Below are 57,671 nucleotides of genomic sequence, written 5' to 3' on the forward strand. Positions count from 1 at the left end.
GTGGGGGGGGGGGGGGGGGGGGGGGGGAATAATCTTACTTCTAAGCGCTTAGAGTGGAGGGAGTTTAGGGTAGGGGAGTTGTTTGAAGTCTTTAAACCGGTTAAAACTGAGCTTAAAAAGCGTTTATTGCCTACAGAACATATAGAGGGGTATATTCCGGCCATTACTTGTACTAGCCAAAACAATGGCGTAGCGTGTTACATGCCAAAAGAAAGCGCACAGGTGCTTAAAAATATGATTTCTGTAGCGGCTAATGGTGATGCGCCTGCTTTTTACCAACACGGAGAATTTGCGCTTTTGCAAGATTGTTATGCTCTCAAGTTTAAAGGTCAGGAACTCAAGCAAGAACATTATTTATTTTTAGTGGTGTGTTTAAATAAGGTCTTAAAAAAATACAACTGGAACAACAAATCCGGTTGGACTAAAGTTTCTTTAGAAATGATTTTTTTGCCCTGTTTTCCCACCGGAGAAATTGCTTTTGACTTAATAAAACACTTTATTAAAGCCTTAGAAAAGCAACGGATAGAAAAAGTTAAAGAGCTATGGGAGGAAAAATTAGAGAGTTATACGCGGGTAATAGATCAATAAACTTAAATTTAAGGGGTGTTTAATCCTTGTTTAAAAGGTGTTTAACCATTGATAGCGCCGTGCTAGGCACTTGCTTTTATCAAGCCAAAAATTTTAGTGCCAGCGATCATGTAGAAATTTTGCGCCCTAAGCTTAATCCTTTTAACCGTCATATTGCGCTGTATTTTATAACAGCCTTAAACCGCTTAAGTCTGTGTTATGGTTACTAAAGTTATCCCCGTGCGCTATACATTTGTCCCAATCTACAAAGAAATCTAGCGTGCGGTTGGTTTTTCTTAGAGTTTTTATAAAATCACCAAAGGTAAAGTATTTTCCATGTTTTTAGCCTAACATGCTAGATTGAAACTTGCACCCTCCTAACTGGTTTCAGGACAAATTGGGAGTGGTTTTGCTATTTTACCTCAAAAACTGGAGGTGCTTTTATGTTAGTGGACACCTTTGGACGCCAAATAGATTATCTGCGTGTCTCTGTTACTAAACAATGTAATTTTAGATGCCAATACTGCATGCCCACCACGCCTATGGATTTTTTTGATCGAGAGGAATTATTGCCACTAGATAAGATGTTAGAGTTTCTCAAAGTGGCCATTGATGAGGGCATTAGAAAAATCCGCATCACCGGTGGCGAACCTTTGATCCGCAAAGATTTAGCTTCTTTTATTGCAAAAATCCATGCTTACAACCCACAAGTCTCCTTAGGGCTTACTACAAATGGGTTTTTACTCAAAGCACAAGCACGCGACTTAAAAGAGGCCGGCTTAGAGCGGGTGAATGTCTCTTTAGATTCGCTTAAAGCTGAAAGGGTGGCTAAAATCTCTCAAAAAGATGGCTTAAAGGCTGTTTTAGAAGGCATTAATGCGGCCTTGAGAGTGGGTTTAGGCTTGAAGTTTAACATGGTTGTTTTGCAGGGGATTAATGATGATGAAATTATAGAGCTTTTAGAATTTGCTAGATCCAAAAACGCCCAAATCCGCTATATTGAGTTTATGGAAAACACCCATGCCAATCACCAGCTTAAAGGTTTGAGTGAAACCCAAATTTTACAAGCTATCGCGACAAAATACCCCTCTATTACACTCAAAGAAGAGGGGCTAAGCCCTTCTAAGATTTATGCGTTAGAAGATGGTTATTGTTTTGGAATCATCGCCCCGCACAATGATAATTTTTGCAAACACTGTAATAAAGTCCGCTTGAGTGCTGATGGGACGATTTTTCCTTGTTTGTACTACCAAGATAGTGTTCAGGCTAAAGAGGCGATCATGCAGGCTAACCCGGAGCAAATGCGCCAAGTACTCAAACAATCTGTGTATAACAAGCCTGAGAAAAACCTATGGCAACTAGGGCTACAAAACCAAGTTTCAGAACGCGCTTTTTATAAAACCGGAGGGTAATTAAAACACAAGGAAAACAATGGATTTATTACAACTTGCTTTTAATCAGGCAGATTTAAGCCCTGCACAACTTGTTAAACTCTATGATTATGATCTGTATTCTCTAGCAGAAGTAGCCCATGCAATCCGTACACAACTACACCAAGATCAAGTTTATTTCAACACCAACCGCCACATCAACCCTAGTAATATTTGCCAAGATAGCTGTAAGTTTTGTGCCTTTTCAGCTAGCCGTAAAAATCCTAATCCTTACGAGATGAGCCATGAGCAGATTTTAGAGCAAATTAAACAATCTTATAAGCGGGGCATTAAAGAGGTACATGTCGTGAGTGCGCATAACCCGCATTATAGCTATGAGTGGTATTTTGATCTGTTTAGAAAAATCAAAGCCCACTTTGCAGGGCTACATTTAAAAGCGATGACGGCAGCTGAGGTGCATTTTTTAAGCACTAAGTTTAATAAGCCCTATGAGGAAGTTTTAGAAAACATGGCAGAGGCGGGGGTGGATTCTATGCCCGGGGGTGGGGCAGAAATTTTTGATGAGAGAATTAGAAAACATATTTGTAGTGGTAAGGTGAGTTCTAAGCGTTGGATTGAGATTCATCGTTATTGGCATTCTTTGGGCAAAATGAGCAATGCAACCATGCTTTTTGGGCATGTGGAAAATCAATTACACCGCCTAGATCACATGCACCGGCTTAAAATGGCACAAAGCGATCTAGCAAAAGTCAAAGCAAAAGAGGGAGGGTTTAACGCCTTTATCCCATTGCTTTATCAGCGGGATAATAATTTTTTAAAGGTAGAAAGAAGTCCTAGCGCGGTGGAGATTTTAAAGACTATTGCCATTGCGCGCATTGTTTTATTTAATATCCCACACATTAAAGCTTATTGGGCAACTTTGGGGCTTAATTTAGCCCTTGTAGCCCAAGAATTTGGGGCTGATGATTTAGACGGGACAATTGAGGTGGAGATGATTCAATCAGCTGGAGGGGCTAAAAGCAAAAGAGGGATCAACAAAGAAGATCTGATTTATCAAATCCAAGATGCGCGCTTTAAACCCGTTGAGAGGGACAGCTTGTACAATCCTATCCAAACATGGTGAATATTTTTTTATTTTTGTTTACTCAAGGTTATTTTTTGGTATAATGCGCTCACTACAAGCAAAAATAATACTTAAGGGTTCGCATCAAAAAGTTTTTCACGGTTATTTTGGTTTGTATTGGCCAGTTTTTTTTACCATTGGATGCAGAGGAGAGAATTGACAGTATAGAATATAGAGATCTCTCCTATATGTCTGACATGCTGGCCAGTGAAATTGTTAAACTTAAAGAAAATGACCCTTTAGATTTGAAAAAAGTTGATGATGCTGTTTTGGCTTTGTATAATCAGGGCTATTTTGAAGATGTTTATGCCACCTTTAATAAAGGGCATTTGGTTTTCCATTTTAAAGAAAAGCCACGCATCGCTGGGATTGAAATTAAGGGTTATGGTACGGAAAAGGAAAAAGACACTCTTTATACCCAAATGGGGATTAAAAAGGGCGATACCTACGATGAAACAAAACTAGAAAATGCTAAATATATTCTAAGAACGGCTCTAGAACAACAAGGTTACTATGGAAGTGTGGTAGAGGTGCGCACAGAGAGCCTAGCCGGCGGGGGGGCGTATCGCATTATCTTTGATGTCAATCGTGGGAGTAATATTTACATCACTAAATCTTCTTATGAGGGGCGTAAACAACTTAAATCCCGTGTGGTCGAATCTTTAAGCGCCAACAAACAGCGCGACTTTATGGGTTGGATGTGGGGGTTAAATGCGGGTAAATTACACTTAAATGATCTGGAATATGATTCTATGCGTATTCAAGATGTGTATTTGCGCAATGGCTTTTTAGATGTCAATGTCTCCGCTCCCTTTTTAAACACCAACTTTAGTACCCATAGAGCCAAACTCTACTATAAAGTTAAAGAAGGCATCCAATACCGCGTTTCTGGGGTTGAGATTCAAATTAATAAACCTGTTGTACCCATTGCTAAGCTATTAAAGTCTGTTAAAGTCCGTAAAAATGGGATTTTTAACATTGAACATATGCGCGCTGATGCCCAGACTCTTAAACGCGAAGTAGCCGATCAAGGTTATGCCTTTGCGGTGGTTAAACCCGATCTAGATAAAGATGAAAAACATGGCACTGTTAAAATCATTTATCATATTGAAACGGGGGATATGGTCTATATCAATGATATTATCATCTCAGGTAACCAACGCACGAGCGACCGGGTGATTCGCCGTGAGGTGTGGTTAAACCCCAAAGAGCGTTATAGCCTTTCTAAGGTGGCTAGTTCTGAAAACTCTCTACGCCGTTTGGGTTACTTCTCTAAAGTCAAGATTGAGGAGCGGCGTATCAATAGCCAGTTAATGGATCTGTTAGTTAATGTAGAAGAAGGGCGCACTGGACAACTCCAATTTGGTTTAGGGTATGGGAGTTATGGGGGGTTAATGCTTAATGGGAGTGTGAGTGAGAGAAATCTCTTTGGTACGGGTCAAAGCATGAGTTTATATGCCAATATTTCTACTGGTGGGGGGTATAGGCATTATGGGATTCGCGGGAGTGGGCGCATGTTCTCTGGGAATTTAACCTTAAGAAATCCACGGGTTTTTGATAGCCGTTATAGCTCCTCTATTAGTCTTTTTGCCGAATACCTCATCAGCTATAACTACATCCAACAAGGTGGGGGATTTAGTTTAAGTGTGGGGCGCATGCTCACAAACACCTTTAGCATGAATGTGGGTTATAACTTTAGTTTAAATAAAATTTTAGGCTTTAGTAGCCCCTTGTATGAAATGTTTTATAGCAGCGATAAAACTATTATCACATACCCAGATGGCCAGCCAATTATTGGGGTTAATGGACAGCCTTTACGCGGGCTCTGGGATCGTGATTACAGTACGCCTACTACAAGCTCTTTTACATTAAGTACTAACTTTGATAATACCGATGATTATTATTTCCCTAAAAATGGCTTTACTTTTTCTAACTACACGAGTATGGCCGGTCTGCCTTCAAGTGAGCCACTCAATTCTTGGAATGGTTTAGGCGGGAATGTGCGCAACACTAAAATTTATGGTAAATTTGCCGCTTACAAACATTTACAAAAATACTTATTAATTGACTTGATTGCCCGCTTTAAAACACAGGGGGGTTATATTTTCCGCTATAATAAAGAGGATTATTTGCCCCTTAACTCGGTCTTTTATTTAGGGGGCGTAACCACTATTAGAGGCTTTAGAAATAGTTCTATTACACCCAAAACCGCATATGGCATGTGGGTGGGGGGTGATGGGCTTTATACCGGCTCTGTAGAGTTAAGTTATGGATTGCTCAAGTCGGCTAAGATGCGTTTAGCTTGGTTTTTTGACTGGGGCTTTTTGACTTTTAAAACCGCTAACCGCACGGGGGGCTTTTGGCAAAACCAGCCCTCTACGGATGTGCAGTTTAAAGATTATGGAGTTGTAGGTGCTGGATTTGAACATGCCACTTGGCGGGCTTCTACAGGAATTCAAGTTGAATGGATTTCACCCATGGGTCCACTGGTGCTGATCTTTCCTATCGCCTTCTTTAATGAATTTAGCGATAAGAAAGGTTTGTGGTTTAACCCCAATCTAGGCGATTTGACTCAGCGCTTTGAATTTTCTATGGGAACGCGTTTTTAGGAGAATATATGCAACGATTAAGCCGTACAGAACTACTAGATTTTCTAGCAAATAAGCCTCTAAAAGAATTAGGGAAAATGGCCTTAGCCAAAAAGCAAGAATTACACCCAGAAAACACCACAACTTTTATTGTAGATCGCAATATCAATTACACTAATATTTGCTTTGTAGATTGTAAATTTTGCGCATTTAAAAGAGAACTTAAAGACTCAGAGGCTTATATCCTAGATTTTGCCACCATTGATCAAAAAATTGAGGAGCTTTTAGCCATTGGAGGTACACAGATTTTATTTCAAGGGGGAGTACACCCTAAATTAAAAATAGACTATTATGAAAATCTAGTCTCTCATATCGCGCAAAAATTTCCCACGATCACTATTCATGGTTTTTCAGCTATAGAGATTGATTACATCGCTAAGGTCTCTAAACTTTCTTTGCAAGAAGTACTCAGGCGTTTAAAAGAGGCCGGGCTTAGCTCTATTCCGGGGGCTGGGGCTGAGGTGTTAAGCGATCGGGTTAGAGCGGTGATTGCGCCTAAAAAGTTAAGCGCTAATCGCTGGATTGAAGTACACAAAGAGGCGCATAAATTAGGGATTAAAAGCACGGCGACGATGATGTTTGGCACAGTTGATACAGATGAAGATATTGCAGAGCATTTAGAAAGAGTGCGCAATTTACAAGATGAAACGGGGGGTTTTAGGGCCTTTATTTTATGGAGTTTCCAGCCAGATTTTACGCCTTTACAAAAAGAAATGCCCCACATTAAAAAGGCTAGTTCTAATCGCTATTTGCGGCTTTTAGCCTGTAGCCGTTTGTTTTTAGATAATGTGAAAAATATCCAAAGTTCATGGGTTACTCAAGGGGCTTTTATCGGGCAATTAGCCCTTCTTTTTGGTGCTAATGATTTAGGGAGTGTGATGATGGAGGAAAATGTAGTCAAAGCAGCGGGCACAAGTTTTTGCCTGAATGAAAAGCAAATGGTAGATCTCATCGGAGATATTGGGAGTAAGGCAGCTAAACGCAATACCGCTTATGAAATTTTAAAGTACTACCATGCTTAAAAAAATCAGATGGCGCTATATTGTTTTATTAGCCTTATTGGTAGTGATTCTCGTGGTAATTGGAATATGGAAGGAAAAAAGCATGCAGCAAAAAACCAATCAAACACAAGCACAGGTGATCAAAAGAGATCAAGTTGGTAAGGGGCTTACTTATTTTGAAGTGAAGGGGATTAAAATTCCAGTTATCTATGAGGATAACCATTTATTACCCATGGGGACAATTAGATTAATGTTCATGGGCGGGGGTAATATCATGGATAAAGATAAATTTGGACTCTCTAAACTTAGCGCTAATTTGTTAAATGAGGGTACAAAAGAATTAGGCAGTGTGGCCTTTGCTGAAAAACTTGAACAACTTGCTATCACTTTAAGCGCGGACATCCGCCTAGAGTCTTTGCACATTGATCTAGGTTTTTTAAAAGAGTATCAGGATAAGGCCATTACTTATTTGCATGATTTATTGCTCTCGCCAAATCTTACCCCCGGTGCTTTAGAAAAGGTACAACAACGCATGGTAGCCGCTGCTCTTAATAGAGAGAGTAATTTTGACTATGTAGCCCAGTTAGGGTTAAATAAAATTCTTTTTGCCAACACGCCTCTAGCTAATCCAGCCATTGGTACGCCAAAAAGCATTAAATCCATCTCTTTAGAAGATGTTAAAAAACGCTTAGAAGATGATTTAGATATTGAGCGACTTATTATTGTCATGGGTGGCGATTTAGATGTGAATAAGACTTTAGAATCTTTAAAACCTATTTTAGAAATTTTGCCTTCTAATAAACCTTTCTTCACTCCTTATTTTAGCGCCGCTCAAGAGCCACAAACCAAAGTAGTTTATAAAGATAGCCAACAGGCTTATATTTACTTCGGCTCTCCTTTTGTCATGAAAAATTTAGCCCAAGAATTGCCTTTGGCTAGGGTTATGGGTTTTGTGCTAGGTTCTAGTGGGTTTGGATCGCGCTTAATGGATACAATCCGTGTTAAAGAGGGGTTAGCATACAGCGCTTATATGCGTATCCAACTCTCTCGCATCATTAACTGCACTACAGGGTATTTACAAACTAAATTAGAACACCAAGAAAAGAGTATCGCCCTTGTTAGAAAGGTGATTAAAGAGTTTGTCGAAAAAGGGATCACGCAGGAGGAGTTAGACGGGGCTAAGAAATTTTTACTTGGTTCTGAACCTCTAGCAAATGAAACGATTGGAAAACGGCTCACTAATAAGTTTCATGATTTCTATCTAGGTTTGCCTCTAGATTATGAAAAAATCATGCTAGATCGCATCAAACATTTGACTTTGCAAGAAATCAATGACTACATCAAGTCCCATACAGAAATTAATAATTTGAGTTTTAGTATCGTAACGATGGATCCTAAAAATCCTAAGTATCAAAAACTTGTGGGTAAAAAGGGTGCTTAACTGAGGTATCTAAAATAAGCCGCGCAAGCCCCCTCAGAGCTCACCATACACGCACCTACTGGGTGATCCGGGGTGCAAGTTTTATTAAAAAGTTTACAATCTATGGGTTTGGCTTGGCCCTTTAAAATCTGCCCACATAAGCAATGTTTATGATCTTGATTAGAAGTAATGGGCAATACCTCTTTAAAAACAAGTTCTGCATCAAGGCTCGCATAATTAGAATTAATTTGCATCGCTGAAAAGGCAATTTGACCTAGCCCGCGCCACTCAAAACTAGAGCGCACTTGCATAGTCTCTTGGATTAAGCGCTGTGCTTTTAAATTACCCTGCATATCCACCACACGGCTATACTGGATTTCTAGTTTGACTTGTTTATTAAGTACTTGCCTAACTATCCACAAAATACCCTCTAGCATATCCACCGGTTCAAATCCAGCCACCACAATAGGGATATTAAAGCGCTCTAATAAGGGTTGATAAATTTTAGCCCCTGTGATCACACTTACATGGGAGGGAGCAATTAAAGCATCAATAGAAGTATTTTCTAACACAGCTGCCACACTGGGAGGTACAAGAACATGGTTATTATGCACAAAGAGATTTTTTAAGCCTTGCTTTTTGGCCTGCAAGAGTAAACTAGCACTCATAGGAGTCGTGGTTTCAAACCCAATAGCCACATACACGATATTTTTTTGTGGATTTTGTTTAGCAATTTCTAAAACCTGCAAGGGAGAGTAAACAAAACGCACATCTTTCCCTTGTGCTCTAACTTGTGATAAACTTGCTTGGCTACCTGGTACACGCATCATATCTGCTAGGGTGATTAAAATAGTTTGGGGCATATTTGCTAGAGCGATGGCTTGATCGATGCGTAATTTTGGCATCACACATACCGGACACCCAGGGCCGTGTACAAATTCTAAATTTGTCTCTTTAAGCAAGGATAAAAGCCCATAGCGCATTAAAGTATGGGTATGCCCCCCGCATACCTCCATGATTTTAAGTGGCGTGTTAAGTTTTTTAGCCTGTGTTTTGATCTGAGCGATTAGAGCTAGAATGCTATCTTTATCTCTAAAGGCATCGATAAAATTAGGCATCATCGCCCATATTGGCTACCATTTGCGCATAAAGCTTTAGCGATTCAAGCGCATCGGCAGTATCAATTTTACTCACCACAAAACCAATATGTAAAAGCACAAAATCCCCCACCTGCACTTCTTCTTCCATGAGATCTAAACTAGCTTCTCTTTGCACGCCCATAGTCTCTAAGATAGCTATATTGTCTTTAAGGGCAATAACTTTAGAAGGAATAGCCAAACACATTAGAACACATGGGCAGATTGGTAATTTTTAGCGCGTTGCTCTGCTAGAAAGTCTTTAAAGACCTCTAAACTACTTTTATCTTTACTACTGAGTGTGAAAATAGGGGTATTGGGTTTGAGTTTGGCCATGTCCTCTTGGACTTGAGAGAGTCTAAAATCAAAAACCTCCATTAAATCAGCCTTACTCACCACCACCGCATCGGCGCATAAAAACATAGTGGGGTATTTAAGGACTTTATCATCACCCTCAGGTGTGGAGAGTAAAACAATATTCATGGCTGCGCCTAAATTGTAGCTAGAGGGGCAAACTAAATTGCCGACATTTTCAATGATCAGATAATCACTTGAACTAAGCGCGCCTTTTTCTTTTAAAATATCATACGCTCCCTCTAGCATGCTTGCTTCTAAATGGCAGGCTTCACCGGTGGTGATTTGCTGGGCTTGTACATTCTTTTTTAATAAACGATTGGCATCTCTATTAGTCTGTAAATCCCCCTCAATGACGCAAAATTTAAAATCCTCAAATTCTGCCAAATTTTCTAAAAGTGTGGTTTTACCACTCCCGGGTGAACTCATAAAATTAAGTACATACAGCCCATCAACTTGGTAACGCTTTTTCATCTCTAAAGCTTTCAGATCGTTTTTACTCAAAATTCTTTCAACAACCTGTACATCTTTTTTACTCAAGTTAGGGTTATTATTAAGACTTTGACTTCTTTGTGCATTTTCTGTCATGCTTAAATCCTCCTTAAAAGTTTTGGCCTTCCATGCTAGCACAAAAGGTTAAATAACGGCTTTTAAGAAAAAGCAACAAAACCCAAGCTTTGACTATTTAATCATCATCACTAGATTTACAAAATTTCTTATCAGCACAAGCACCCTTTAAATCCTCTAATACTGAATTATTGATTTTGTCCATAAAAATTCTCTTGCCATCTCGCTTCTGGCGATAAATAGGATTGATCATTACATCTGACTTTGCAATGTGTTCTCCTGTTATTTTCATGCTGTAGTCTAACAAAAGGTAGCGATTATGCAGCTCTTTAAACACAAAAGTTTCTAGTCGTTGTAAATCACTATCATCTTCACGGAAATTTTCCTCCATGTATAAAATGAGTGTATCTTTTTTAAACTCTACATTAATTTGTGATTGGGTAGATTCAGATCCAAGGTTTAGACAAAATCCCTTAAATGCTGTTTGTAAGCCCTTTTTAGATTGTTTAATCACTCTAAAGCACATGGCGCGTACACTAACAACCCCCCTAGAAAAGGGCGCACCCCTTTCCTCTCCAAATTCTACTTTTTCTATGTTTGCTGCATAAAGGCGTGCTATCAAAGCACAATACAGATTTTGGCCTATATGGGCTTTATGCGTCTCTAGCACATAGGCAGCTTGGAGTCCAGAACTTGGATCTATATGGCTTTGTGGGGTTATGAGTGTTTTTACAAATGCCTGAGTTTGTTCTTGAAGATCGGTTTTAATATCCATGCACTCTACTCCCCAAGCAAGATGAGCCCAAAACAACAAAAGCCCTAGAGCAAGCCTTATTTTAATTAATCCCATTTTTCTCATCATATGTTTGGCAATAATGCTTTTTATAGCAGTGATTCTCTAAACCCTGTAATACATCATTATCAATTTGATCCATGAAAATTTGCTTGCCATCTCGCTTTTGGCGATAAAAAGGATCAATATCATTAGCTGTATCATTAACACGGCTGTATGCTTGCAAGATATAACGATCTCCAACTGGTTTAAAGATTAAAATATCTAAACTTCTATGCTCCCAATCGCATTCAATAGCCCATTCATTGATGCGCAAAATAAACACATCTTTTTTAAAATTTAAACTGATTTGTGAAAAGGTGGCCACAGGGTTAAGATCCAAACAAAAACCCTTATGCCATTTAGAACCCTCTAAGAATCCAAAACACATGCTGCTTGTTTTTATGTTGCCACGATAATGATCATTTATCTCCTCTACACCGGGTTTATAGGTGTGCAAGACAAAACCACGATAAAGGGTTTTGCCCACATGAGCCTTATTCTCCTCAAAGACATCAAAAGGAAAACCCTCTCCTGTCTCCTCTACTGGCTTTCTTTTCTTAAGATTAAGTTTTAACTTTTTAGTATCAAAGTCCTCATATTGATTCCTGAGTAACTTAACAACGCGTGGGGGTTCAAATTCAGTTGGTTCAGATTTATTTTGCTCTCCTAAACAAAGATGTACCAAAAGCAACAAGAGTCCTAAAGAAAGATTTATTCTATGTAACATTGTTTTTACTCCTTGCAAGACCCTCTTTGAGCGCAAAGTTCTATCAAATCATTTACAATATGTGGCTTCATTGCATCCATGAAAATTTGCTTGCCATCTGGCTTTTGGCGATAAACAGACTCTATAGAGTCTTGATTAATTTGGGTGTTGAGTGCTTTTAAAGAATAACGATTTTTAGAGGGCTCAAAAATAAAGGTCAGATAATCAATAGATTTTCCTCCCGTCCAATAATCTTCACGAAAGTGTAGAATAAACCTCTTTTTTTTAAACTCCATACTGATTTCTGATAAATCAAAATTTGAATGCAACATTAAACAAGAACCCGGATACCATTTAGAATCTTTGGCAAATCCAAAACATGCAAAATCCACACCTATCTGAGCTATACGCCCGTCATCATTATAATACCCTGCTCTGTAACCACGCACCACAACCCCACAATAAAGGGTTTTGTCTATAAGCGCTTGGCTTCTCTCCACCACAAATTGTGGACCCCATAGTATATCGTCTGGATCGCTAGTAGCAATTTTTTTTGCAAAACTCTTTGCTTGCTTGATCACAAAATCACTATATTGTGTACTGCAACTCCCCCAAGCAAGACTAGCCAAGACTAACAAAAGCCCTAAAAAAGTACCTGCCCTGTGCAACGCTGTTTGATTCATCGTCTGCTCCTTGCAATATCCCACATTGTAAACATTAATTGTATTTAGAATATAACGATTTTTAAATGGCTAAAGATTAACCACCAGTACCTCTCTTTTATATCTAAACCCCATAAAAGAACAAGATAAAAGTCTTCTCTTTTAACTCCATTTTTTCCTGTAGCTAAACTACGATTCTTAAACAAAAAATCACCGCCCAAAAAAGCGCCTGAGAAAGACAACAAAGAGGATTTTATGCGCACTTTAGAGGAGTTGCGCAACATCTATGAATTGTAAAAAAAGAGAACGGGGTTTCTAACGGATCAACAAATCTTTTTCTAGCCTGTGCAGCTCTCACTCTTGTCTCTGATCTATTGCTCTAGCGCGGTTTTTCTCCATGTCTTTGGGCTTTAAGCTCTTGCACACCCGTTTTACTATCCTCTGATTTCTCTAGAAGGCAATCATCGGCTGATATTAATGGTATGTCAAGTAACATCAAGTCTTTTAACTTGATAGTGGGGTACTTGAAGTTTGCAGAACTTAAAAAACATCACGATCAAAAATTGGCTCAAAAATTGATTTATATCGGATTAAATACATTTGTACAAAAATACCCTCTTTGAAATTTAAACAAGGCTCTAGACTCACAAATCAAATTTGAAATGTCTGTCTGATTATTTTCAATATCTGAAACAAAGAAGACAAATTTTCTGCAACACTCTAGCATGGTTTTATTCTTGTTCTTTTTGAATTCTGACTATTGGATCAATCTCTTACTATTTATGTACAACATCAAGGACAAATCGCCTCTATCATGTGCAAATCAAAGCCTTTAAGTGCAGCGTATTCGGGTTTATCCTGAGTGGTCAAAAGGCAAAAGGTTTTAACCCCCAAGCTTTTTAAAATCAATGCTCCGATGCCAAAATTTTTAAGGGTGTCATGGGTTTTAGCCTGTGGATCAATACAAATTAAAAATCCGCCTTCTGTTTGCAATTTAGAAAGCACCCGCATTAAAAAGGAATAATCTTTAGGGTGGCTTAAAAGTTTGTGATCCTCCCTAATGATGTGGAATCGTACAAAGGGTGTAGGGTTTTGCGCGCCAAAGCAATAGACAAAATGTTTTCGTTGCAGGTGATCTAAAAAGATCGATTCTTTACACTCTAAACCCGCAAAATGCGCGCTCTCTTCAGAAAGCAAATGCAAAAGATTTTCACTCTGCAGGCGATGACTCACAATATCAGAGACATATAAAGTTTTTAGATCATGTGTTTTAGCAAAATCTAGTAAAAATTTATCCCCCCTTCTTGCCATCGAGCCATCTTCTTTCATGATCTCACAAATCACACTAATGGGCTTAAGACCGGCTAACTTGCATAAATCCACGCTAGCCTCTGTGTGGCCTGTGCGCACTAAAACCCCCTCTTCTTTGGCAATCAAAGGGAAAATATGCCCCGGGCGTACAAAATCCTCCGCCCTGCTTTCCTCTTTACAAAGTAATTCAATAGTAAGCGATCGCTCATAGGCTGAAATGCCGGTTTTAGCAGCTTTAGCATCAATAGAGATTGTAAAGGCGGTTTCATGTTTAGAATCGTTATGGCTAACCATGGGCTTAAGATCAAATTGGTGCGCGATTTTTTGGGTGAGCGCAACACAGATAAGCCCGCGTGCATACTTAGCCATGAAATTAATTTTCTCAGGGGTGCTAAAAATCCCGGCTAGTACCAAATCCCCCTCGTTTTCGCGATCCTCATCATCCATTAAAATTAATAATTCGCCATTTTTCAGAGCTTCCAAAGCCTCTTTTAATCTTTTTGCACTATCCATCACTCTCCTTTTAAAGCGCCCATTCTACTCCAAACTTGCTAAGGATTAAAATTTTTTAGACTAACAGAAGAGGGCTTAATCTTGTATACTTATATTTTTGGTGCTAGTAAGGAGTTGGCATGCGTTTTTTAGTTTTAGGGATTTTGTGGGCAAGCTTATGTTTGGGTGCAGAGATAAAAGTAGCGGTGGCGGCTAATCTTACACAGGCCATGCAGGCCATTAAAAGCGCTTTTTTAAAACAACACAGCGCTCAGGTGCTTTTAAGTTTTGGATCTTCTGGGCATTTTTTTAACCAAATTATGCAAGGCGCGCCCTTTGATCTGTTCATCAGTGCAGATAAACAACGGCCGCTAAGATTACAACAAGAAAAATACACGCCCTACCCTGTTAAAGTGTATGCTAGGGGGGTTTTAGTACTTTGGAGCAAACAAGAAAAAATCCATTCTTTAGAAGCTCTGCAAGGTTCTTTTAACCATTTAGCCATTGCTAATCCTAATTTAGCCCCTTATGGGCGCGCAAGTATGGAGGTCTTGCAGAAGTTAGGGCTAGTAGATGCTCTAGAACTTAAGATCGTGCAGGCTGGTTCTATTTCTCAAGCAAACCAATATGTACAAAGCGGGGCGGCTTCTCTTGGTTTTAGCGCTCTCTCATTAATGCGTAAAGATAGCCATTATTTTATTGTGCCTAAGGAGTATTATAGCCCTATTGAACAGGCAATGGTGCTAACCAAAAAAGGCGGAGAAAATCCCCTTGCTAGAGCTCTAGAGGATTTTATTTTAAGCAAAGAGGGGCAGAAAATCTTAAAAAAATACGGCTATTTGGTAGAAGAACTTGGAGAGTGAATTTTTAAATACCCTTTTTCTTACCTTTAAACTTGCCACCCTTACAACTCTTGTTTTACTCCCCATAGGGCTTGCTTTAGGGGCTTATTTAGCTAATCAAAGGGGTTTATTTAAAATTTTTATAGAGACGCTAACTTGGATGCCTCTAGTTTTACCCCCCACCGTGCTAGGTTTTTATCTGTTGATTCTTTTTGCGCCAAGCAGTGTTTTAGGGGCGTTTTTAGAAAAATATTTACATTTAAAGTTGGTTTTTAGTTTTAGTGGATTGGTGTTTGGCAGTGTGATTTTTTCTTTGCCCTTCATGGTTAATCCCATCCAAAACGCGCTTACAAATCTATCTCCCTCGCTTAAAGAAGCTAGCTACACTTTAGGCAAGGGCAAATTTTATACCTTCTTTTGCGTGCTTTTACCCAATATCAAACCCGCGCTTTTAATAGGCTGCATCACCACCTTTGCCCACACTATCGGAGAGTTTGGGGTGGTGATGATGGTAGGGGGGGATATTGAAGGGCAAACCCGCGTGGCTAGTATTGCCATTTTTATACAAGCAGAGGCAAATAACTTACAAATTGCCCACCGCTATGCTGCAATTTTAAGTGGGGTTAGTTTCTTGCTTCTCTTTATCATGCTATTTAGGCGCCGTGTAGGTCTGTCTACAATTTAGAGTTTTTGTGTTAAAATGCGGGCTAAATCATTAAAAGGTTGCGTGATGATACAAAAAGCGCGTGTGAAGTCTGTTAGGGGTTTTTTGAAAAAAAATACCCCCTTGTGCCTTTGTGTTGGATTGGCTTTGATTGGGTCTGGATGTGGTTGGTTTAGAAAACCCAGTGTTACACAGCTCATCCCACCCTCAGCCACAGGTCTTCAAGCCCCTATCTATCCTCCTACTACTTTTAACAATGGGCGTAGCCGCTCCATGCCTGTTTTCCCTAAATCTCCACAGATTGAAACGCGTTTTGATAATTCTTCTCAAAATGTAACTCCCCCCACCGCTGGGACAAATGCGATCATTCCAAATACCCCCATTCTAACCCCTACTAATGTCATTGAGTTAAGCGCTGTGGGAATGGGTGTAGCCCCTGAATCAACCATTTCGCCTTCTCAGGCTTTGGCTTTAGCTAAACGAGCGGCCATTGTTGATGGTTACCGCCAACTAGGCGAAAAAATGTATGGGATTAGAGTCAATGCTACTGATACGGTTAAAGACATGATCTTACAAAACTCTGTGATCAAAACTAAGGTTAATGCGTTAATCCGCAACGCCGAGATTACAGAAACGATCTATAAAGACGGTTTATGCCAAGTGAGTATGGAGCTTAAACTTGATGGGCGTATTTGGTATAATGTCTTTAACAATATCCGCGGATAATTAGGCGTTTGTGTGGTAAGAAGGTTTTTAGCGCTTATCCTTTTTGGGTTGCTAGTCAGTGCCTGCCACCACCAAGTTAAGCCTAAAAAGCCTCATAGAGTCCATAAACCTAAAACCCATAAACCTCACAAGCCTAAAAAACCTAAAAAACCTCATAAAAAAGCTTTTATTAAAAAGAGCGCAGCAGAGCGCAAAGCAGAGCAACAAGCCCAAATTAAAAAGGAGTTGGCTAAGTTTAAACTCATTTATATTTATACCCCCGTGTTTCGCTTTTATGATTATGGAACCATTGGGCGCAATAAGGAGGGGGATTTAGAATTGGTGCTTTATAAGCTAAGCAAACACTTTGGAGATATCGTTATTAAGAAAAACTACATTTGTTTTTCGGGTACTTGTAGTGCTAAATGGGTTGCGGCTAGGGATATGTTTGGTGAGGTGAGTTATGGTGATCTCTTTGATGATATTGTACTTGGGCGGGATATTTTTCAAGGCATTGGTAAACAAATCCAGCCTAATGGGGTGTTGTTACAGCGTTTTATAGAAAATGGACAAATGATTTATTATGAGCGCAGTCCTGAAAAAATCCTCTTCCAAAACATGACCACCGGTGTTGCGATTGTGATTCAACCTTATCATCCTCAGTGATTTTAGGGAGTTTTCTTGCATTTGCGTTTTTTATGCACTCTCTTACCAGTTTTTCTAGGCGCTAATGGTTTTCAGATCTCCCAGCAAAGCCTTAATGGTACGGCTTTAGATTCAGCTTATATTGCCGGAGCCAGAGGAGCAGATGCGAGTTATTATAACCCCGCTAACATGGGTTTTGAAAATGATTTAGGGGAAAATCGTAGCGAGTTTGAAATAACAAGCACGGTGATTAATATCCCCGCCTTTAAATTTATGGTACCTACAAGTAATCAAGGGCTTTATTCAGCAACAACGCTTAAAGTTAATAAATCCCAAGAAAATATGGAACAAATCGCACAGGATCTAGGGCTTGGCAATTTGGCTAATGCAATTTTACACCATCTGGTAAATCAAGGTGTAAAAGATGTTCAGCAACTCATTAACGATTTACAGAATATGACTAACCAGAAAGTGATCACAGTGGCCTCTTTGCCTAGTAATCAAGTGGTACCGGGCTGGACCGGTACAACTAATTTTGTCTTGCCTAAATTCTTTTATAAAAGCCGTACCCATAATGGTTTTACTTTTGGGGGGAGTTTTACCGCCCCCTCAGGTCTTGGCATGAAATGGCATGGACAGGGGGGGGAGTTTTTACGCGATGTGTTTATCATGATGGTCCAAGTAGCCCCTAGCATTAGTTATACCATTGGCCAACGCTTTTCTATTGGCCTTGCTGCTAGAGGGCTTTATGCCACCGGGAGTTTTAATAACACCGTTTATGTGCCCTTACATGGGGCTTCTGTGCTTAGCGGGAGTCAAATCATTGGTTTACCCAATGATGTTTTTAGTGGCCAAGTACCCTCTAGCATGCGTGAAAAACTAGCACAAATTGGCGATAAGGCTGCTGCTAATTGTACCCCCAATATGGATCAAAATGGCCCTGCGTGCATGCAATATTACAATCAGCTTAAAAATGTGATGCGCGATAGCGGGTTACAAGAAGCTATTTCAGATTTATACGGCACTTCTAAGGTGGTTCAATCTAGTAATGGGAGTTCTTGGGGCGGGGGGTATAAATTAGGGGCTAGTTTGCGCGTTTTTGATCATGGCATGTTTTCGGTGGTCTATAATAGCAGTGTTACTTTTAATATGCATGGCAATCTCACCGCTTTAACCCAGCTAGGCCCCAGTTTAGGCAATGTGCTAACTAAGGGGAGTTTAAATATCAATGTTTCTTTGCCTGAAATCCTTAATGTAGCCTATGCCCATGAGTTTTTCAAACACCATTTGCGTATTGAGGGGGTGTATGAACGCACTTTTTGGAGTCAGGGCAATAAATTTTTAGTAACCCCAGATTTTGCTAATGCGAGCTATCAGGGTGTGGGGGGCACGGTGCAATATCTAAGTTCTGAGACTCTTAAAAAAATGGTAGGACTTGCAGATTTTAGCGGGGTGATGAATATGGGAGCAGGTTGGAGAGATACTAATACTTTTAGACTTGGTGCAACTTACATGAGCCGTAGTTTACGCCTCATGGGAGCTCTTGCCTACGATCAAGCCCCTAGCCCTCAAGATGCAATTGGCATTCCTGATTCTAATGGTTATGCAATCGCCTTTGGTGCTAAGTATAATTTTAGAGGCTTTGATATTGGTTGGGGCGGTACTTTTATCTTTAAAAGTAACCGCAATAGTTATTACCAATCTAGTAATTTAGGGCAGTTGCGTATCTTTTCTGCCTCTTTGGGTTACCGCTGGTAGCCTTTGATTTGCTAAACTCTATAAAATTTAAAAGGAAAACCATGCCTGTTTCTAGTCTTTATGTGAAAAACCGTATCCGCGGAAAAATCTCTTTACATGAGAGAGGAGAGGGTAAATACCGTGTACATTTTGGAGCTAAGGATGTGGTGGTGCAAGCTAAATGTCTTTCTACTGAAGTAGAGGACTACCAAGAAGATGATGAGATCACCATTGTTCTTAAAGTATTAGAGGTGCTTATCCCCAATTTTACACAACAACTCAAACTAGACCCCATGGCCTTTACAGGACGGATTTTAAGCATTAAGCCCGATCCTAAAGAATCCCAAATGAGGCGTGTTGAAGTCAGTTTACATGATTGTAGTGTGGATTTTGTTCTAGATCAAGGTTCTGTTGAGCTTTACCATTTAGCCGATGGCAAAGAATTAGTACTTTTTTGTAAGCCTGAGCACACCACTTTTTATTAAGAGGCTTGGAGGCTTATTCTAAGATCAATGAAAACACCCTAGCAAGCCTTATCTAAGGCGATCTTTTATTATTTTTTGGTTATGATTCTGGCTTGTAAAATGCAATGGGAGTGAAATATGCAAGTTCCCTATAAGGGCAAGCGTAGCGCAGTGGTTTGGGCTTTGTGGATTTTAGGGGGCGTGCTGTTTATTTTATTGGGCTTAGAAACTATGTGTGTTAAAGAAAACCATATTTTTATACAAAATTTAGATGTTTTCTTTATCTCTTTAATTCGCTCTAACCCTTCCCCTACAGAAAGCCATCTTTGGTTATCCATTGTGCAAGCTAGTACTTGGTTTGCACAGTCTAGGCTTACTATTCCTCTAGCTTTTTTAATCGCGCTTTATTGGGTGTTTTTAAAGCGTTATGCTTTGGGGATTTGGTTTTTTAGTACCGTGCTAATTGGCGAAATTGCACTTAAGATTTTTAAGAATGTGATGCAAAGACCACGCCCCCCCACTAACGGTGTTTTAGCCTTTGCTCATGGTTTTAGTTATCCTAGCGGGCATGCGCTGGCGGCTAGTTTATTTTATGGTTTGCTCTTGTTTCTTATATGTTTGGGGCATTTAAGCAAAAGTGTTAAGGGGATACTGTGTTGTGTCTTATTGCTATGGATTTTATTTATGATGTATGATAGGGTTTATTTAGGCGTGCATTACCCCACTGATGTGTTAGGAGGCTTTTTTATGGGTATCGCGTGGGTGTCTTGTTCTATGGGCTTTTATCTTGGATTTTTAAAACGGCACTAATTTTTAGCTCTTTAGGATAGTTTGTGGATTTTAAGAGTCTACTACAGCAGGTTATCAGCTTTTTTTCAAAACTTAATAGAGCACAAAAGATCACAATCGTTACAGCTGTAACGCTCATTGTAGCCTTTTTGGTGTTTCTACTTATTTACCCCACCCATGATAAGGGTGATTTAAGCGGCTATGGAGTCTTGTTTGAGGGCATGGATAATAGCGATAATGCTTTAATCCTCCAACATCTCCAACAAAAGCACATTCCCTATAAAATCCCCAAAGAAGACACGATTTTAATCCCCAGAGATCGCATCTATGAAGAGCGCATTTCTTTAGCTTCACAGGGCATTCCAAAAACTAGCAAGGTGGGTTATGAAATCTTTGATATTAAAGATTTTGGGGCAACAGATTTTGATCAAAATATCAAATATATCCGCGCCATTGAAGGAGAACTTAGCCGTACAATTGAAAGCCTCAATCCGATAGAAAAGGCTAATGTTCACATTGCTATCCCTAAAGATAGTGTTTTTGTAAGCCATGAGATTCCGCCTACTGCCTCTGTTATGCTTAAAATTAAACCCAACATGCGCCTTTTACCAAGGCAAATCATCGGGATTAAAAACCTCATCGCCGCCTCTGTGCCTAAACTTACGGTAGAGAATGTTAAATTAGTTAATGAAAATGGCGAGCCTTTGGGAGAAAACGATCAGTTAGATACTACCCGCGAATTAGCCCAAGCCCAGTTGCGCTACAAACAAAACTTTGAAAATATGCTAGAGAGTAAGATCGCTAATATCTTAGCGCCCATTGTAGGCGGAAGAGATAAGGTTGTAGCGCGGGTGAATGCCGAATTTGATTTTAGCCAAAAAAAGAGCACTAAAGAAACTTTTGATCCGAATAATGTTGTGCGCAGCGAGCAGACAATGGAGGAAAAGAAAGAAGGTTTGCCTAAAAAGCAAGTAGGGGGAGTGCCGGGTGTGGTGAGTAATATTGGGCCTGTGCAGGGGATAGCCAATGATCAACTTAAGGAAAAATATGAAAAATCTACCAACACCACTAATTATGAAGTGGGTAAAATGGTTAGTGAAATTAAGGGTGAGTTTGGGGTACTCACGCGCCTTAATGCAGCCGTTGTAGTAGATGGTAAATACCAAAAGGTTAATAAAAATGGGACGGAGAGCATGGAGTATGTGGCGCTTTCTGCTGCTGAAATGGATCAAATCAACGCGCTAGTTAAACAAGCCATTGGCTATAACCAGAATCGAGGCGATGCGGTTACAGTGAGCAATTTTGAGTTTAACGCTAAATCTACAAAATATGTACCCATGAGTGCGTATGAAAGAGTGGTGGCCACTACAGAAAAGGTATTAGGTCCTTTTTCCTCTCTCTTTAAATATATCATTGTTGGGCTAGTGCTTTATGTCTTTTATAAAAAGATCATTACACCCTTCAGCCAGCGCATGCTAGAAATCCAACCCGATGAGGAGGAACAAGTACAATCTCTCTTTGCGACTGAAGAAGAAGACGATGAGGAGGTAGATAAATTTGGTGAAATGCGTAAAAAAGTAGAAGATCAACTTGGTTTGAGTGCAAGCTTTGATGAGGAGGATGTGAAGTATGATATTATGCTAGAGCGGGTACGCCATTCTTTAAAAGAAAAACCCGAAGAGATCGCCTCTATGTTTAAATTGCTGATTAAAGATGAGGTTGCTATTACTAATACGAAGGAAAAATGATGGCTAAACTAACTCCTAGACAGAAATCACAATTAGACGAATTTACCATGTCTGAAAAGATCGCTATTTTACTCATTCAGGTGGGCGAGGAAGCAACGGCGGGGATTTTACGCCATTTAGATGTGGATTCAATTACTGAAATTAGTAAGCAAATTGTCCAACTTAACGGCACAGATAAGGCCATCGGCGCGGCGGTTTTAGAAGAATTCTTTGCGATTTTACAATCCAACCAATACATCAACACCGGTGGGATTGAGTATGCTAGAGAACTTTTAATTAAGGCCTTAGGCCCTGAGCAGGCTAAAATCATTTTAGAAAAACTTAGCCGTAGTTTACAAACCCAAAAGAATTTTTCGTATCTAGGGCGTATCAAACCCCAACAACTAGCCGACTTTATCATTAACGAACACCCCCAAACTATCGCGCTCATCTTAGCCCATATGGAATCACCTAATGCTGCTGAAACTTTAAGTTTCTTCCCAGATGACATGAAAGCTGAGGTGAGTATTAGAATGGCGAGTTTAGGCGATATTTCGCCTCAGGTAGTTAAGCGGGTTTCAACCGTGCTAGAAAATAAACTAGAGGCACTCACTAGCTATAAAGTAGAAGTAGGGGGCTTGCGTGCGGTGGCTGAAATCTTTAACCGCTTAGGCCAAAAGGCGGCTAAAACCACCCTTGCGCGTATTGAAAATATTGATGCTAAATTAGCCAATGATATTAAAGAGATGATGTTTACCTTTGAGGATATTAGTAGCCTAGATAACTTTGCGATCCGTGAAATCCTCAAAGTGGCGGATAAAAAAGATCTCACCTTAGCCCTTAAAACTTCTACTGAAGAGTTAAAAACTAAGTTTTTAAGCAACATGAGTAGCCGCGCTAGCGATCAATTTATTGAGGAAATGGCGTATTTGGGAGCGGTTAAAATTAAAGATGTTGAATCTGCGCAACGAAAAATTATTGAGATTGTCCAGTCTCTAGCCGAAAAAGGCGTGATCCAAATGGGTGGCGAGGAAGATATTGTTGAATAACTTAGGTGATGAAAATTTAATCCCTAAGGAGGACCTTGAAAAACATAGCATTAGAAAATACACCTTTAAATCCCTAGCCGATCTGAGTACTGAAACACCGGAAGAAAAAAAGCAAAAGAGAGAAAATAAACAAGAAGAGTTACAAGAAGAATCAGATGAAGGGCCGGTTGTACGCTCTATCCAGCAAGAAAACGATCTCATTGAATGTTTGCTTAAAAAAACAGATGAACTTTCTAGCCATTTAGCTAAGCTACAAATGCAATTTGAAAAAACCCAAGAGGAAAACCAACAGCTTATCCAGCAAACCAGAGAAGATAGCTATAAAATTGGTTTTAAAGAGGGTGAGGAAAAGGCTAAGAATGATTTAAACGCTAGCATTGATGAGGAAAAAAAGCATCTTTTACAATCTATTACTACTATTGATCAAACCATGCAGCAATCACAAGGCCATTTAGAAACTTTAGAGAAAGAATTAAGCGCAATCGCTGTTGAAATTGCTAAAGAAGTGATTGTTAAAGAAGTGGAGCAAAAAAGCCAAGAGGTGGCCTTAGCCTTAGCTAAGGAATTACTCAAAAATATCATGGATGCAACAGATATTTGCATGAAAGTTAACACCCTAGATTATCCTTTTCTCTTACAAAACCTTAAAGACTTACCCAAGATCAAACTTGAGCCTAGCGATGCCATTGCTAAGGGCGGGGTGCTTATTAGCAGTTCTCAGGGTAATATTGATGGGAATTTAATGGCGCGTTATAAAAACCTTAAAGAGAGCGTGCTGGATAATTTAAAGGTCTAATATGGCAGAGTTAGAAGTCTTTCAAAAGGATATAGCAGATTTAGAGCGGGTTTGTGCGCTAATTAGAGAGCGGATTTTAGAGGTGGTGAGTGCTAATGGCGGGCATTTAAGTTCTTCTTTGGGCGCTATTGAGCTTATTGTGGGGTTACATAGCGTTTTTGATAAAAATAAACACCCCTTTATTTTTGATACTAGCCACCAAGCCTACGCGCATAAACTTTTAACAGGGCGTTTTGAAAGTTTTAGTACTCTGCGCCAAATTGGAGGGTTAAGCGGGTTTGTTCGGCCTAGTGAATCGCCCTATGATTATTGTATTGCTGGGCATAGCTCGACGGGGATCTCTTTGGGTGTAGGGGTGGCTAAGGCCTATGCACTTAAAGGGATTACTTCTGTGCCTGTGGTGATGGTAGGGGATGGGAGTTTAAGCGCCGGGCTAGCCTATGAAGCTTTAGATGAATTAGGCGATCGCAAATACCCACTTGTGATTATACTTAATGATAATGAGATGAGTATTGCCAAACCCATAGGCGCGATTAGTAATGCCCTCTCTCAGTTAATGGCACGCCCCCTTTATCAGTCTTTTCGCGATAAGATCAAGGCTATTTTAAAATCCATGCCAGATAGTGTGAGTTATTTGGCTAATCGCTTTGAAGAATCGCTTAAACTCATCACTCCCGGGATTTTATTTGAAGAGTTAGGCATTAATTATATGGGCCCTCTTGATGGGCATGATTTAGAGGCCATTATTCAAGCGCTTAAATTGGCTAAAGAAACCAAAGTTCCTTTAATTATCCATGCCCAAACCACAAAGGGTAAGGGCTATGAAATTGCTGAGGGCAAATACGAAAAATGGCACGGGGTGGGGCCTTTTGATTTAAAAACAGGGCAGAGTTTAAAAAGCGCGCCTAAGGTGATGAGCCCTACAGAGGTATATTCTCAAACCCTTTTAGAATTAAGCGCTCAAGATGAAAAAATCGTAGGCGTTACAGCAGCTATGCCGGGGGGCACGGGCTTGGGTAAACTTATAGATGCCTATCCTACGCGTTTTTGGGATGTAGCCATTGCTGAACAACATGCTGTAACTTCTATGGCAGCTCTAGCTAAAGAGGGTTTTAAACCTTTTGTCAGCATTTATTCTACTTTTTTACAACGCGCCTTTGATCAGATTGTACATGATGTGGGGATTATGTCCTTGCCTGTTAAGTTTGCCATTGATCGGGCTGGTATTGTAGGCGAAGATGGCGAAACCCATCAGGGTTTATTAGACCTTGCCTATTTGCGCCCCATTCCTAGCATGACTTTATTAGCCCCTAGAGATAATGCTACTCTCAAACAAGCTATTATTTTTGCTAAAGATCACCAAAGTGGCCCCTGTGCTTTTAGATACCCAAGAGGATCGTTTTTATTGCCAGAAGGTATCTTTGAGGCTAGGCCCTTTGTGTATGGAGAGTGTGAGTTGCTTTTAAGTAAGGGGGATATTTTATTTGTGGGCTATGGGAATGGAGTAGGGCGGGCTTATCAGACTTTAAAATTGCTAGAGAGTGAGGGGCTTAAAATTGCGCTTTTAGATCTGCGTTTTTTAAAACCACTAGATAGCGCGCTGAAAGAAATTTTACCCCGTTATACACAAATCTATGTTTTTAGCGATGCGTATTTAATAGGCGGTGTGGCAAGTGCGCTTTTAGAATTTATGGCAGATAGCCCGGTTGCGCTTACAAGCTTTGAACTGGGTAATTTTTATATTTCCCATGGCAACACAAAATTAATAGAACAATCTTTACAAATTGATCCAACTAGTCTAGCAAAACGGGTTTTAGAGAAAAATACGCATTAAAACTTTGTAGTACACTTATTGATAAAGAGTGAGATTTCTGTCAAAAGCCATAAAAATTGATATTTGTTTAGAAAAACACACCGTATCTCATACACCAATGCATGTAGAAAGCATGCTAGAATGCGCCGCGATCATTAAACTTTAGTTGTACCTAGAGTTTCTAACTTTGATAGAGTGTGTAATTAAAGAATAGAGGTAATATGCGGCATTATATGAGAATTATCGCGCTTTTGGCTTGTTCGAGTTTTTGTCTTGGGGTAGCAGAGTTTATCGTTTCTGGGATTTTAACACGCCTAAGTGTGTATTATGGTGTGTCTAATAGTGAGGCAGGAAATCTAGCCACCTTTTATGCCTGTGGTGTGGTGGTGGGTGCGCCCATTGTTAGCGTGCTTATTTCCTCATGGAATTATAGAAACCAGCTTGTATTTACCCTTTCTGTATTTTGTCTTTCAAATGCGGCTGTATTTTTGAGTAATACCCTCTGGGTAGCGCTTGCTGCGCGTTTTATTAGTGGCCTTATGCATGGCTTATTCTTTGTCATCGCCACAATCATTAGCATTAAAGTTGCGCCCAAATCAAAAACAAGCATGGCATTAAGTCTTATGGCAAGTGGACTTACTATTGCCCTTGTAACAGGTGTACCTATTGGTATTCTTTTATCCAAAAACTACGGGCTTTTATCCCCCTTTCTCTTGATTGCCTGTTTGAGTTTTTTAGTAGCGCTCCTTGCATTTTTTGTCATGCCAAAACTTAGCAGCAAACAGGCAAATTTTAAAAACTTAGGCATTGCCTTTAAATATATCCATGTCTGTCAAGGTTTTGTAGTAACCGCGCTCTCATGTGGTTCTATGTTTGTTGTTTATATTTATTTGCGTATCTTATTAGAACAGCATGATTTTGATCCAGATAGCATTGCTAATATTTATCTAGGCTTTGGAATAGCTGCCATTTTTGGGAATTTATTTGGAGGCAGGCTTACAGACTCAAAAGGTTCTTTTTCGGCGTTGCGCTTTTTATTAACCGTGCAGATGTTTTGTTTATGCGCCATGAGTTTTACCCATAGCTTTTCAAAGGGTGTATTAATCGCAAATATCATGGCCTTTGGATTCTTTGGCTGTGCTCTGATTGCGCCGCTTAAAATGTTAAGTAGCTATCTAGCGCGCACCTTTACGCCAGATACAAAAAATGACACTATCGCATTAAATGAAAGTTCTTTTAATGTAGGAATCACCTTTGCCTCTCTTGTAGGGGGGCTTGTAGCGCGTTACTTGTATGCAGAACTTAATGGTATCTTTGCTGGTTTATTCGCACTTGGAGCCCTCATCACTCTTTTATATGGCATTAAAAAAGTTTATTTTCGCCAAAAGTAGTTATACTCATCAAAAAACACAATCAGGATTAACATGTTACAAACCACTAATTTAGGCATGCGCTATGCCACTAAAAAGCTCTTTGAAAATGTCAATCTCAAGTTAGACGCGCACAAACGCTATGGACTCATTGGGGCTAATGGAGCGGGCAAGAGTACTTTTTTAAAGATTTTAGCCGGAGAAATTGAGCCAAGCAGTGGAGAGGTTGTGATAGATGCTGGGCTTAAAAGTGGGGTTTTAGGCCAAGATCAATACGCCTTTGAAAATTTTAGCCTTAAAGATGCAGTGCTACTTGGCAATAAAACCCTCTATGAAGCCCTAAAAGAAAAGGAGTATTTGTACAATAGCGCAGATTTAAACGATCCTGTAATCAACGAGCGCCTTGCCGCACTAGAGATGATCTGTGTGCAGGAGGACCCGCTATATGAGTGCGAGGTGGTGGTAGAAAAGATTTTAGAGGATTTAGGCATTCCTGCTAGCCGCCATAGCGATCTTATGCAAAGTTTGCCAAGTAGTGATAAATTTAAAATCTTACTTGCTCAAGTGCTTTTTCCTAAACCTGATATTTTACTCTTAGATGAACCCACTAACAACCTAGATTTAAACGCCATTGCTTGGTTAGAGGAAAATTTAAAGCGCCATGAGGGCACGATGGTTCTTATCAGCCACGATCGCCACTTTCTTAACGCCGTTTGCACCCACATTTTAGACTTGGATTTTAATACACTTAGGGAGTTTAGTGGCAATTATGATGATTGGTACATCGCCTCTACTTTAATTGCCAAACAAAAAGAAGCCGAGCGCAATAAAAAACTCAAGGAAAAAGAGGAACTGGAGCGCTTTATCGCGCGTTTTTCAGCCAATGCTAGCAAAGCCAGACAAGCCACTAGCCGCCAAAAGCAATTAGAAAAATTAGACATTGAGAGTATCCAAGTTTCTAGTAGGCGCGATCCTAGCATCGTGTTTAAACCCAGTCGGCTCATTGGCAACGAGGCGCTAGAGTGCACACAGATTTGTAAAAAATATGGGGATTTGGTGGTGCTTGAAAAGGTGAGCCTAAAAATCGCCCCGCAGGATAAAATCGCACTCATTGGCCCCAATGGGGTAGGTAAAAGTACGCTGTGTAAAATTTTAATCGGGGACTTAGCCCCAGATAGTGGAGAAGTTACATGGGGAGCGACGGTGCAAAAGGGGTATTTTCCCCAAGATGTGGGCGAAAGCATCTTTGGGGAGGAGAGTTTGTACCAGTGGTTGTTTAATTTTAATAAAAAGATAGAAAGTGCGGAGGTGCGCAATGCTTTAGGAAGAATGCTTTTTAGCGGAGCAGAGCAGGAAAAGAGTGTAAGCGCACTAAGTGGAGGCGAGAAACACCGCATGGTTTTAAGTAAACTGATGTTAGAGAGGGGGAATTTTTTAATTTTAGATGAGCCTACTAATCATTTAGACCTTGAGGCTATCATCGCGCTAGGCGAGGCGCTTTATAAATTTGAGGGGGCTGTTATTTGTGTAAGCCATGACCGCGAGCTTATTAGCGCCTATGCTAACCGCATTATTGAACTTATGCCCGGTAAAAAGGGCGCAAAAGTGATTGATTTTAAGGGCAGTTATGAGGAGTATATAGCTAGTCAGGGGATTTGAAACTTTTTAGTGTCCGGGCTTGTTTCATATTTTTTCCTGTGTTCTAAGTGTTCTAATTTTAAGGTGGACGATGCATAAGGTGGGTTTTGCTAGGGATTTTAGAGATTTCTTGGAAAATCTGAAGTGGTAAATTTGCCAACCCGATCACCAGTGGAAGATCAAAGGATTTATTGATAATGAAAAGCAGTTGTTTTCGATCTCTAATGATACAAAAGTGGTTTCCAAAATTTTGGAGATTCACATGTTTCCCTATATTTTAGAGTTTGCTAAGAATTATGGCTTTGAAGTTATTTTACCAAGCCATCAAAATTACTACCCGGATTTGTCATTTGTATCTAAGATAAATCCAGAGATCAAATACGCTATTGACTTGAAAACAACCTATCGCAATGAGAAAAACCCCAATTTTTGTAATGGTTTCACCCTAGGCTCCCATGGGGAATATTTTAGGAATAGGGAATCTTGTAAAAACATCCAATTTCCTTATAAAAGTTATAGTGGGCATTTTTGTTTGGGAATTATTTACGACCGCGTAAAAATTAATGAACTAGAGCGTTATAGTCTGCAAGATTTGCAACATATCCCCTCAGTGATTAAAAATTTCACATTATTTTTTGCAGAAAAATACAAGATAGCAAGCGACACAAGTGGGAGTGGGAATACAGCCAATATTGGGAGTATTAAAGTTATTGAGAACATTTTGCACGAAGGGGGGATATTTGCAGAATGGGGGGAGGAGATTTTTGATGATTATTGGATGAACTATGGACGCATCACTATAACAGACTCTAGAGGGAATCTAAAACCAATTCGTAGCCTTGAAGAATATCTACAATATCGCGGTCTTAAGCCATGCTAAGATCTCCACAAAAGATAAGAGTTCCCCCTCTAAAGATTCAAGGTATTAAGTCCAAGATTGTCCCCTATATCAAAGAGCTATTTAGAGCTTGGGATATGTCAGGGATTTATTACGAACCTTTCATGGGAAGTGGTGTGGTTGGGTTTAATTTATCCCCTAAAATAGCAATTTTTAGCGACAGCAACCCACATATTATTAATTTTTACAATGCCATTAAAAGAGGTGACCTTACTAAAGATTCAGCGCGTGCATTTTTGATTCAAGAAGGTAAAAATTTGGAAAAAGAGGGGCAAGAATATTACTTAAAAGTGAGACAGAGATTTAACAAAGGCCAGAATTCCCATGATTTTTTGTTTCTAAACCGCAGCTGTTTTAATGGATTGATGCGTTTTAATTCTAAAGGGGGCTTCAATGTCCCCTATTGTAAAAAAGATCACCGTTTTACTCCTGCTTACATCACAAAAATCACCAACCAAATTGAATGGGTTAGTAGGTGCATTGCACAAAATGACTACACATTCCTCTGTTGTGATTTTACACAGATTTTTAAAAAGGCGCGAGGTGGTGACTTTATCTATTGCGATCCCCCCTATATTGGCAGACATACAGACTATTTTAGCTCATGGAGTCATGCACACGAGGAAAAACTCCATGATTTACTTAAACATACACAGGCTAGTTTTCTGCTTTCCACTTGGCATAGCAACGCGTACAGACAGAATCCATATACCCACCACTATCAGGAATACCAAATTAAACTCCTTGATCATTTCTATTACTTAGGGGGTAGAGAGGAAAACCGTAGCGCCATTAAAGAGGCCTTGATACAAAGCAAGAACTTCTGATGCGACTTGATTAACTTATTTAAGTATAAACCGCCGTTTGCCAACTTATAATTAACTAAGAAAACACCTTTATTAAATGAACTAAGATAAGCGCACACAGCCCCCCACAAATCCCGGCTAAAGCATCATCGCCCACTACCCCTAACCCGCCTTTCACATCGCGATCAATTTTACCAATGAGTGAGGGTTTATAAATATCAAAGACTCTAAAGAAAATAAAGCTTAAAAGCACGGGCAAAAACCCCCACCCGGCAATAGCCATAGCCATCCACATGCCCACTAGTTCATCAATGACAATATATTTTTCATCATGGGTTTGGGTTTGTTCCTCATAAATGTCAATTTGCTTAATGGCAATGAGCCCTATTAAGATTGCGCATAAAAAAAGCGTGTTGGCTGAGGCATACAAAAGAGGCAAACCTAGAAAAAGAGCGACCACACTTCCAGCTGTACCCGGACCCTTTGGGAATTTTCCCGAATAAAAGAGGGTTAAAAAACAGATGCGGTTAAAAAAAGACATCTTACTTTCCTTAGTTTTTCAATATTGTAGCGCATAGATATAAATTAGGAACTTTTATCCGCGCGCATAAGGATTTTATGCTACAATTCCCCCTTAAATTACCTGCAACCCAAACTCAAGGACAAAAATGCCAGCACGGACACAACTGGGGGGGGGGGGGTGAGATCTAAACCTGCTGCCTTCTTTAGAGAAAAGATAGGCATGCTAAGCCTTACTTTCCTCAAAACCTATCCCAATCAAATTAAGTAGCATAGAAAAGGAAAAAGCATGCCATTTTTTAGTAGAAAAGAAAACGAAAGTGCCCACCTACAAACCATTACTAAACTCACAGAGCAAAACCAATATTTAAATGCTATTAACAACGCTCTTAATCGCTCTATGGTTTTCATTGAATTTGACACTGAGGGCAAAGTGATTACGGCTAATGAGAACTTTTTAAACGCGATGGGCTATAGCTTAGAGGAAATTAAGGGTAAGCACCATTCAATGTTTTATGATCCTAAAATGGTGGCTTTACCTGATTATCAAGAAACTTGGGCACAGCTCAGATCAGGGCAATTTAAACATGAAACCTCCAAATGTATAGGTAAAGGTGGAAGAGAGGTGTTTTTAGAAGCCACCTATAACCCCGTTTTAGACGCTAATGGCAAGGTACTTAAAATTCTTAAAATTGCTACAGATGTTACCGCTAAAGTTGTAGAGTATCGCGATTTACAGGCAATCCATAACGCGTGCTTAGCTTCTATGGCTTTGATTGAGTTTGATATGGAGGGCAATATCATAACGGCTAATGAGAATTTTTTAAAACGAATGGAGTATAGCCTTTCTGAACTTCAGGGCAAACACCACTCCATTTTATGCGATCCTGAATTTGTAAAAACCCAAGAATACAGAAATTTTTGGAATCGTTTAAAATCCGGGCAATTTACACGAGGCACATTTAAGCGTCTTACTAAATCGGGTAAAGTTGTGTATTTAGAAGCTAGCTATAACCCGGTGTTTAATAGAAATGGAGAAATTTATAAATTTATTAAGTTTGCTTGGGATGTTACAGATAGAGAAGAGAAAGCCCACATGGTTATTGATCTGATTAGAGAAAACCAGCAATTAACCGACCATGGAAATGAAATGATTGAAAAAACGACTTCTAATATCCAAAATGTCGCTAATACCATGAAAAACAATAGCGATTTAGTCAACACCCTTAGCGCCCAGTCTGACTCCATTTCTACAATCACGCAAACGATTAAAGATGTCGCTGATCAAACAAACTTATTAGCCCTCAATGCTGCAATAGAAGCCGCGCGCGCGGGCGAACATGGAAGAGGCTTTGCGGTGGTAGCTGATGAGGTGAGAAAACTTGCCGAGCGCACGGGAAAATCTGTAACTGAAATTTCTGCTATCATTGGCCAAATCCGCGAGATCACCTCCCAAGTGGTAACTGATATTACCGCTGGTACGCAAGAATCCCAAAAGACTGTGGATCTCTCCTATGAGACTAAAAATTTAATGGAGAAAATCAAGGCAGCTAGCGATCGAGTCGCGCAAAGAATGGGGGTTTAATCCTAATCTTTTCCTCTATCTTTTTTAAGCAATAACCACACAAGCACGGCCACCGGGTTTTAAAATCTCTCTGTTAAAGAGTTTGTGTAAAAGGGAGCTTTAAGGTTGTGGGTGAAAAACTAAAGTATTGGGCATGACTGCAATAAATAGATGAGCCACTTTTGGCTTGCTTGCCATGATCCCTGTTAAAAGCGCCATGATAAAATTGTCTACTTTTGAGCGTGAAATATTTAAGCGATCTTTTAAATACACTAGCTGGGGTAGGGTTTTACTTGAAAAAGCATTTTAATATTAGGGTCTACTTGATGGATGCTAGGTGGGCAAAACGTACTATTTAACTCTTTTAATCTTTTCAAAACATTGCGTGGTTTTGGCAAATCACTCTTGGCTTTACTCAAACAAAAAGCTAGGGGGCTTAGATCGTTGCCCACACCAACACGCCCTAGCGAGCAGCCTTCTAAAACACTTGTGCCACGCCCACAGAATAGATCTAAACAATATCCCCGGGTCTTGTATACTTTTCTATAAAATAGTGTGGCAACTAGGGGCAAACTAGCTAAATAAGAAGTCTAGAGTGGATTTTAGAAAATTTCTTATAAGAGAGTTTATCAAAAATCAAAATTACCCTCTTGCCCTTTATTCATGCTTGTATACACACTTTGTACATAGGCTTTTCGATCCGGACAGTCCAAGAGCAAACTACACTGTAAACAAGATTTTTTGCCCTTTCTTTCCTGACAGGCTTGCACTTTTGATAAACAGGTTTCTAGCTTTGTTTCAAATGATTCTGCCATGTTGGTAACACCTGCATTTCTACTTTAGAACCTAAAAAACAAGGGCTTTTGGCATGCAACTCTTCTAAAGAGGTGTTTAAAAGTCTTGTATTCCCATCGCTACCCTCCCCGCCTGCATTTTCTACAATAAAAGCTAAAGGGTAAACTTCAAAGAGTTTACGCAACTTGCCTTGTGGCGCATCGTGAGTGGAGGGGTAGCAAAATATCCCCCCCTCCTTAGTTAAAAGGTGGTGGACATCAGCTACCATACTCCCACTATAGCGCAAGCGATACCCTTGTTTAAAAAAATGATCTAAAAATGCCTTGTATTCTTGAGTAAAATATTGCCAACTACCACCGGGCGCGATGTTTTTACCTTTTTCTTGGAGTTTTAGATCGCCTTTTTTAACCCAGATTTGCTGGTGTTCATCGTATAATTCGTGCTGTACTTGTTGATTCATAGAGATCACTAACTCTAATTTAGCCCCATAAAGAATATAAGCAGCCATTTGGACTTTTTGGCCTATTTGTGAGTCTTTAAAACCTAGAGGGGTGCGTGCATATATGCTAAAAATACTCCCCACCAAAAAATTAGCCCCCACCACACTAGAACCATCTAAAGGATCAAAGGCCACTAAAAACTCTCCTAAATCTTTATAGTGCGCCTCCTCTCTTTCCTCACTCATCACCCCCCCCACACTTTTTAAACCCATAAGAGTTTCAAAAATAAGCGTATCTAGCGCTAAATCTATGGCTAATTGTCTATCTGCTGTTGGGTTATACCCTTCTGTATAGCTAGTATCTCCCTTTTTGATAGCCTGATAAATCTTAGGGGCTAAAGAGCGCAGGGCTTGTAAAATCTCTGTTTGCATACAATGTCCTTTGGTTAAAATAAGGGTGCATCCATTGACTCAGGAATGGGCAAACCCATTAATTTAAGTACACTGGCTGCGACATTATTAAGCCCTCCATGTTTAACGCGCGTAACACCCTTGCCCATAACAAAACAATACACTTCATTGGTGCTATGATTGGTAAGCATTTGCCCCTCCTTGGTGTGCATTTGCTCACAATTACCGTGATCGCTAGTTAAAAGCATGGCATAATCTAATTTCTTAGCAAGTTGTATAACCTGTGCTAAGGCTTTATCTAGTGCCTCTATGGCTAAAACACTGGCCTTAAAATTGCCCGTATGCCCCACCATATCCCCATTGGCAAAATTAACAATGATTAAATCCTTACCCTCTTGCATGCTAGCACACACCGCATCAGCTACTTTAAAAGCACTCATTTCAGGGACTAGATCGTAGGTTTTAACCTTAGGGCTAGGGATTAAAATCCGCTCTTCATTTAAAAAGGGAGTTTCAATCCCTCCATTGATAAAAAAACTCACATGGGCATATTTTTCCGTCTCAGCGATATGTACTTGGCTAAGATTAGCGCTAGATACAACTTGGGCTAGAGTATTTTGAATATCTGGTTTAGAAAAAAGTACAGGGTAGGGAAAATCAGAACTATAAGCCGTCATGGTAGCGATGTAAAGTTTTGGCGCTTCTCTTACAGAATCTTTAAAGACTTCTAAATCCCCGCCTAAAACCTGAGTGAGCTCACGCATGCGATCGCTTCTAAAATTGATCATAATAACCCCGTCCCCATCAAACATGCCGCTGTATTCTTTAAAACTCACCGGTTTTATAAATTCATCGCTAATCCCTTGATAATACATCTCTTTGATGTAGCGCTCTGGAGTAAATTCTGTTTTATTGCCCGCATGGACAATACTCATATAAGCCTTGAAAATACGATCGTAGCGTTTATCGCGATCCATAGCAAAAAAGCGCCCTGAGAGGGTGGCAATCTTAATATTCTCATTACAAATGGAGAGAATCATGTTTAAGTACTCTAGCGCGCTTTGTGGCAGTACATCACGCCCATCGCTGATGAGATGCAAATATACTTTTTTATCCAATCTTTCTAAGAGTAAAGCCATGCTCATGAGATGATCAATATGGGCATGCACGCCTCCATCGCTCATTAAACCGATGACATGTACAGTTTGGGTGTGATCTGTAATACTCTTTAGCGCTAAATTTTCCTCCATTTTATCTTCTGCAAAAGCCTTAGAAATCTTGACTAAATCTTGATAAAGTACGCGCCCAGCTCCTATACACATATGCCCCACTTCTGAATTACCCATTTGCCCCTCAGGTAAGCCCACACTTAAACCATGTGTTTTAAGTAAGCTATGAGGGATATTAGCAAACATCCAATCATAGGTAGGTTTTTTAGCATGGAAAAAAGCATTGCCCTCAGATTCAGGGTTATGCCCGACTCCATCGGTGATAATTAGAAGGGTTTTTTGCATTTTAAAAGACCGGAGATTCTTGCATTAGAATAATGGAATTAGCATCTTTGCTATTTTTAGGGGTTTTCCCTGATGATTGTTGGGGGTGTGTGGTGGTGTTGTGTTGGGGCTTTTGGGGGGGATTAGAGTAACGGGGTCTACTTTTTTGTCTTTTGCGGCTAGATAGGGATTTATGGGTAGAATGGGCTGTATTTAGAGCAATTTTAGGAAGAGCTTTAGACTGGATAATTTTAGGTTCTGGCCGGATTGGGTTTTCATGGTGAATCTCCTCATGGTGGATTGCTGGTATAGGTTTAGGCGTAGATTTTTTTGTAGAATCCACTACCTCCTCTAAGGCAGGCATCACACTTTGCAGGGTTTTAATTTTAGCCACTATATCTTCATAATATTCATTAGCCATTTGATCAAAGTGTTCGCTCTTTTGCCAGCGCAAACCCCTATGATAGGATTTAATCATGTCTTTTAAATTCCCCTTGTTAATGCGCTTCCAGCTAACTAAAGTATCTAAAGCCACACGGGAGGCAAAATTTTGATCTTTAATGAGCAAATCGCCATAAACACCTTGCATAAAACTTGTATCGCGCTCATTGTAGAGTTTGAGTACATGGGGGATATAGGCGTGATAAATCCCTGCACTTGGTTCATTAAAATTTACCCGGTACATACCCGCACACGATTCTTTCCAAGCAATAGCAGCTAGTTCATAGCCTAAATTATCTTTTAAGCCATAGCGGTAGGCATACACTAACACCTGTTTTTGCGCGGGGGTGAAGTTGCGCGGATCAACACACTCAGCTAAAGTAGCTTTTTTTGCCAAAAGAACATTCGCAAAACAAAATGACACAAACAAAACACCTTTACAAAAAGCACCCACCCTACACTCCATACTAAAACCTCATTAAGAGTTTTTCATTTTATTTTGATATAATCTTAGCATAAGTAACCCTTGATCAGCATAAAATACAGATGACCGCTATAGAACCACAATAGGAGCTTACTTGAATCAAGCTTTACTCGTTGAAATTCTCTTAGAAGAGATGCCAGCTAAGCCTCTCTTGCAAGAATTTATACATTTAAAAGACAAATGGCGCTCTGTTCTAAAAGAATATGATTTAACAAGCCAGACTGATTTTTATTATACCCCCACACGCCTAGTTTTATACGATCCAAATTTCCCTACAGAGACTCCAACCCACACCCAAGAACACTTTGGACCTCCTTTAAATGTAGGCATGAACGGGCATGTTTTAAATGCTATCGGGCAAAATTTTTATCAAAAACTCCACCTAGACCCTACAATAGCCTTACAAACCGCTACAAAGGGAGCTAAAGAAGTTTTATACGCCACCACCACAACACCTAGCAAACCAACGGCCACTCTCTTAGATACGCTACTACTAAATTTTCTTAAATCTTTAGATTTTGGTAAAAGCATGGCATGGGGAGATGTACGCGCGCGTTTTATCCGCCCTATCCACAACATTTGCGTGATTTTTGATCACCAAGCCATTGATTTAAGCGCGTGCATGCAAACTTTTGCTTGCAGTGATAAACAGGCTACTAAACTTCACTTTGCAAAGGGCTTTGATTATTTTAAAACCCCCAGTGTAAAGCGTTATTTTGAAGTGCTTAAAGAGGGTTTAGTACTTTTAGACCCTCAAGAGCGGCGCGAAAAAATCCTTACAGAAATCCGCCTTTTAGAACAACACCACCAAATGGAGGTACAGATTAATCCGGATTTATTAGAGGAAATCATCGCTATTACCTCCTACCCTACAGCCCTTTACGGGCAATTTGATGCTAAATTTTTAGAACTACCTGCTGAGATCATTACTACTTCCATGCAAGAGCACCAACGCTATTTTGCAACCTTTAAAGAAGGTGTTTTAAATAATGGCTTTATTGTGGTGAGTAACACGCCCCTAATCCATGCACAAGATTTTACAGAGATCATTGCGGGTAATGAAAAGGTTCTAAGGGCGCGTTTGAGTGATGCGATGTTTTTTTATCATAACGATTTAAATAAGCCTTTTAATTTTAAACAATGCACGCATGCTTTAGATCAAATTGCCTTTATACAAGGTCTTGGGAGTTTGAAAGATAAAATCAAACGAGAACAACAAATCGCGCGCTATTTAGTACAAAAATTCATGTTAGAGGTAGAAGAAGAGCAAGTGTTAGAGGCTTTAAGTCTAGCTAAGATTGATTTATTAAGTGAAGTGGTTTATGAATTTCCAGAGTTACAAGCAATCATGGGCTCTTATTATGCTAAGCACCATGGTTATCCCTCCGCTATTTGCACAGCTATTAAAGAGCAGTACCTACCCACCGCTGAAAATACGCCCCTCCCTACAACTTTATTAGGGGCTTTGGTATCCTTAAGCCATAAATTAGATAGTTTGCTCTCCCTTTTTAGCATTGGAAAAATCCCCACAGGTTCTAAAGACCCCTTTGCGTTGCGCCGTAGTTGTAATGGGGTTTTGCGTATTTGTTTACAATACCAAATACCTTTTAACTTAGAAAGCGATCTATTAGCTTTACAAAATCTAGGCTATAAACCTTTTGATGTCAAAATATTAAGAGATTTTATACTAGAGCGCTTTCTCCATGTTTTATCCACTATCCCTAATTTTTACCCCAACTTGTATAAGGGAGTTTTACAAGGCATTGAAACTCTCAATCAAGGGGATTATGAAATCTGCCAAATTGATGCCAAAGTCCGGGCTCTTGTAGCTTTTTTTGAAAAAACACAGACTAAAGAATTTGTGGCCGTATTTAAACGAGTGGCTAATATTACACAAGATTACAAGGATACAAAACCGGTTGATCCAGAGCTTTTTATAGATTCAAGTGAAGTAGAGTTATTTACAGCCTACCATAAGCTAGAAGCTACACATTTTGCCTCTTTACAGGATAAAATCCATGCGCTTTTTGCGTTAAAAGAGCCCTTAGAAGTGTTTTTTGATCGCGTACTTGTCAATGATGCTAACCCGCGTATCCAGCATAACCGCAAGGGGTTATTGTGGTTAGTTTATCGCGCGTTTTTGGGCGTGGCTGAAGCCAAAGCGCTATAGGCTGTGCGCACTCTTCTTATTTTAGGATTTTTCCTAGCATGTTTAAATGCCCGTACTCTCTCCTTAGAAGAGTTTTACAAACGAGTAGAACATAACTCTATGGAACTTATCCAAAAAAAGGCCACTTTCATTAGTCTTTTAGAGGAGCAAAAGTCTACTAATTCTTGGGATTTTCCCTTTATTTCCAATGAAACCTCTATTGTTAGAAACTACCAAGGCATCGCAGAACCCCAACCCAGAACGGTTTTAATGATCAAACCTAAACTCCCGTGGGTGAGTCGTCTACTAGCTAGAAGTTTGTCTATTAAAAATGTGCAGTACCGTAAGAGTTATGAGTTAAGCCGTAATTTGGCTTTCATTGGGGCTAAAAGACTGTACTTAAATTACATTCTTAATATTGAAAAATACAATGTCTATTCTCGCAGAGAGCAAATTTTTTTATCCCAGCTTAATGCTGCTAAAAGCAAGGTTGCAGCAGGAAGTATGTCTAAGAAGGATTATATCAACTTTAAAAACTCTTATTTAGAATCTAAATTAGCTAAGATCAACACAGAAACCCTCATTATCAACCAAGAACGCATGCTAAATACCATGCTAGCCATTGTAGATCCGGTAGAACGGGGTTCTGATTTTGGTATTTTTTTAGATAAAAAACATGCGCTAAGGATTTCTGGATTAAAATTTGAATATGTGCATTTGGGCGAACATGCTTTAGAGCGGGTGTTACAACGATCACTCTATGTAGAAATATTAGATCTAGCCGCTAAAGACTACCGGGTTAATGCTAATTTGGCTAACCGTAATGTCTTCCAAAACTTTGAATTTGGTTTGGGTTCAGAAAGTTATAACTCAGCTACTAACTTATCTATGGAGTTTTATATTCCCTTGCCCGTAACGCCTAAAAATATCCACCTTAAACGCAAATTCATGGCATTAGAGAATGGTACGCGTGCTCAAAATGAAGTCATGAAACGCAATATCCACATTAACGCAAATGCCTACCTCAACCAATTAGAAACCAAAGAAAAATATATCCGAATCCAAATTGATGCCATTGATAATAAAGCCAAACTTATGGAAATGGGAAAAGTGGCCTATGAAGCCCAAAAGATTGGTTTATTTGAGTATCTTTTTTATCAAAACGCCTACATGGATGCTTTAATTGCCCTAGCTGAGGCTAGAATAGAATATGTTAACATCACAGCTTTATTAGAAGAAACTTTAGGAGAGACTCTGACACACATAGGAAGCGCTTATTGAGAATTTTGGTTTTAGCCTTGTTGCTTTTTGTCTCTCTTAAAGCTTATGATGAAATTGTTTTAACCCAAAAGCAGATTGATAGCTTGGGTATTAAAGTGGTGTCTTTAGATCAAAAAATTACAACCCGTGGATTGCCCTTTAACGCCTACATTGATTTTAATAATTTTAATCTCAAACACACGGTGATTCAAAGTTTAGGCTTTAATGCGACGGTAACAGCTATTTATAAAAGCGAAGGCGAATTTGTTAAAAGAGGCGATTTGATTTGTGAAATTAGTTCTATTGATTTAAGCAATTTATATTTTGAGTTACAAAACAATAAAAACAAACTCAAGGTGGCCTTAGATGTAAGCACAAAAGATCGCAGTCTTTATAAACAAGGGGTAATTGCTAAAAGAGAGTATCAAAATAGCCATTTAATGAGTCAAGAAATGAGTTTACGGGTACACCAATTAGAAACCACCTTTAAAAACTTTGGAATCGATCCAGCAAACCCCTTAGGATCGCATGGTTTTCGTATCATCGCCCGTAATAGCGGGATTCTCTCTATCGCCCCTAAGGTTTTAGGCGAAAAGATTTTACCCTTCACCACCTATATCCGCATCTCAAAAAATAACGATTTAATCGCGCGCATTAAATTATCCGTAGGCCTTGCGCGCTATATCAAAAAGGGGTCTAGAGTTTTTGATGATGATGGCAATATTATTGGGGTGATTCAAAGTATTTCTGTGGTGTTAGATAAAAGTTCTAACACTATTTTAGCCATAGCATTTATTAATAAAGGCCATTTCCATGTCGGAGAAATGATTGATGTTTATGTGGAAGGTACTAAGCCTAAAAATTCCTTGTTTATCCCCTCTAATGCTGTGATTAAAAACAACCAAGATTATTTGGTCTTTGTACGCACAAAAAAAGGTTTCATGCCCACCGTTATAAAAGTGCTTGAAGAGCGCAGCCTTACCTTTGTGGTGAGTGATAAAAATATAAACCCCCAAGCAAGGGTGGCTATTGGATCTTTAGTTAGTTTAAAAGGCATTATTAATCATCTTGGAGATGATTAATGCTAGCCTCGCTGATTGAATTTTCCCTCAGACAACGAGTCATTATTATTATTTGCGCTTTTTTACTCCTTCTCTTTGGGTTTTATAGTTTTTTAACCACCCCAGTAGATGCTTTCCCGGACATGGCGCCTACTCAAGTTAAAATCATTCTCAAATTACCGGGTAGTTCTCCTGAGGAAATGGAAAATAATGTAGTGCGGCCCTTAGAGTTAGAACTCTTAGGCTTAAAAGGAGAAAAATCCCTGCGCAGCACCTCTAAGTACTCTATCTGTGATATTACCATTGATTTTGATGATAGCATGGATATTTATCTAGCCCGCAATATCGTGAGTGAAAAATTAGCCTTAGTGATGCCTGATTTACCCGATGATGTAGAGGGCGGCATAGCCCCCATTGTAACCCCGCTTTCTGATATTTTCATGTTCACCATTGATGGGAATTTACCCGGAGTAGACAAACGGCAATTACTAGATTTTGTGATTCGCCCACTACTGCGTACAATTCCGGGCGTGGCTGATGTTAATTCTATTGGTGGGTTTAGCCGTGCCTTTGTGGTAGTCCCTGATTTAAACGACATGGCAAGACTGGGTATTTCTATTAGTGATTTAGAAAAAACTCTTAAAGCTAATTTAAGTAATAGCGGAGCAGGCAGAGTGGATCGCAATGGAGAAACTTATTTAGTCAAGATTCAAACCATTGCCCTTACACCTGAGGAAATTGGCGATATTACAATCCCAACTGCAACAGGGTTTTTACACATTAAAGATTTTGCTAGAGTGATCACCCAGTATAGAACGCGTTTGGGTTTTGTAACTAAAAATGGGATTGATGAAACAACAGAAGGGTTAGTGCTTTCACTAAAGGGGAGTAATTCTAGCGCCATTATTAAAGAGGTGCGTAAAAAGCTTGAACAAGACATTAAACCTTTATTGCCTGCAGGGGTGCACACCCATGTTTTTTACGATCGTTCTGAATTCACCCAAAAAGCCATTAACACCGTTACAAAAACCCTCATTGAGGCTATTATTCTTATCATCATCACCTTATTTTTATTCTTGGGTAATTTTCGCGCTTCTCTTGCCGTAGGTGTTATTTTACCCTTAAGTTTATCTGTTGCCTTTATTTTAATTAAGCTTAATGGCATGACTTTAAATTTAATGAGTTTAGGCGGGCTGATTATTGCCATTGGCATGTTAATTGATTCGGCTGTAGTGGTGGTGGAAAATGCCTTTGAAAAATTAGGCCATAATAAAACCACTACAAAATTACATGCAATCTATCGCTCCTCTAAAGAAATTGCCCCCTCTGTAGTGAGTGGAGTTGTAATCATCATTGTTTTTTTTGTGCCCATTATGTCCCTACAAGGCATTGAGGGTAAAATGTTTGTGCCTTTAGCTAAAGGTATTGTCTTTGCATTGCTAGGTACTCTAGTGTTAGCTATTACGGTCATACCTGTGATTAGTTCTATGGTTCTTAAAGCTAAGCCCCATCAAGAAACACTACTCACGCATTTTTTCCATTGGATTTACACCCCAGCTCTACAATTTGCCCTTAAAAACCCTAAAACCATGCTTGTATGCGCTGTAATTTTTCTGATCTCTAGCCTTTCTCTCTTTCCTTTTATCGGTAAAACTTTCATGCCTAATTTAGATGAGGGGAGTAGTGTATTAAGCATTGAAAGCGTCCCTTCCATTTCTTTAGATCAATCTAAAGACTTGATTTTACGGATTGAAAAAACGATTCGTAAAAATATCAAAGAAGTTAAGGCTATCGTAGCGCGTACCGGTTCAGATGAATTAGGATTAGATTTAGGCGGGCTTAACCAAACTGATATGTTTATTTCTTATATCCCTAAAAGCCAATGGTCGGTTAAAACCAAACAAGAATTACTAGATAAAATCTTGGCATGTTTGGAGGATTATAAAGGAATTAATTTTGCCTTTACCCAGCCTATTGAAATGCGTACTTCTGAAATGCTTACCGGAGTAAGGGGGGATTTAGCCATTAAAATCTTTGGAGCGGATATAGATAAATTAAATCAATTAAGCGCACAAATTGTAGAAATTATCAAAGGCATTAAAGGTTCTAGCGAAGTTTTCACAACCCTTAATAAGGGCGTGAATTATCTTTATATCACCCCCGATCGGCACGCTATGGCCAATGTCGGCATTACTAGCGATGAATTTTCTAAATTCCTTAAATCAGCTTTAGAGGGGATTATCGTTGAATTTATCCCTACAGGAATCTCGCGTACCCCTGTAATTATCCGCCAAAGAGAAGAGATTTCTACTAATACTGCCCTAATTAAAAGCTTAGAGATGAGCTCGACTCGAGGAGTTGCCGTACCCATTACTTCTATTGCTAGAATCTCTGAAGTTGATGGGCCTGTGGCTATTGTGCGCGAGGATAGCAAGCGTTTAAGCGTGGTTCGTAGCAATGTAGTAGGGCGGGATTTAGATGGATTTGTTAAAGAGGTGCAGCAAAAAATTAGCGCTAAGGTACAATTACCCCCTAATTATTTCATCACTTATGGAGGGCAATTTGAAAACCAAGAGAGAGCCAATAAACGGCTTGCTACCGTGATTCCCTTAAGTATTTTAGTGATTTTTTTCATTCTATTTTTTACTTTTAAAAGTGTACCCCTATCCTTACTCATTTTGCTTAATATCCCCTTTGCAATTACTGGTGGACTCATCGCTCTTTTTCTTAGCCATGAATACCTCTCTGTACCGGCTAGTGTGGGATTTATCGCGCTTTTTGGGATTGCGGTTTTAAATGGTGTGGTGATGGTGGGTTATTTTAAAGAACTTCTCAAACAGGGCAAAAGTTTAGAGGAGGTGGTGTTTATGGGAGCTAAGCGGCGTTTGCGCCCTGTTTTAATGACGGCTTGTATCGCTGGTTTAGGTTTAATCCCTTTGCTTTTATCCCATGGCGTGGGTTCTGAAGTGCAAAAACCCTTAGCCATTGTGGTTTTAGGCGGGCTAGTTACCTCTAGCATTCTTATTCTCTTACTTTTACCGCCCATGTTTATGCTAGTGGCTAAGAAAATCAAGGTAGTGTAGTGATTTTAGTAGAAATGTATGCAGATTTAAAACTTAAAGACATAATTGTTGATCACCTCTTTGAACATGGCTATGAGGATTTTTATTTCTTTGAATGTTTTAAATACGCCACCTCCTCGCTTTTAACAAGTGAAAAAGAACAGGTAAGTGGGCGTAAAGACTATGGCTTATTTAAAATTTTCCTAGAAGAACAAGAGGCTAGCATTTTGTTAGAGCAAGTACAGCACCTCTTTAAAAAAGAGGTAACTTTTTATCTGCTCCCCCTAACTTCTATCCCTGAATCTGTGCCTTAAAACATGTTAAAATGCACTCTTTATATAAGGAACTAGATGGACATTACGGTTTTTGGGGGAGGGGCTTGGGGAAGGGCGTTAGCATTTGCCTTAGGGCATAAAAACCCTACAAAAATTGTCTCACGCCGCGATTTGACAACCCTACTTATGCCTTTAAATAAAGGGCTTGTACTCAAAGGACATGATCCAATTTTGCAGTGTTCAGCACAAGAGGGTTTATTAGCCGATCTTTTTGTAGTGGCCATTAGTGTACAGCATCTGCGCGCTTGGTTTAAACAGGCAGATTTACCCTATACGGCTAAGGTTTTAATGGCCTCCAAAGGAATAGAAATTGGAGGGTATTTTGTAAGCGATATAGCCACGCATTTTATTCCTATAGATAATCTATGTTTTCTAGCTGGGCCTAGCTTTGCTAGAGAGATCATGGCAAGTTTGCCATGTGCTTTAGCCATTCATTCTAATAACGCCACTTTAGCCCACACTTTCGCACAACAACTCCCCGCTTTTATCCGATCCTATGTGCAAGATGATATTAGAGGCGGCGAGATTGCTGGGGCTTATAAAAATGTGATTGCTATTGCGGCTGGGGTATGTGATGGGTTAGAATTAGGGCAAGGGGCTAAGGCCTCTCTTTTATCGCGTGGACTGGTAGAAATGAGTCGTTTTGGGGTGCATTTTGGAGGCAAGCTAGAAACTTTTTTAGGATTATCAGGGGCTGGGGATTTGTTTTTAACCGCTAATTCTTTACTCTCACGCAATTATCGCGTAGGGCTAGGTTTAGCACAATATAAGAGTCTAGCTAGCATTGTAGAGGAATTACAAGAAGTGGCTGAGGGGATTAAAACAACAAAGGCCATTGTAGAAATTGCCACCCATGAGAATATCCATGCCCCTATTGCTAAAGAATTAGATTTGCTCTTAGAGGGTAAAAATCCTTTAGAGAGCATGACAGCTTTAATCAAACGCTAAAGGACTTTGATGTTAACCTTTTCAGACATTTTATTAGAACTACAAAGTTTTTGGCATAAACAGGGCTGTATTTTATTACAACCCTATGATATTCCCGCAGGCGCAGGGACTTTTCACCCCGCCACTCTTTTAAGAAGTTTAGATAGCACTCCTTGGAGTGTAGCCTATGTTGCGCCTTCTAGGCGGCCTACAGATGGGCGCTATGGGCAAAACCCTAACCGCTTGGGTAGTTATTACCAATTCCAAGTTCTAATCAAGCCAAGCCCTAAAAATATCCAAGAAATTTATTTACAAAGTTTGCAGGCTTTAGGGATTGATTTTGCTAAACATGATGTGCGCTTTGTGGAGGATAACTGGGAATCACCTACTCTAGGGGCTTGGGGACTGGGTTGGGAGGTGTGGCTAGATGGCATGGAGATCACACAGTTTACCTATTTCCAACAAGTAGGGGGGTTAGCTTGTTATCCAACGCCTATTGAAATCACCTATGGAGTAGAGCGCTTAGCCACTTATATCCAAAAGGTTAATTCTATCTTAGATATTATCTGGACTTTTAAGGATAACCAGCCGGTTTATTATAAAGCCGTGCATTTAGAAAGCGAATATGAATTTAGCCACTACCATTTTACCCATGCCAGCCTAGATTTTCTAACAGAAATGTTTCTTAAAAACCAAGCAGAAGCCAAATATTGCTTAGAGCAAAAATTACCTTTAGTGGCTTATGATTTTGTGATGTTAAGCACGCATTTTTTTAATGTACTAGATGCTAGAAAAGCCCTATCTGTTGCCAAACGCCAAGAATGCATTTTAAAAATCCGCGAACTAGCTAAGGCCTGTGCTGTTTTATACAAAGAACAAGAACAAGATCGCACTAAACGAGTCTTATGTTAAATCTTAAAGTTTTATATGATTTTTTAAACCAACTTTCCCCCTTTGCTTTACAAGAATCTTGGGATAATAGCGGTTTAAATTTGGGTAGTTTTGAAAGCGGTTATGAAAATATCGCCATTAGTTTAGAAGCCACTTTAGACATCGCTAGAGAAGTATCAGAAAAAACGATCATTTTAACCCATCACCCTTTATTTTTTAAACCCATTAAAACTTTTAATCCCGCCTTTTATCCTGTTAATATCGCCTCCAAACTCTTAGAAAAATCTTGCGCACTCATTGCCATGCACACTAATTTTGATAAAACCCACCTCAACGCCCATTTTGCGCGTATGCTAGGTTTTAGCAATCTACATGAAGAAGGTATGGCTTTGATAGGTAGCATTGAACCCATTTCTTTAGAGAGATTAGCTAGCCACGCACAAGCCAAATTAAATCTATCTCATTTAGAGTTTGTTAAAGGAAATGATTTGATCACAAAGGTAGCGGTTATATGCGGATCGGGGTGTTCTTATCTTTACCAACTCCAAGAGGCGTTTAACAATTTATGTCTGATCACAGGGGATATTAAATACCACGATGCCATGTATGCTTTGAGCATGGGCATTAGTCTTTTAAATATCGCGCATTATGAAAGCGAAAAATATTTTGCGCCCCTGCTAGAAAATTTGCTACAACCCTATTTGGCACAAACTAAACCAAAGTGTGTTAAAGTATGCGACTCAAAAAATCCATTTATTCTTAAGGTTTAACATGAATACCCACTTAGCACAGCTGATTCAAATTTCTCAATTAGATAAAGACATGCAAGCCCTAGAACCTTTGATCAAGGCCAAACGCGCCGATCTAGATAAAACCATTGCTCTTAAGCATAAAAAACAAGCCGAGTTGACTTTACTAGAAGAGGAAAAAGTGGCTTTGAATTTACAAATCCATAAAAACGAACAGATGTTACATGAAACCAATATCAAAGTTGATGGTATCCAAAAAAAGATTTCTCAGGTTAAATCTGAGCGCGAACTGCGTTCTTTAGGGATTGAAGAAGACATCACTAAAGAAAGAGCCAACCAAGCCAATAAAGAAATTGAACGGCTACAAAATGAAATTGAGCATAAAAATAAACAACAAGAATCAATTAGTAGCGCTTTATTAGAACTAGAACAACAAGTTGGAGAACTAGAAAAAAAGGTAGAAACAGACACCGCAGAACTCAAAGCGCGCCAACAGCAAATTTTGCAACAAAAACAAGAATTAACTCTAAAAATGGATCATAAACTCATCGCCTTTTATGAGCGGATTCGCCGCTGGGCAGGTAATACTTGCGTGGTTTCTGTGAAAAAACAAGCTTGCGGGGGGTGTTTTATCCGGATTAATGATCGCACTTATGCAGAAATTTTAAACAGCAGTGATATTTTAACCTGCCCTCACTGTGGGCGGATTTTATATGTGGATTCACAGACCCAAGAACCTGTGAAAATCTCCTAAGGTTTTTTCGTTTTTAAACCGGTGTATTTTGCTTTACTTGCTTTGGGGCATATCTTAGCCATGCCCTTTTTGGGTTTGCTTAGCCTAAAGGATAAATACAAGCATTCGCTTAAGGCGCGCTTTTTAGCCAAAGGGCATGCTTTGGATTTTAAGCCTAGTTTGTGGTTTCATGCTTGCTCTTTTGGAGAGATCAAATCTTTAGAAACACTCTTAGAACACTTCACAACCACCCCTATTTTACTCACCACAACCACCCAAACTGGCTACGATCTAGCATGCAAAATTGCAAGCCATTACCCTAAAATGCAGGTGCGTTTTTTACTTTTTGAGACCATGTTGTACCTGTGGCAGAAAGATTTAGCCGGTTTAAAAGCCTTAGTGGTTACTGAGGCGGAGTTATGGTATAGCGTATTTGCCTTAGCTAAAAAAGTGGGGGCTAAAACCTTTTTGATTAATGCGCGTATTTCCTCGCGTTCCTATAAACGCTACCAACGATTTAAATACTTTTATGCCCAACTCTTTAAACAAGTTGATTCTATTTATGCCCAAAGTCTAATTGATGAACAACGGCTTAAATCACTAGGGGCGATGCATATCTCAATTTTTCCTAATCTTAAAATTTTTAATTTACCCCGCCTTTCTAAACACTATGCTAAACCCCAAAGCACTCTTTTTTTAGCCGCTAGCACCCACCCAAGCGAAGAGGCCTTGATTTTAGAAGCCTTTTTAGCCATTAAAGATAGGCATTCTAAATTACTCATCGCCCCTAGACACCCCGAACGGTTTAAAGAAGTTAAAACGCTACTAGAGCATACAACCGGTTTTACTTGTTTATCTAGCGGGCTTAATTGGAGTGAGCGCATTGTACTTTTAGATATTTTGGGGGTTTTGAATGATTTTTATGCTTTAGCAGATGTGGTGATCTTGGGTGGATCTTTTGTGCCACTAGGGGGGCATAATCCTATTGAGCCTGCCTTTTTTAACACTAAGCTTATTACCGGACCTTATATTTTCAACCAAGAAGCCCTTTTTGCTTATGTGCAAAACTACACCAAAATAGAGGCTAAAGACTTAGTAAACACTCTAGCCACCCATGAACTTTTAAAACCCAGCTATATCAACACACAAGATCATAGCTTAGAAGAATTAGTGCGAGAGATTCATGCTTGAGGCTTATAAAATCTTAGCTAAAAATCTCAATATTTCTCACAAACAGGCTAAAAGATATATTGATATGGGATTAGTGAGCCTGCAAGGAAAGAGACTAACCCTAGCGCGCCAAAAATTCCCCTTAGATACGCATTTTCATATCAAAAAGTGTTTAAAAACAGATGTGCTTTATCAAGATCAAGAATTATTAGTTTTAAATAAAGCCGCCCATATAGATAGCTACACCTTAGAAAAACAACACAAACCCTACAGACTTCTACACCGCCTAGACAAACCCACTAGTGGCCTTCTTTTACTCGCACAAGCTACATTTTACACAAAAGCCCTACTTGCTTTTAAAAAAAGAGAGGTTTATAAGGAATATCTAGCTTTAATAGAAGGGATACTTAAAGAGCCAAAAACACTCATACAGCCTTTAAGTGTGCGTACTAACCACATGCATTTTAATAAGGGTTTTGTAAAGACCTGTGTAGATTTAAAAGGCAAACCAGCTATTACACATCTTTATCCAATCTATCACACAAAGCAACAGACGCTTTTAAAAGTTGTGATTGAAACTGGAATCACCCACCAAATTAGAGCACATTTAAGCCATATAGGCCACCCCATTGTAGGCGATGTTATTTATAAAGGTTTACCTAACCCTCACTTTTTTCTCCATGCTTATAAACTAGCGCTTTTAGAGCACCATTTTAGCGCCCCCATTCCGCCCCATTTTAAGGAGTTTAATGAGTTATTGGAATGAAATTTACACCCACTTTAGCCCTGTGGCTTTTACATTCTTAAATATCCCTGTTCATTGGTATGGTCTAGCCTATGTAGGGGCTTTATTACTAGCCCTTACTTTGGCCTTGCGGGCTTTAAAAACAGACCCTAAACGCTTTCCCATTTCAAAGGCTAATTTTGAGAGTTATTTTCTCTATGCAGAATTGGGAGTGATTTTAGGCGCAAGACTGGGTTATATTTTAATCTACGATCCAAATACAATTTATTATCTCAAATATCCATGGCAAATTTTTAACCCTTTTTATGAGGGGGAATTTATCGGCATTAGAGGGATGAGCTACCACGGAGGATTAATAGGCTTTTTAGTTGCCTCATGGATTTTTAGTAAAGTTAAGGGGCAAAATTTTTTAATTTATTTAGATCTCATCGCGGTAAGCTTACCTTTGGCTTATGTTTTGGGGCGTATTGGTAATTTTTTAAACCAAGAACTTTTTGGGCGTGTGGTGTCTCCCGGGGATACTTTTGGAAAATCTATAGGGATTGTGGTTAATGGCGCTTTACGCTACCCTAGCCAGCTCATTGAAGCATTCTTAGAGGGGTTTTGTGTCTTTGTTGTGGTGCATTTAGCGCGCTCTTTTACAAAGGTACATGGCATGCTCATGGTGGTTTATGGCTTTGCTTATGCGGTTGCGCGCTTTTGTGCTGAATATTACCGCGAACCAGATGCCCAACTAGGTTATTATGCGGGGCATTTAAGCATGGGACAACTATTAAGCTTTGCGATGGTGGCTGTTTCATCGCTTTTATGGCTCTATATTGCCCGCACCAATCCAACTCTTGCTAAATCTAGCTAATTGCGCTAAAATGCGGGCTTAATCTTAAAACGAGGGTTACATGGAAAGGATGACATGGAACATAGAGAAGATGCCATTATTAGGTTTTCGGTCTCTTTGCAACAAAATCTTTTAGACGAGTTAGATAACCGCATTATTAGAAATGGTTATTCTTCTCGTTCAGAATTAGTGCGGGATATGATTCGCGAGCGGCTGGTAGAGGATAGTTGGTCTAAGGAACAAACATCTGAGGTAAATGGTGGCTTGACAGTGGCTGTGCTGGTAATTATCTATGATCACCACCAACGCGAACTTAACCAAAGAATGATTGATATCCAGCATGAAAGCCATATTAGTATTTTGTGTACCACCCATGTACATTTAAACGCCAATAATTGCTTAGAGACCATTATTTTAAGAGGCAAACCGGCAGACATTATGCATTTACACTTAGAGATTGGAGGATTAAAGGGCGTGAAATTTTCTAAACTCACTAAAGCCTCTAGTTTTGAGCAAAATACTTAGGTTGGCCTGTGGATATTGCTTTATATGGTGGGAGTTTTGATCCGCCCCACATCGCCCATTTAGAAGTCATTTATCAGGCCCTAGAGACTTTTAAAGTAGATCAACTTTTTGTACTGGTGGCTTATCAAAATCCTTTTAAAAAAAGCCCGTGCTTTGCCCCTAATCAGCGCTTGTTATGGATGCAAGAACTCTTAAAAGACTTAGCTAAAGTAAAAGTCCATGATTTTGAAATCAAACAAAAAAGACCAGTGCCTAGTATTGAGAGTGTGCGCTATTTTTATCAAAAATTCACCCCCAACAAACTTTACTTTTTAATCGGTGCGGACAATGTAGCGGGCTTAACTCTTTGGGAGGGGTATACAGAATTAAAGGAGCTGGTAGAATTTGTTGTTGTGGAGCGCAAGGGCTATTGTTTAAACCCGCCCCCTGATTTTAAATACACGCTTATGTCCTTAGAACACATCACTTGCCCTATTTCATCTAGTAAAATTAGAGAATTATTACACAAACACCAAATCCCACAGCATCTACCCCACATGCTACAAAGCCGTGTACTGCAGACTTTTAAGGAGATCCATGCCTACTAGAATTGCTAGAATTGCTACCCTTTTAGAAGATAAAAAAGCTACAGACATTGTCGTTTTTGATCTATGTGAGCAAAATTACATTACAGATTATGTCATCATCGCCACCGCGCTAGTGGGCAAACATGCCTTATCTCTTTTAGATCATTTAAAAACAAGCCTTAAACCTTTGGGTGAAAAGTTTTATGCTATCGATGCTGAAAATGAGGAGTGGATCATTCTTGATTTAGGCGATTTGATCATCCATGTTTTTACAGAGGTGTATCGGAAGCGCTTTGATCTAGAGGGCTTTTTAAAAACCTATAATAACCCCACTTGATACCCACCCTCCTAGCTATCATCGGTCCTAGTGGTAGCGGCAAAAGCGATTTAGCTTTAGAATTAGCACAAATTTTAGATGCTGAAATTGTGTCTTTGGATTCTTTGAGTGTGTATCAAGAAATTAACATTGCAGCAGCCAAACCGAGTTTAGAAAATTTGGCCTGTATTAAACACTATGGTATTGATATTTTAAAGATTAATCAAAAGAACAATGCCCAAGTTTTTAAACAAGAGGTACAAAGGGCTATAGCCACTACAACTAAAAAAAGGCTTTTGCTAGTGGGGGGGAGTTCTTTTTATCTAAAAGCACTCATAGACGGATTAAGCCCCATGCCCACTTTAAGCATGCAGCAAGAGCAAGAAATTCAAAAACAAATTGCTAAAATAGATCACCCCTATGCCTTTTTAGCACGCATCGATTCAGACTATGCCTCTTGTGTTAAGGATACTTACCGCATCACACAGGGGCTTAAAATTTATCTAACAACCCACATGCCCCCTAGTGCCTATTTTAAAGCCCATCCTAAAATTCCTTTTAAACACTCCATTCAAGTTTATGGGCTTTGTGTGGATAAAACTAAATTACACGCTAATATCGCCAAACGCACTAAGGCCATGCTTGATCAGGGCATAGTAGAGGAAATTAAAGGTTTGGCAGATAAATATGGCACTAAGCACCAACCTTTTAAAGCCATTGGACCTAAAGAATGCTTGCAGTATCTTAGAGGTGAATTATCCTATCAAGAACTCTATGAGATGATTTATACCCATACCTGCCAGCTAGCCAAGCGGCAAATGACCTTTAACCGCTCCCAATTTAAAAAGGCGATCTTTTTAGACAAAGAACATTTAAAACAAGAAATCCTTAAACAATTAACCTAGTGTTTTCTAATCACAGCAAAGCTTTTAACAATGACGCTATTGTAATCCTTTTGGATTGGGCGTTGGTTAGTTTTGTGATACATGATTTTTTTAATTGTCTCAAATTGTTTAGGTGAAAGACTAATTGTCTCTTCAATAATAAACCAAGAAACCCCTTCTGTGCAAGGAGGTGTGGTTAACGATCCATTAAAGTGGTAGTAGTGAATCGTTGGAGGTAGTAGGGTTTTTAAGGCTAGAGTTTGGGGTGGGGTTTTATGGTTGTAGGCATTAAAAAGAGGGGTGAAAAAGGGGTTTTCTTGCCCTATTTTAAATCCAATCCCTACCACCAACAAACGCCCCTCGCTATCTTGGTGTACTAAGTGCATGCTTAAAGGTTGGTGCTTACCACGAATGGCAAATTCCATAGGCAGATGGAAGTGTAGATTGATCAAATAGTATTCATGATCGCGGTATAAAATAGAGTTAGTAGGGTGGTTAAATTGGGCTATAAGGGTGTTATGAGAATAGGCAATAGTTGAGGGCTTGAGATCGTGGTATGTAAAAATTATATTTTCTTTACCAGAGGCATTGTAGTAATGTTGGATATTAATAGGAGACTGGTTTTTACCCGTTTTACAAATTGCATAATCCTTGTGTAATTTATCCCATTGCTTGGCACCCGTGTGTTTTTCATAACTCCAATGCGTAGCAGAAAGTAAACTCAAAGGCAAGAAAATAGAAAATAATTTCACTATATCCTCCATTTAACAATTCGCCCAGCTAGCCGGTTAAACCATTTTAAAAAACTCAATTAGAATAAATGCATTTAAATAGACCCCAGCCCCTAAAATTTTAGGGGGTTTAGTTGTTTAGATCATACAGGGCTTTTAGAGGCGTTGTGCGTCTTTTAAATTTTGATTAAAAAACCGGGTTAATTTTTCGCTAATTTGCTTGACATATTCCGGTTTGTAGTAAGTTTGGATATGGGTTGCGCCTTTGACTAAAAATAATTCCTTATTTTGAGTGCCCGTTGCATTTTTAAAAACCTCTTGGGTCATATATAAACTATCTGCTTTATCTCCTGCTACCATTAAAAGCGGTTGGTTAATTAAATCTACATTGGTGTTAGCATCAAAGCCCATTAAATCTATCAAACTGCTCACCGTGTAATTGCTCTGTGAATGGGGGTGAAAATGGGTTTTAGCGTAGTATTCATAGCCCTCTCTATACAAATCAAAGGGTAACTTTGCGATTTGTTCTTCTGTCATGTTAGCCGCAAACGACGGGGTGTATTTAACCTCGCCCCCTGCTGCCTCTTGTGCCCTAGCCTCTGAAGCTGCTTTTAAACGCTCTTGCATTGTGTCTTTCTGGGTGTTTAAATAGCCATTGCGTCTTACCTCTCCTGAATTAAACATGCTAATTGTGGCTACAACTTTAAACCTTTTATCTGTCTGGGCTACCTTAATCGCATAGCCCCCACCCCCACAAATGCCAAGCGAGCCTAAACGATGCGCATCCACACCTTTAAATTGTGAAATAAAATCTGCGGCTGCTCTAATATCTTCCATGCGATTGGCGGGTTTATCCACATAGCGAGGCATTCCTCCACTGCCTCCCTGATAGGCTGCATCAAAAGCAATTGTGATATATCCGGCCTCGGCTAATTTTTGCGCATAAAGCCCGGCTACTTGCTCTTTAACCCCTCCATTAGGGTGGGCTACCACAATGGCAGGATATTTGTGATGTGGATTGAAGTTAGCCGGCGTGTAGACATTGGCCACAACTCTTATCCCATTGGCTTTATAATGCACAGCGTGTACCTGAACTTTCCCCTTCACATTTTCAGTAATAGCCCCTTCATAGGTGAATGTAAAAGGGTTTTTTCTATAATCAGCTCCCATAGCCACACCTCCGATCAAAATGGCGCTTATTAATAATCTACTAAACATTGCTCACCTTTTTAAAAAATATAGCCATTCAATACCAAAAATCAAGATACACCAGTTAAAAACATGGAGTAACATGGCATGTTTTAGACAAATTTAAAGTTAATGAGGAGTGGAAATGAAAGAAAATAGATTAGTGGTGCTAGCACACCCGAATTTAAAAGAAGCACACCCAGAATATGGCTCTAAATCAAGAGCAAATGTAATCAAGGGCGGATACAATTATCTTACAGTATCCAATGTATTGGTATAGTTTTCCAAGTTGAGTCAATGCAGTATGGTTTATGGAGGCTATGTTCATAGCGGAGGATATAGTTACTTAGCTGATGAAGAGCAGTTGAAAACACAAAATGTAAATTCATTAAAACATGCAAAAGATTTAATTGAGTTGATCAATCAAAAGTGGAAAAACTAGATAGCAAAGAGAGGAAAATATGGCAATTGCATTAATTACAGGAGCAGGGAGAAAAGGAAGCCTTGGATATGAGACTGCAAAACAGCTTGGAGAACAAGGTTATCAAGTAATTCTTGCAGCAAGGCGTGAAAATGAATTAAAAGAATTGTAGGAGAGTTGGAGAATTCCGGGATTCAAGCCTTTTATGTGTTGCTAGATGTTACAGATGAAAGTAGCACAAAACAAGCGGCCTTGCAAGTTGAAAAAGAATATGGAAAATTAGACATTCTTATTAATAATGCAGCACTTATGAAAGCAGGTGCTTTTATTGAGGAGGAAAACATAAAGGATATTCAAGAGGTTTTTGAGACTAATGTAATTGGGGTTTGGAATGTAACACAAAAGTTTTTACCTCTTTTGAAAAAATCCAAACATCCGCGAATAGTGAATGTGTCTAGTGGTGCAGGTTCTTATGATGATCCAGATTATGGGCTTCGTTATGGAAGATTTGGTGCAATGGGCTATGGAATTAGTAAACTAGCTTTAAATGGATTGACTGTAAAAATGGCGCGAGATTTATCCAAGTATAAAATTCTTGTTAACGCGGTGTGTCCTGATTTAACAAGTACATATGGCACAAGTGGCCAAATGGGCAGGCCTGTAGATGTGAGTGCAAAAAGTATTATTTGGGCTGTGATGTTGTCAGATGATGGGGCTACAGGAGGATTTTTTAGAGATGGTAAGGAATTGTTATGGTAGTGGGTGAATACCACCCGCTAAAGAGAACTAACCTAATTTTTTATAAAAAACAGAGTGCATGAGGTTTTTTAATTCCCCCTCTTTTTGAGAATACTGAAGATGAAAAGTTAGAGTTGGGGAGGGAACTAAGAAATCCTGAAGGGGTAACAGACAACAGACGGATAGATTTAGAAAATGAAATTGAAAGAGTGGAGGTAGAGATTTCGCGACTTGAAAGGCAGTATATGAGAATATGTATGAACCCACTTATCAATAACTATATTCAAACCTATTACAGTGACTATTATTGAAACCTATAGTAACTATATATGTGTGCATTGGGGGGCGGTATATCCGGCTTATTAATGGTAACACAATTATTATGTAAGGGGGGTTTATTAGCTGATTTAAAAACAAATCAATTAGTAACTAGCATGGTAGAAACAAAAATATAGCGGAGTCTTATTTCTTAAAATTTCTGTGAACATCTTGTTTATAGAATTTTATAGGTTTATAGGAGCGCAAACATGACCCGATCTACTCAGATCTTGCCACTAGTGTTAGATAGTTTATGTTAGCTTTGGTTTTTAACTATGTTGGTGATACCTTTACTGATATACACCCATGCTACTATCAAACCCAACCTATTTATGGTTTTTTCCTAAAGCAAAGAACAACACCTTTTTACAAAAACAACAAAAGTTAAACCTATGAAAAAAGGCGTAATCTTTTAAAATAGTGGGTTTTTTGCTACAATCAGAGAATGGAAAAACAAGCATACAACCAACCCTACTTGGCCTTAAAAGCTTCTGCTGGCAGCGGTAAAACCTTTGCCCTTACTCTACGCTATATCGCCCTACTCTTTGAAGGAGCTAAACCTAACACCATTCTAACCCTTACCTTTACCAACAAAGCCGCATTAGAAATGCGCGAGCGTATCTACAACACGCTTGTTAATCTGTGCACAGAAGGCCAAAAATGGACTCAAAACAAAAAATACATTCCTAGCGATAGTAAAATCCAAGCTATTTTAGAGAGTTTACAGAAAAACTATAATCTTTCTTGGAGTCAAATTGCCCCCATAAGTGGCGATGTTTACGCGCAGTTTTTACAAGCAGACCCGGCGATTCAAACTATAGATGCCTTTTTTCAGAAAGTGCTGCGCAAGTTTAGCTATTTTGTGGGGGTGCGATCTGAGTTTCAGGTGAGCAATGTTTCTAAAGAGGATAAACTCAGCTCTTTTTTACAAACCCTAAAGCCCCAAGAGCTAGAAAAAATCCGTTCCCTTTGTTTCTCTTTGCTTGGCGATGGTTTCAAAGCTTCTTATGTTCTTGAATTTATTCTAGAATTACTTGAAAAAAGTGGCATCCATGCAAGCTCCCTGCCTTCTAAGCCACAATATGAAAAAGAGGCCATTATTTTTAAGGATTTAGCTTTTTTCCTTGATCGCTACAAAGCACACTTAATCTACTCAAATGCCCTTGATTTTGCCACTATCACCTTAAAAGTACAGCAACTTTTAAATAACCCCATTGATATGGATTTCTTTTATTTTAGACTTGATAGCCAAATCCGCCATATTCTCATTGATGAGTTTCAAGACACAAGCCCCCTACAATACCAGATCCTCAAGCCTTTAATTGAAGAAATCAAGGCAGGCAAGGGGCAAAAATGGGGGGATAGGAGTGTGTTTTTTGTGGGCGATAGCAAGCAAAGCATTTATCGCTTTAGAGGGAGTGATAGCGTTTTATTTGAACAAATTTGTCAAGAAAATTCAAGCCAATCTTTAAAGCATAACCATAGAAGTACGGGCGCTGTTTTAGATTTTGTGAATAATACTTTTTTGCGTGTTATAGAGGGTTATGAGCCCCAAAGCCTGCCTAAAGATAGATTAGACTGCCAAGATCAGGGCTATGTGCGGGTTAAAACGATTAAAGTAGGGCAGTATAAACAAAACACAAGAAGTTATGGCGAGAAGGGTGAGAAGGAGAAAAACGAGGCTATTTTTAAGGGGGTTTTAGAGGAGATAGAAATTTTACTTAAAGAGGGAGTATCTGCTGAGAATATTGCTATTTTGTGCCTT

The 57,671-nt window shown here is 39.3% G+C and carries 55 protein-coding genes and 3 pseudogenes (1 of these 58 running past the window's edge); 43 read left to right on the forward strand and 15 right to left on the reverse strand.

The features are described 5' to 3' along the window. On the forward strand, positions 1-588 hold a 588-nt coding region (locus G6Q06_RS05425; RefSeq protein ID WP_205435911.1), incomplete at its 5' end, for a restriction endonuclease subunit S. A 26-nt stretch (positions 589-614) separates the two neighbouring features. Then, positions 615-797 carry a hypothetical protein gene (locus tag G6Q06_RS05430; RefSeq protein ID WP_163533829.1) on the forward strand — a complete coding sequence of 61 codons (183 nt, stop codon included), beginning with the start codon at positions 615-617 and terminating at the stop codon, positions 795-797. Here G6Q06_RS05430 and G6Q06_RS08850 read toward each other — a convergent pair. Further along, on the reverse strand, positions 754-876 hold the full coding sequence (locus tag G6Q06_RS08850) for a type II restriction endonuclease (protein ID WP_240328768.1): 123 nt from the start codon (positions 874-876) through the stop codon (positions 754-756). The genes G6Q06_RS05430 and G6Q06_RS08850 overlap by 44 nt on opposite strands. A 134-nt stretch (positions 877-1,010) precedes the next feature. Between G6Q06_RS08850 and moaA the strand changes: the two genes are divergently transcribed. The 5 genes and pseudogenes from moaA to G6Q06_RS05460 all read left to right on the forward strand — a co-directional run bounded on the left by moaA (position 1,011) and on the right by G6Q06_RS05460 (position 8,171). After that, positions 1,011-1,979, forward strand: coding sequence for a GTP 3',8-cyclase MoaA (gene moaA / locus G6Q06_RS05440; RefSeq protein ID WP_205435912.1), 969 nt, complete (start codon positions 1,011-1,013; stop codon positions 1,977-1,979). A 19-nt stretch (positions 1,980-1,998) separates the two neighbouring features. Next, positions 1,999-3,081, forward strand: coding sequence for an aminofutalosine synthase MqnE (mqnE, locus tag G6Q06_RS05445; protein ID WP_163565955.1), 1,083 nt, complete (start codon positions 1,999-2,001; stop codon positions 3,079-3,081). Positions 3,082-3,218: 137 nt separating this feature from the next. Then, the gene (gene bamA / locus G6Q06_RS05450) at positions 3,219-5,690 is read left to right on the forward strand and encodes an outer membrane protein assembly factor BamA (RefSeq protein WP_163565956.1); all 2,472 of its coding nucleotides are present in this window, start codon (positions 3,219-3,221) and stop codon (positions 5,688-5,690) included. Continuing rightward, positions 5,662-6,751 (forward strand): annotated as a pseudogene (locus G6Q06_RS05455) (dehypoxanthine futalosine cyclase). The gene bamA and the pseudogene G6Q06_RS05455 overlap by 29 nt, the downstream one beginning before the upstream one ends. An 82-nt stretch (positions 6,752-6,833) precedes the next feature. Further along, complete coding sequence (locus G6Q06_RS05460; RefSeq protein WP_275896955.1) at positions 6,834-8,171, forward strand: M16 family metallopeptidase; 1,338 nt, start codon at positions 6,834-6,836, stop codon at positions 8,169-8,171. Here the strand turns inward: G6Q06_RS05460 and hypD are convergent. The 7 genes from hypD to G6Q06_RS05495 all read right to left on the reverse strand — a co-directional run bounded on the left by hypD (position 8,168) and on the right by G6Q06_RS05495 (position 14,234). Further along, positions 8,168-9,268, reverse strand: a complete 1,101-nt coding sequence (gene hypD / locus G6Q06_RS05465; RefSeq protein ID WP_163565957.1) for a hydrogenase formation protein HypD — start codon at positions 9,266-9,268, stop codon at positions 8,168-8,170. The genes G6Q06_RS05460 and hypD overlap by 4 nt on opposite strands. Then, a complete protein-coding gene (locus tag G6Q06_RS05470) occupies positions 9,261-9,494 on the reverse strand; it encodes a HypC/HybG/HupF family hydrogenase formation chaperone (RefSeq protein WP_163565958.1) in 234 nt (77 codons plus the stop codon). Before G6Q06_RS05470 ends, hypD begins: the two co-directional genes overlap by 8 nt. Next, on the reverse strand, positions 9,494-10,228 hold the full coding sequence (hypB, locus tag G6Q06_RS05475) for a hydrogenase nickel incorporation protein HypB (protein WP_163533929.1): 735 nt from the start codon (positions 10,226-10,228) through the stop codon (positions 9,494-9,496). The genes G6Q06_RS05470 and hypB overlap by 1 nt, the downstream gene beginning before the upstream one ends. A gap of 97 nt (positions 10,229-10,325) precedes the next feature. After that, positions 10,326-11,018 (reverse strand): hypothetical protein, encoded by a 693-nt coding sequence (locus G6Q06_RS05480; protein WP_163565959.1) that lies wholly within the window; start codon positions 11,016-11,018, stop codon positions 10,326-10,328. 25 nt (positions 11,019-11,043) lie between these two features. Further along, positions 11,044-11,769, reverse strand: a complete 726-nt coding sequence (locus G6Q06_RS05485) for a hypothetical protein (protein WP_163565960.1) — start codon at positions 11,767-11,769, stop codon at positions 11,044-11,046. 5 nt (positions 11,770-11,774) lie between these two features. Beyond that, on the reverse strand, positions 11,775-12,431 hold the full coding sequence (locus tag G6Q06_RS05490) for a hypothetical protein (protein ID WP_163565961.1): 657 nt from the start codon (positions 12,429-12,431) through the stop codon (positions 11,775-11,777). A 771-nt stretch (positions 12,432-13,202) separates the two neighbouring features. Beyond that, positions 13,203-14,234, reverse strand: coding sequence for a bifunctional 3,4-dihydroxy-2-butanone 4-phosphate synthase/GTP cyclohydrolase II (locus G6Q06_RS05495; protein WP_163565962.1), 1,032 nt, complete (start codon positions 14,232-14,234; stop codon positions 13,203-13,205). Between the two features lie 119 nt (positions 14,235-14,353). Here G6Q06_RS05495 and modA point away from each other — a divergent pair, with 119 nt between their 5' ends. The 15 genes from modA to G6Q06_RS05570 all read left to right on the forward strand — a co-directional run bounded on the left by modA (position 14,354) and on the right by G6Q06_RS05570 (position 30,177). Further along, complete coding sequence (gene modA / locus G6Q06_RS05500; protein WP_163565963.1) at positions 14,354-15,076, forward strand: molybdate ABC transporter substrate-binding protein; 723 nt, start codon at positions 14,354-14,356, stop codon at positions 15,074-15,076. Further along, complete coding sequence (modB, locus tag G6Q06_RS05505) at positions 15,066-15,740, forward strand: molybdate ABC transporter permease subunit (RefSeq protein WP_163565964.1); 675 nt, start codon at positions 15,066-15,068, stop codon at positions 15,738-15,740. Before modA ends, modB begins: the two co-directional genes overlap by 11 nt. Positions 15,741-15,842: 102 nt before the next feature. Then, positions 15,843-16,445, forward strand: coding sequence for an LPP20 family lipoprotein (locus G6Q06_RS05510; RefSeq protein ID WP_163533931.1), 603 nt, complete (start codon positions 15,843-15,845; stop codon positions 16,443-16,445). Between the two features lie 12 nt (positions 16,446-16,457). Beyond that, positions 16,458-17,090 (forward strand): hypothetical protein, encoded by a 633-nt coding sequence (locus G6Q06_RS05515; RefSeq protein WP_163565965.1) that lies wholly within the window; start codon positions 16,458-16,460, stop codon positions 17,088-17,090. A 15-nt stretch (positions 17,091-17,105) separates the two neighbouring features. Next, a complete protein-coding gene (locus tag G6Q06_RS05520) occupies positions 17,106-18,827 on the forward strand; it encodes an OmpP1/FadL family transporter (protein WP_163565966.1) in 1,722 nt (573 codons plus the stop codon). A 41-nt stretch (positions 18,828-18,868) separates the two neighbouring features. Then, the gene (locus tag G6Q06_RS05525; protein WP_163565967.1) at positions 18,869-19,291 is read left to right on the forward strand and encodes a hypothetical protein; all 423 of its coding nucleotides are present in this window, start codon (positions 18,869-18,871) and stop codon (positions 19,289-19,291) included. A gap of 117 nt (positions 19,292-19,408) precedes the next feature. After that, on the forward strand, positions 19,409-20,080 hold the full coding sequence (locus G6Q06_RS05530; RefSeq protein WP_163565968.1) for a phosphatase PAP2 family protein: 672 nt from the start codon (positions 19,409-19,411) through the stop codon (positions 20,078-20,080). 23 nt (positions 20,081-20,103) lie between these two features. After that, positions 20,104-21,807 carry a flagellar basal-body MS-ring/collar protein FliF gene (fliF, locus tag G6Q06_RS05535; protein WP_006564905.1) on the forward strand — a complete coding sequence of 568 codons (1,704 nt, stop codon included), beginning with the start codon at positions 20,104-20,106 and terminating at the stop codon, positions 21,805-21,807. Then, entirely contained in the window at positions 21,804-22,835 is a 1,032-nt protein-coding gene (fliG, locus tag G6Q06_RS05540) for a flagellar motor switch protein FliG (protein WP_104640158.1), read from the forward strand. Before fliF ends, fliG begins: the two co-directional genes overlap by 4 nt. Continuing rightward, positions 22,828-23,631 (forward strand): flagellar assembly protein FliH, encoded by an 804-nt coding sequence (fliH, locus tag G6Q06_RS05545; RefSeq protein ID WP_163565969.1) that lies wholly within the window; start codon positions 22,828-22,830, stop codon positions 23,629-23,631. Before fliG ends, fliH begins: the two co-directional genes overlap by 8 nt. Before the next feature lies 1 nt (position 23,632). Next, on the forward strand, positions 23,633-25,465 hold the full coding sequence (gene dxs, locus G6Q06_RS05550) for a 1-deoxy-D-xylulose-5-phosphate synthase (protein ID WP_163565970.1): 1,833 nt from the start codon (positions 23,633-23,635) through the stop codon (positions 25,463-25,465). Between the two features lie 200 nt (positions 25,466-25,665). Then, the gene (locus tag G6Q06_RS05555) at positions 25,666-26,835 is read left to right on the forward strand and encodes an MFS transporter (RefSeq protein WP_163565971.1); all 1,170 of its coding nucleotides are present in this window, start codon (positions 25,666-25,668) and stop codon (positions 26,833-26,835) included. Positions 26,836-26,868: 33 nt separating this feature from the next. Then, positions 26,869-28,473, forward strand: a complete 1,605-nt coding sequence (locus tag G6Q06_RS05560) for an ABC-F family ATP-binding cassette domain-containing protein (protein ID WP_163565043.1) — start codon at positions 26,869-26,871, stop codon at positions 28,471-28,473. 130 nt (positions 28,474-28,603) lie between these two features. Then, entirely contained in the window at positions 28,604-29,332 is a 729-nt protein-coding gene (locus G6Q06_RS05565; protein WP_275896958.1) for a type II restriction endonuclease, read from the forward strand. Continuing rightward, positions 29,326-30,177 (forward strand): DNA adenine methylase, encoded by an 852-nt coding sequence (locus G6Q06_RS05570; RefSeq protein WP_163565972.1) that lies wholly within the window; start codon positions 29,326-29,328, stop codon positions 30,175-30,177. Before G6Q06_RS05565 ends, G6Q06_RS05570 begins: the two co-directional genes overlap by 7 nt. A 55-nt stretch (positions 30,178-30,232) precedes the next feature. On the opposite strand, the gene G6Q06_RS05575 is transcribed toward G6Q06_RS05570, so the two are convergent. Beyond that, the gene (locus tag G6Q06_RS05575; RefSeq protein ID WP_163533867.1) at positions 30,233-30,697 is read right to left on the reverse strand and encodes a phosphatidylglycerophosphatase A family protein; all 465 of its coding nucleotides are present in this window, start codon (positions 30,695-30,697) and stop codon (positions 30,233-30,235) included. A gap of 378 nt (positions 30,698-31,075) precedes the next feature. On the opposite strand from G6Q06_RS05575, the pseudogene G6Q06_RS08855 reads away from it, so the two are divergent. Both G6Q06_RS08855 and G6Q06_RS08860 read left to right on the forward strand, forming a co-directional pair. Continuing rightward, positions 31,076-31,753, forward strand: a pseudogene (locus G6Q06_RS08855) (PAS domain-containing protein); the annotation flags it as partial. A gap of 132 nt (positions 31,754-31,885) precedes the next feature. Further along, positions 31,886-32,260: pseudogene (locus G6Q06_RS08860) on the forward strand (methyl-accepting chemotaxis protein); the annotation flags it as partial. Positions 32,261-32,868: 608 nt separating this feature from the next. Here the strand turns inward: G6Q06_RS08860 and G6Q06_RS05585 are convergent. The 4 genes from G6Q06_RS05585 to G6Q06_RS05600 are packed head-to-tail and all read right to left on the reverse strand — an operon-like array spanning position 32,869 to position 36,242. Next, positions 32,869-33,054, reverse strand: a complete 186-nt coding sequence (locus tag G6Q06_RS05585) for a hypothetical protein (protein WP_163565974.1) — start codon at positions 33,052-33,054, stop codon at positions 32,869-32,871. Then, the gene (locus tag G6Q06_RS05590) at positions 33,027-33,905 is read right to left on the reverse strand and encodes a class 1 fructose-bisphosphatase (RefSeq protein ID WP_240329267.1); all 879 of its coding nucleotides are present in this window, start codon (positions 33,903-33,905) and stop codon (positions 33,027-33,029) included. Before G6Q06_RS05590 ends, G6Q06_RS05585 begins: the two co-directional genes overlap by 28 nt. 14 nt (positions 33,906-33,919) lie before the next feature. Further along, the gene (gene gpmI, locus G6Q06_RS05595; protein WP_163565975.1) at positions 33,920-35,398 is read right to left on the reverse strand and encodes a 2,3-bisphosphoglycerate-independent phosphoglycerate mutase; all 1,479 of its coding nucleotides are present in this window, start codon (positions 35,396-35,398) and stop codon (positions 33,920-33,922) included. Between the two features lies 1 nt (position 35,399). Beyond that, on the reverse strand, positions 35,400-36,242 hold the full coding sequence (locus tag G6Q06_RS05600) for a hypothetical protein (protein ID WP_240329275.1): 843 nt from the start codon (positions 36,240-36,242) through the stop codon (positions 35,400-35,402). A gap of 154 nt (positions 36,243-36,396) precedes the next feature. On the opposite strand from G6Q06_RS05600, the gene glyS reads away from it, so the two are divergent. From glyS to miaA, 16 genes are read left to right on the forward strand one after another with little or no spacing between them, the layout of a single operon-like run. Then, the gene (glyS, locus tag G6Q06_RS05605) at positions 36,397-38,472 is read left to right on the forward strand and encodes a glycine--tRNA ligase subunit beta (protein WP_240329268.1); all 2,076 of its coding nucleotides are present in this window, start codon (positions 36,397-36,399) and stop codon (positions 38,470-38,472) included. Positions 38,473-38,475: 3 nt separating this feature from the next. After that, positions 38,476-39,732, forward strand: a complete 1,257-nt coding sequence (locus G6Q06_RS05610) for a TolC family protein (protein WP_163533871.1) — start codon at positions 38,476-38,478, stop codon at positions 39,730-39,732. 2 nt (positions 39,733-39,734) lie between these two features. Further along, positions 39,735-40,793, forward strand: coding sequence for an efflux RND transporter periplasmic adaptor subunit (locus G6Q06_RS05615; RefSeq protein WP_240329043.1), 1,059 nt, complete (start codon positions 39,735-39,737; stop codon positions 40,791-40,793). Further along, on the forward strand, positions 40,793-43,855 hold the full coding sequence (locus tag G6Q06_RS05620; RefSeq protein WP_163565977.1) for an efflux RND transporter permease subunit: 3,063 nt from the start codon (positions 40,793-40,795) through the stop codon (positions 43,853-43,855). The genes G6Q06_RS05615 and G6Q06_RS05620 overlap by 1 nt, the downstream gene beginning before the upstream one ends. Beyond that, positions 43,855-44,148, forward strand: a complete 294-nt coding sequence (locus G6Q06_RS05625; protein ID WP_163565978.1) for a DUF3240 family protein — start codon at positions 43,855-43,857, stop codon at positions 44,146-44,148. Before G6Q06_RS05620 ends, G6Q06_RS05625 begins: the two co-directional genes overlap by 1 nt. Before the next feature lie 36 nt (positions 44,149-44,184). Beyond that, a complete protein-coding gene (locus tag G6Q06_RS05630; RefSeq protein WP_163534656.1) occupies positions 44,185-45,117 on the forward strand; it encodes an NAD(P)H-dependent glycerol-3-phosphate dehydrogenase in 933 nt (310 codons plus the stop codon). Between the two features lie 9 nt (positions 45,118-45,126). After that, positions 45,127-46,008 carry a glycine--tRNA ligase subunit alpha gene (glyQ, locus tag G6Q06_RS05635; RefSeq protein ID WP_205435914.1) on the forward strand — a complete coding sequence of 294 codons (882 nt, stop codon included), beginning with the start codon at positions 45,127-45,129 and terminating at the stop codon, positions 46,006-46,008. Next, positions 46,002-46,757 (forward strand): Nif3-like dinuclear metal center hexameric protein, encoded by a 756-nt coding sequence (locus G6Q06_RS05640; protein WP_163533876.1) that lies wholly within the window; start codon positions 46,002-46,004, stop codon positions 46,755-46,757. The genes glyQ and G6Q06_RS05640 overlap by 7 nt, the downstream gene beginning before the upstream one ends. 1 nt (position 46,758) lies before the next feature. After that, complete coding sequence (locus G6Q06_RS05645) at positions 46,759-47,490, forward strand: zinc ribbon domain-containing protein (RefSeq protein WP_205426742.1); 732 nt, start codon at positions 46,759-46,761, stop codon at positions 47,488-47,490. Between the two features lie 60 nt (positions 47,491-47,550). Beyond that, positions 47,551-48,660 (forward strand): lipid IV(A) 3-deoxy-D-manno-octulosonic acid transferase, encoded by a 1,110-nt coding sequence (waaA, locus tag G6Q06_RS05650; protein ID WP_240329270.1) that lies wholly within the window; start codon positions 47,551-47,553, stop codon positions 48,658-48,660. Continuing rightward, entirely contained in the window at positions 48,653-49,405 is a 753-nt protein-coding gene (locus G6Q06_RS05655) for an RluA family pseudouridine synthase (RefSeq protein WP_163565981.1), read from the forward strand. Before waaA ends, G6Q06_RS05655 begins: the two co-directional genes overlap by 8 nt. After that, on the forward strand, positions 49,389-50,240 hold the full coding sequence (gene lgt, locus G6Q06_RS05660) for a prolipoprotein diacylglyceryl transferase (RefSeq protein WP_163565982.1): 852 nt from the start codon (positions 49,389-49,391) through the stop codon (positions 50,238-50,240). The genes G6Q06_RS05655 and lgt overlap by 17 nt, the downstream gene beginning before the upstream one ends. A gap of 54 nt (positions 50,241-50,294) precedes the next feature. After that, positions 50,295-50,744: a nickel-responsive transcriptional regulator NikR gene (gene nikR, locus G6Q06_RS05665; RefSeq protein WP_006563952.1), complete on the forward strand. Its 450-nt coding sequence runs from the start codon at positions 50,295-50,297 to the stop codon at positions 50,742-50,744. Positions 50,745-50,752: 8 nt separating this feature from the next. Beyond that, a complete protein-coding gene (gene nadD / locus G6Q06_RS05670; protein WP_163565983.1) occupies positions 50,753-51,331 on the forward strand; it encodes a nicotinate (nicotinamide) nucleotide adenylyltransferase in 579 nt (192 codons plus the stop codon). Then, the gene (gene rsfS, locus G6Q06_RS05675) at positions 51,321-51,647 is read left to right on the forward strand and encodes a ribosome silencing factor (protein WP_163499156.1); all 327 of its coding nucleotides are present in this window, start codon (positions 51,321-51,323) and stop codon (positions 51,645-51,647) included. The genes nadD and rsfS overlap by 11 nt, the downstream gene beginning before the upstream one ends. After that, positions 51,644-52,531, forward strand: coding sequence for a tRNA (adenosine(37)-N6)-dimethylallyltransferase MiaA (miaA, locus tag G6Q06_RS05680; protein ID WP_163565984.1), 888 nt, complete (start codon positions 51,644-51,646; stop codon positions 52,529-52,531). Before rsfS ends, miaA begins: the two co-directional genes overlap by 4 nt. On the opposite strand, the gene G6Q06_RS05685 is transcribed toward miaA, so the two are convergent. After that, positions 52,528-53,274, reverse strand: coding sequence for a carbonic anhydrase family protein (locus tag G6Q06_RS05685; RefSeq protein ID WP_205435915.1), 747 nt, complete (start codon positions 53,272-53,274; stop codon positions 52,528-52,530). The two genes, miaA and G6Q06_RS05685, sit on opposite strands and share 4 nt — an antisense overlap. Positions 53,275-53,397: 123 nt before the next feature. Next, complete coding sequence (locus G6Q06_RS05690) at positions 53,398-54,459, reverse strand: alpha/beta hydrolase (protein WP_205435916.1); 1,062 nt, start codon at positions 54,457-54,459, stop codon at positions 53,398-53,400. Between the two features lie 431 nt (positions 54,460-54,890). Here G6Q06_RS05690 and G6Q06_RS08760 point away from each other — a divergent pair, with 431 nt between their 5' ends. The 3 genes from G6Q06_RS08760 to G6Q06_RS05705 all read left to right on the forward strand — a co-directional run. Further along, positions 54,891-55,022, forward strand: a complete 132-nt coding sequence (locus G6Q06_RS08760; RefSeq protein ID WP_275896957.1) for a hypothetical protein — start codon at positions 54,891-54,893, stop codon at positions 55,020-55,022. A 5-nt stretch (positions 55,023-55,027) separates the two neighbouring features. Next, positions 55,028-55,609 (forward strand): SDR family NAD(P)-dependent oxidoreductase, encoded by a 582-nt coding sequence (locus tag G6Q06_RS05700; protein ID WP_205435924.1) that lies wholly within the window; start codon positions 55,028-55,030, stop codon positions 55,607-55,609. Between the two features lie 742 nt (positions 55,610-56,351). After that, positions 56,352-57,671, forward strand: partial view of a UvrD-helicase domain-containing protein gene (locus tag G6Q06_RS05705; protein ID WP_163565986.1) — the beginning only. 1,398 nt of this gene lie beyond the right edge of the window; the window shows 1,320 of its 2,718 coding nt (coding positions 1-1,320); its start codon is at positions 56,352-56,354; its stop codon lies off the right edge, out of view.

The sequence above is a fragment of the Helicobacter suis genome, assembly GCF_902196135.1.
Lineage (GTDB): Bacteria > Campylobacterota > Campylobacteria > Campylobacterales > Helicobacteraceae > Helicobacter > Helicobacter suis_A.

Bases quoted from the DNA above. Each gene is read 5' to 3' on its own strand.
- G6Q06_RS05525 (WP_163565967.1), top strand. From the start codon at position 18,869: ATGCCTGTTTCTAGTCTTTATGTGAAAAACCGTATCCGCGGAAAAATC.
- waaA (WP_240329270.1), top strand. From the start codon at position 47,551: ATGCCCTTTTTGGGTTTGCTTAGCCTAAAGGATAAATACAAGCATTCG.
- modA (WP_163565963.1), top strand. From the start codon at position 14,354: ATGCGTTTTTTAGTTTTAGGGATTTTGTGGGCAAGCTTATGTTTGGGT.
- G6Q06_RS05685 (WP_205435915.1), bottom strand. From the start codon at position 53,274: ATGGAGGATATAGTGAAATTATTTTCTATTTTCTTGCCTTTGAGTTTA.
- G6Q06_RS05590 (WP_240329267.1), bottom strand. From the start codon at position 33,905: ATGCAAACAGAGATTTTACAAGCCCTGCGCTCTTTAGCCCCTAAGATT.
- G6Q06_RS08760 (WP_275896957.1), top strand. From the start codon at position 54,891: ATGGCAATTGCATTAATTACAGGAGCAGGGAGAAAAGGAAGCCTTGGA.
- G6Q06_RS05555 (WP_163565971.1), top strand. From the start codon at position 25,666: ATGCGGCATTATATGAGAATTATCGCGCTTTTGGCTTGTTCGAGTTTT.
- G6Q06_RS05585 (WP_163565974.1), bottom strand. From the start codon at position 33,054: ATGGCAGAATCATTTGAAACAAAGCTAGAAACCTGTTTATCAAAAGTG.
- moaA (WP_205435912.1), top strand. From the start codon at position 1,011: ATGTTAGTGGACACCTTTGGACGCCAAATAGATTATCTGCGTGTCTCT.
- G6Q06_RS05460 (WP_275896955.1), top strand. From the start codon at position 6,834: ATGCAGCAAAAAACCAATCAAACACAAGCACAGGTGATCAAAAGAGAT.
- G6Q06_RS05575 (WP_163533867.1), bottom strand. From the start codon at position 30,697: ATGTCTTTTTTTAACCGCATCTGTTTTTTAACCCTCTTTTATTCGGGA.
- G6Q06_RS05490 (WP_163565961.1), bottom strand. From the start codon at position 12,431: ATGAATCAAACAGCGTTGCACAGGGCAGGTACTTTTTTAGGGCTTTTG.
- G6Q06_RS05495 (WP_163565962.1), bottom strand. From the start codon at position 14,234: ATGGATAGTGCAAAAAGATTAAAAGAGGCTTTGGAAGCTCTGAAAAAT.
- G6Q06_RS05645 (WP_205426742.1), top strand. From the start codon at position 46,759: ATGAATACCCACTTAGCACAGCTGATTCAAATTTCTCAATTAGATAAA.
- mqnE (WP_163565955.1), top strand. From the start codon at position 1,999: ATGGATTTATTACAACTTGCTTTTAATCAGGCAGATTTAAGCCCTGCA.
- G6Q06_RS05560 (WP_163565043.1), top strand. From the start codon at position 26,869: ATGTTACAAACCACTAATTTAGGCATGCGCTATGCCACTAAAAAGCTC.
- G6Q06_RS05655 (WP_163565981.1), top strand. From the start codon at position 48,653: ATGCTTGAGGCTTATAAAATCTTAGCTAAAAATCTCAATATTTCTCAC.
- G6Q06_RS05530 (WP_163565968.1), top strand. From the start codon at position 19,409: ATGCAAGTTCCCTATAAGGGCAAGCGTAGCGCAGTGGTTTGGGCTTTG.
- G6Q06_RS05690 (WP_205435916.1), bottom strand. From the start codon at position 54,459: ATGTTTAGTAGATTATTAATAAGCGCCATTTTGATCGGAGGTGTGGCT.
- fliG (WP_104640158.1), top strand. From the start codon at position 21,804: ATGATGGCTAAACTAACTCCTAGACAGAAATCACAATTAGACGAATTT.
- G6Q06_RS05470 (WP_163565958.1), bottom strand. From the start codon at position 9,494: ATGTGTTTGGCTATTCCTTCTAAAGTTATTGCCCTTAAAGACAATATA.
- gpmI (WP_163565975.1), bottom strand. From the start codon at position 35,398: ATGCAAAAAACCCTTCTAATTATCACCGATGGAGTCGGGCATAACCCT.
- nikR (WP_006563952.1), top strand. From the start codon at position 50,295: ATGGAACATAGAGAAGATGCCATTATTAGGTTTTCGGTCTCTTTGCAA.
- G6Q06_RS05640 (WP_163533876.1), top strand. From the start codon at position 46,002: ATGTTAAATCTTAAAGTTTTATATGATTTTTTAAACCAACTTTCCCCC.
- G6Q06_RS05570 (WP_163565972.1), top strand. From the start codon at position 29,326: ATGCTAAGATCTCCACAAAAGATAAGAGTTCCCCCTCTAAAGATTCAA.
- hypD (WP_163565957.1), bottom strand. From the start codon at position 9,268: ATGCCTAATTTTATCGATGCCTTTAGAGATAAAGATAGCATTCTAGCT.
- G6Q06_RS05630 (WP_163534656.1), top strand. From the start codon at position 44,185: ATGGACATTACGGTTTTTGGGGGAGGGGCTTGGGGAAGGGCGTTAGCA.
- G6Q06_RS05485 (WP_163565960.1), bottom strand. From the start codon at position 11,769: ATGTTACATAGAATAAATCTTTCTTTAGGACTCTTGTTGCTTTTGGTA.
- rsfS (WP_163499156.1), top strand. From the start codon at position 51,321: ATGCCTACTAGAATTGCTAGAATTGCTACCCTTTTAGAAGATAAAAAA.
- G6Q06_RS05620 (WP_163565977.1), top strand. From the start codon at position 40,793: ATGCTAGCCTCGCTGATTGAATTTTCCCTCAGACAACGAGTCATTATT.
- glyQ (WP_205435914.1), top strand. From the start codon at position 45,127: ATGTTAACCTTTTCAGACATTTTATTAGAACTACAAAGTTTTTGGCAT.
- lgt (WP_163565982.1), top strand. From the start codon at position 49,389: ATGAGTTATTGGAATGAAATTTACACCCACTTTAGCCCTGTGGCTTTT.
- hypB (WP_163533929.1), bottom strand. From the start codon at position 10,228: ATGACAGAAAATGCACAAAGAAGTCAAAGTCTTAATAATAACCCTAAC.
- dxs (WP_163565970.1), top strand. From the start codon at position 23,633: ATGGCAGAGTTAGAAGTCTTTCAAAAGGATATAGCAGATTTAGAGCGG.